The organism is Hafnia paralvei ATCC 29927 (assembly GCF_001655005.1).
GTDB lineage: Bacteria > Pseudomonadota > Gammaproteobacteria > Enterobacterales > Enterobacteriaceae > Hafnia > Hafnia paralvei.
The window spans coordinates 1-57671 of the sequence record NZ_LXET01000020.1 but is presented as its reverse complement, the minus strand read 5'-3'; the positions used below and the strand labels follow the sequence as shown (position 1 = coordinate 57671).

Sequence of the window (57671 nt, the reverse complement as noted above, 5' to 3'; positions counted from 1 at the left end):
ATAAACACCCACTCGGTAGCCGGCAGCCATTAAAATGGCCTCTAGCGTGCGACAAGTTGTGCCTTTGCCATTGGTGCCAGCGACGGTAAATACCGTTGGTGCGGGTTTAAGGAGATCAAGGTTTTCAGCAACGCGTTTAACTCGGTCAAGCCCTAGCTCAATCGCTTTAGTATGCAGGTGTTCGAGATAGTGCAGCCAATCAGCTAATGGCGATGTGGCTTGGGGAATTGGGAGATTATTCATAGTCATTGATCGTTCATGAGTCCCGTTCATACCGGTTCAAGAAGTCAACATAGCCCCCAGGACGGGGGCTATGGCTTTATCCTGCATCATTGAAGCTGCATCGAAATGGGGCAAAGCCCTGATGCCACGCCAAACGTTTCAGATAAAGGAACTGCAGGGCAAACCTATTCTTGAGTCTCGCCGTCAACAGGAACTTCACGAACGATTTCGTTGCTGACAGGTTCTGGCTGCCCCGTCATTTTAGCCACAAGACTGGCCAGTTTATCGCGCATTTCCGGACGACGCACAATCATATCGATCGCACCTTTTTCGATCAGGAATTCGCTGCGCTGGAAGCCTGGTGGCAACTTTTCACGGACGGTTTGCTCAATAACACGCGGTCCCGCAAAGCCGATTAGCGCTTTAGGCTCAGCCACATTAATGTCGCCCAGCATGGCCAGACTGGCTGAAACCCCACCCATTGTCGGATCGGTCAGCACGGAGATATAGGGCAGACCGCGTTCTTGCAGCTTAGCTAATGCAGCACTGGTTTTTGCCATCTGCATCAGAGACATCAGTGCTTCCTGCATACGGGCACCGCCGCTGGCAGAGAAACAAATCAGCGCACAGTTATCTTCCAATGCCTGCTCAACCGCACGCACAAAGCGCGCACCCACCACAGAAGCCATTGAACCGCCCATAAAGGAGAATTCAAAAGACGCAGCAACCACAGGCATACCTTTCAGCGTACCTTTCATCACAATTAATGCGTCTTTTTCACCGGTTTCTTTTTGCGCCGCAGAGATGCGATCTTTATATTTTTTGGAGTCCTTAAACTTAAGAATATCCTTAGGCTCCAGCTCGCTGCCTAATTCAACCTCACTGCCTTCGTCCAGCAAAGTATGCAAACGCATACGTGCAGACATGCGCATGTGGTGATCACACTTAGGGCAAACGTCTAGATTACGCTCCAGCTCGGCGCGATAAAGTACCTGACCGCAGCTATCGCATTTAGTCCAGACACCTTCAGGAATGCTCGCCTTACGGGTTTGCGTGATATTACTTTTGTTAAGAATTCGTTCAATCCAGCTCATCGATGACCTTTCTGTTTGAACCTGGCGAAATGCCAGTCCTCTGTTCATGCCATAAAAATTCGGTCAAAGCCCTTTCCTCGCGGCGAAGAACCTTCCCTTCTTGAATCACAAATTAGGCCACTAGCCAAAAGGCTTACCGCGCTAAAAGGTTCAAGATAACCAGCAGGAACAGACCATAAATGCCGTTCATTAAACCACAACGGTTCGACTCTGTGGATAAAAAACTGGTCGAACCGCGTGGAGTTTACATTTATTGAACACTCCGGGTGAACAATAAACGCATTTTATTTTCCAACTGTGACAGCACCCTATAGATGACTGTCAGAAGATGCTGACTTTTTCGCTGCACGTTTATGACGCCAAACCTCAATCACTCCCGGCAGAATAGAAAGCACAATAATCGCGACGATCAGCAGTTTCAAGTTTTCCTGTACGACCGGTACGTTACCGAACAGATAACCGGCATAGGTGAACAACAGCACCCACAGCAACGCACCAATCACGTTATACATGGCGAAATGGCGATATGACATATGCCCCATCCCCGCCACAAACGGTGCAAAAGTACGCACTATTGGAACAAATCGCGCCAAAATAATGGTTTTTCCGCCGTGTTTGTCATAAAACGCATGGGTTTTATCCAGATAGCTGCGGCGAAAAATTTTAGAGTTGGGATTGCTAAACAGCTTCGCACCAAACAGGCGACCAATCGTATAGTTAACCGCATCGCCAATAATTGCCGCCGCGATCATTAAAGCGACCATGGTATGCACATTGAGATCGTTAGTGGGCAACGCCGCGAGAGCACCGGCAACAAAAAGCAAAGAGTCACCCGGCAGGAATGGCGTCACGACCAAACCGGTTTCGCAGAACAGGATCAGGAACAGAATGGCATAAACCCAAACGCCATACTGCGCAACGAGTTCCGCTAAATGCACATCAATGTGCAGGATAAAGTCGATTATCCATTGAATATATTCCATGGCACTTCACTCTCCATAAACAGTGCTGGTCAATTCCACCAGCTAAAAATCTAAGCCACCACATTTAGTCAGCGAGAAACAGCGGCCCCATCGAAACCTTTGGCAAATCAAAGTGCTCAGGGTAATCAACTGAAACCAGATAAAGACCCGCCGCTTTGGCCGTTGCCGCCGCCAGCTTACGATCTTTCGCCGCCAGCAGCTCGGCCATCCAGCTTTCAGGCTGATTACCACAGCCAATCTCCATCAAGCTCCCCACGATATTACGCACCATGTGGTGCACAAAAGCGTTGGCTTTGATGTCTACGATCACGTAATCGCCCAAACGGGTGACCTTCAGATGTGACACATTTCGCCACGGCGTGCGCGACTGGCATTGTGACGCGCGGAAAGAGGTAAAATCATTCTCTCCCAGCAACGCCTGCCCTGCCCGCTCCATGCGTTCAGCGTCCAAATGATGGTAAAAATGAGTCAGCCCATTTTGCAAAACCGCCTGACGATAGCGATGATTGTAGATGACATAACGATAACGGCGAGCCGTAGCGCTAAATCGCGCATGAAAATCCTCACTGACGCTTTTTACCCAACGTACAGCGATATCTTTCGGCATGTGCGTATTCACGCCCATTGTCCATGCCGCGTCTTTCCGCGCCACATGTGTTTCGAAATGCACCACTTGCCCTGTCGCATGCACACCGGCGTCGGTTCGACCGGCGCAGGATACCGTAATGGGCTCACAGGCCACTTTGCTCAACGCCTTCTCTAAGCACTCTTGCACGCTCGGGGCGTCCGACTGACGCTGCCATCCAGCATACTGACTGCCGTCATATTCAATGCCGAGGGCTATCTTGTACACAGGCTTCGCAGACAGAACCTCAGATTCTGTCATGGGTATCAACTCGCCGGAGATTGACGCTTCAGACATTAGTACATGTACTCCTGAATCAGGCGCTCCGCAGTCTCGATAGCCATCAAAGCACCACCAAAACGCACGTTATCCGCGACTGACCAGAACTGCACGACATCAGGGGAACCATAGTCATTACGCACACAGCCGATGCTCAACAGTGGGTTGCCAGAAGCATCCCCCACCTGCGTTGGATAATCATTCTCTTCGCTGAGTTCGATACTCTCTAAACGACCGAAAACATCGCGTGCTTCTTCAGCAGATATCGGGCGTTGAGTCTCAATATGTACGGTCTGAGCGTGACCATAGAATACCGGAGACTGAATGACGCTCACCGACATCGGTAGGCTTTCATCCTGTAGAACTTTACGAACCTGATCAACCACACGGCGCTCTTCACGCACGCTACCCTGAGCATCAGATACCAGAGGGAGCAGGTTAAATGCCAGTTGTTTCTGGAATAAACCAGGTTCGAATGGAATACCATTCAGCAAACGCGCGCTCTGTCCGGCTAACTCGTCTACCGCAGCTTTACCGTGGGCGGAAGCCGATAGCAGGCTCGTGACATGAATGCGTGCCAAGCCGGCCTCATCGGTCAACGGGCGAATTGCGGTTAACAATTGGCTAACGAGGCTATCGGCCACTACGACCAGATTGCGGTTGCGATACTCTGACAGCGCCTGTGGATTAACGCTTGGCACAACCAAAGGAACATCGTGCTCCATAGCAAAGGCATCGCTACTATCAATGACCAGACAGCCTGCATTACCCGCCTCTTCCGCATAGCGCAGAGACGCTTCCGTCCCCGCGACAAAGAACGCAAGTTGCACTTGTGACCAGTCAAACTCAGCGGCGTTTTCTACCAGAATTTGTTTACCGTTAAAGCGAATGGATTCACCCGCGCTACGTTCGCTAGCCAATGGGAATAGTTCACCCACAGGGAATTCTCGTTCCGCCAACTGTTCCAACAGTGCGCTGCCTACAGCACCGGTTGCTCCTAATAAGGCGATATTCCAGCCGTCAGTCATGTTCTTCTCCCAAAGCAAAAATACAGAGCGCCCGACATCACTTAAGTAAGCAAAACGGGCGCTGGAAAAAACCTTAGTTCAAAATTAGTCGATGAAGCTTAGCCAAACCTTAGATAACGTTTCAGTACCGGTTTTTTTATCCCCAATAAAGGGATGAGGCCATCGCCGTCGGCTAGGCCAGTTCAGCGCTAAATCCTAGCGCTCTCAGTAGCTCAACGCTCACGCTGTCGTCACATAGGACGCACAGTGAAGACCACTCGCGGCGTTCTTGATAATGTTTACGCAAGCGATCAAATTCGCCAGCCTGCCCCGCCACACGACGCAGCGGAGCATCATCGCGGCGCACATCATACACCAGATGCATCAGACGTTTGAGTTTTGCCTGATCCAATGCGCCATGAACACGTACGCTAGCAATTTCCGGCACAGGTAGGAGCTCGCTTAAAGCAACGTGTTGCGGCTGCCCTAAAAATTCGCTGTAGGCTTCAAACACCTGAGTCGTGCCGCGGGCTTTACCTTCTAAGCTGTAACCAGCGATATGCGGCGTACCGATATCAACCAGATCCAACAGCTCTAATGACAACTCAGGCTCGGGTTCCCACACGTCCAAAATTACACTCAGCTTTTTACCGTTTTTCAGCGCCGCTAGCAAAGCAGAGTTATCGACAATAGGGCCACGCGCCGCGTTAATCAAAATACGATTGTCAGGTAATACAGCGAGCAAGTCGGCATCAACGAGATGCAGCGTTTTATCACTACCGGTTTTATTCAGCGGCGTGTGGAAAGTCAGGATATCGGCGTCCTGCACCAACTTATCTAAGGGATAAAAAGTTTCAACATCGCCTCTAGCCGCACGAGGAGGATCGCACAACAGCGTTTGCACACCTAAAGCCTTGAGTCGGTTATTCAAACGAGACCCGACATTACCTACGCCGACGATACCAACGGTTTTATCTCGCAGGTCAAAACCATCGCGTTCGGCCAGCATCATTAAAGACGAAAACACGTACTCCACTACCGCTATCGCATTACAGCCGGGAGCCGCCGAAAAACCAATACCCTGCTCGCTTAACCAGCGGTCATCAACGTGATCGGTGCCAGCCGTGGCGGTGCCAACAAAACGCACACTCGTGCCACTCAGTAAGTCTGCGTTCACTTTAGTCACCGAACGCACCATCAGCGCATCCGCACCCACTAGTGCTTCTGCAGGCAACGGACGCCCACGCACCGCTTGTACGGCCCCTAAACGGCTAAACAGTTCGCCCGCATAAGGCATGTTTTCATCGACCAGAATTTTCACGTGTTTCTCCCGCCGGTGCTCAGCACTGCGTAAATAAGAAAATGATTGAACTACTATTTTGCCACCAAAAGCGAAGCGAGCCCAAATAAGTCAGCACGCATTGGCTGATCAACTCACTTTTCGGTAACGCTCAGGCGTGGTACCGGAGATCTGCTGGAACATGACGATAAACGCAGAGGAAGAACTGTATCCCACCTCAAGTGCAACTTCCTGCACCGTTTTCCCCTGCTCTAACAAAGGCAACGAGTGTAAAAAACGTAACCGCTGACGCCATTCACTAAATGACATACCCAGCTCAATCTGGCAACGGCGTGATAAAGTCCGCTCCGTGGTATATACGCGCTGAGCCCATACGCTTAGCGGCGTATTATCAGAAGGACAGCATTCGAGCATCCGCAGCACTGGAGCTAAGAATTTATCCTGCGAGGAAGGTAAGTAAGTCTGATGCACGGGGGCTTGTTTAAGCTGATCGACTAAAACTCGGCATAATCTCAAATCTTCGCGCGTTTCTGGAAATATCAAATCACGCTCAAAGCAATTATCCACAATGGCGTTAAACAAAGGACTAACATTGAGCAAACAGGCCTCCGCCGGAAGGTCTGCGCATAAGCGAGCGCTAATGTTAGTGGTTCGAAACTGGGAGAGTTTCCGGTTGTAGCTCGAGTGTTCAACGCCTGCGGGAAGCCATACAGCAAATTTCGACGGAGCGAGAAAACGCTGATCGCCGACGTTAAGGGCCAAAACTCCCGTTCGGATATAAATGAGTTGCCCCCACGGATGGTGGTGCGGCAAATACTCTGTATCCGCATTCACTTCTTCACAGCGAAAAAACAGATTACGAACTGAACTCACCTCATCAGAAGGAAAAATCCGCTGTTCAGCCATAGTTCTTCACCTCAATAACATTAAGTGATAATTCAGTTTGTCTGGATTTCATTAAACATTGTCTGCTTTTCACTATATCTAATAAACCAGACACGCGTAAACTAACGCTCGTCGCCACTGTTGTCGACAATAATGTTTTGAGAAGAAATATCATGAATGCACTATTTCCACTTTTTGCCGTGCTGATTTGGTCAATGAATGCCATTGTCAGTAAGGTTTCTGCTGGTGCTATCGACCCCGCAGCCATCTCATTTTATCGTTGGGTATTAGCATTACTGGTGTTAACTCCCTTTGTATTGCCTGGCGTTGTCCGTAACCGGAAAGCAATTCGGCCACATCTCGGTAAGCTGCTGATTTTGGGTTTGCTGGGCATGGTGCTATACCAAAGTCTGGCCTATTATGCCGCACACAGTGTCAGCGCATTATTTATGGGGATTTTAAGCTCGCTTATCCCACTGCTAACGGTGCTTATCAGCATCTGGCTATTGCGTATTGTACCCACGGTCGGTATCGCGTTGGGCAGCGTAATGTCCTTCTTCGGATTAGTCTGGTTAGTCAGCGGTGGCAACCCACAAGAGCTATTGACACACGGCATTGGTTCGGGTGAATTGATGATGTTTGCCGCCTCAGCATCCTACGCGCTATACGGTGTGCTCACTAAACGCTGGAATATCAATTTACCGAATTGGCAGTCGCTCTATATTCAAATTGTATTTGGCGTATTGTTACTCCTGCCGAATTTCCTGCTAACCGATAACGTTAGTTTGAATGCACAAAATATTCCGCTGGTATTATTTGCGGGGATCCCCGCGTCTATTATTGCACCGTTCCTTTGGATACAAGGTGTGGTTCGTCTAGGGGCCAATAAAGCTTCAATATTTATGAACCTAACGCCGGTGTTCACCGCGATCATTGCCGTTTCATTCCTACACGAGCAACTGCATAGCTATCACATCATCGGCGGTGGTATTGCTCTACTAGGGGTTGTGATTGCACAGCGTCTGCGGACGCCGCTGGCTCGTAAAAAAAAGCCTGAAAGCGTGGAAAGTGCTGAGAAAAAGGCCTGTCCAACCTCGGAGTAAGCACGGTATTTGCTCGTCCTCCTCCCTTGGAGGGCGAGCATATCTTTACTAAAATAGAGCCAAATTTTCACACAGCCTAAGCTTTTCCTAATTTTCATGGCGTATGCTTTCCTCATTGCCCAACTTATTGGAATCTATAGAGGAACGAAAAATGAAAATCACGCTTGTCAGTATCAAATCCAACGCAAAAGACATCATCGCTAACTGCCGTATGTTATTTATGCTATTACGTCATCAAGCTGATGCCGCCATTCCAAGCAATCATGAAGAAATGTTTAAAGAACCCGAAAATGCCATGGTGAAAGCCGCAAGGAGAGTTTGTTGATTTCCCTTTAACCCGTCGATTTGCTAAATCCATCGACGGGTTAAACTCCTTTGTCGTATCGAAATTTCAATCCGCTTTTACAAACGCAACGCTCACCACGACCCCCTCCAATATCCCTCTAAGCAATTGATGAACGATATTGTGGTAACGCGCAGTATCACTGACCAACAGGACAGTAGTTTTACGCCGTCTCAACGAGCTTGCTGCATGATCAAGTCGATGAAAAGGCATTAATCGGCGAGGTTAGAGAAGATTCGAGCATCAGCCCACCACATTCTAAACTTAACTCCCCATGCGCTGCTCCATCCGCTGGTACTGCTCACCATTTTCCCTTGTTCAAGAATAACGAACGTTGGCGTCGCGCTAATGTTCCATTCAGCACTTAAACGTCCCAGTTCATCATTGACCACGGGGAAGGTTATGCCTTTGGCGGTCATCCCTCGCATCAGTCGTTCGTTATCTCCTGAGCGAATAGCTACGCTTAACACATTCATACCGTCTGAGTGTAGCCCTTCGACCATAGGTGAAGTGAGTTTGCAGACACCGCACCATGTGGCCCAAAAGTAAATCAGCAACGGTTTATCAGCGCTCAGTTCAGCCAAGGATACTGTTTGACCACTGATGAGAGTGACATCGGGTAAATGCATAATTTCCGGAGGCGTTGGCTTTCGCCACTGATCCATACCCCAAGAAAATGCGGCGAGAACAACGACAAAAATGGCCAGCTCTCTGACCCATTTTCTCCATTTTATCATGATGATTTCCGTGCTAATTCAGCCTTAATCAATTGCTCAAGATCCTCATAGCTAATTGCCCCTGGAATCATTTGATTTCCCACCAGCGTGGCAGGCGTCCCCTGAACGCCCAAGACGTCAGCTAAACGCAGGCTACTACGCACTTCATCCAAGGTTTTATCATCCACTTTAAGCGTGGCATTGCCCGTGGACTTGAGTGCGCTAGCAATACTGTCTTCGGTGTGATAGCCCTTTTTCGACATCAACCGTTGATGCAACGCTTCAAATCGAGCAGGATTTTGCTGCCACAGCGTTAACGCATACTGAGCAGAGCTTTGCGAGGTTTCCCCCTTAAATGGCAGCAGCTTAATCACCACGGCAACATCCGGATATTTTTTAACTATCTTCTCAAGCTGAGGATCAAATTGTTTGCAGTATGGACAGTTATAGTCAGTGAACGAAACCAGCGTTAGCTTGGCATTCTTAGCGCCGATACGCGGACTCGCTGCATCATTAAATAACGCATCTTTATTTTGCTCAATCACCTTCCCCAACTGTGCGCCAGTCTGTTCAGCACTTTGTTGCTGCCATGCCGCTACCGCCTCTTCTAGAATTTGTGGATTGTTTACCAACGTGTCGCGAATTAATTCACGTACCTGATTTTGTTGCTCGGTGGTTAAAGGTGCCGCTGTACCGCTGAAGCTAAGCATGGTCATTGCCAGTAAGGCGGTATTCATCAGCATTGTCATCGTCTTTTTCATGGCGTTATTCCTTAGCATTATTGAGCGTGTTGAGTAGGGTTTGACGGTCTAGCAGCGGGGATAACACCTCGCCGTTCGGCAGACCGGGGCCATAAATTTGGTTAAACGGTACGGCGACAGCGCCGCGCTGTTGCAAAAATTGAGTTATGGCGGGAGATGGTGTGGTCCAGTCACCGCGCAGGGCGACAACATCGGGTTCGTTTAAGGCCTGTTGTACATCATCACGTAGTAATACATTGTATTTGTTCGCTTTGCAGGTCACACACCAGTCAGCCGTGACATCCACAAACACCCGTTTATTCTCACGTAGCGCCTGAGTAATCGCTTGTTCGCTCAATGGCCGCCATTGCACGCTATCGGTCATAGGTGTGCGCCAACGCTCTGCGGTTAACGCGCCCGTTGCCAACACGACGCCAGCCAGTAGTAGCAAAACAGCGCCCCAAATTAACAATAGACGACGGCCATACTGGATCCCCGTCAGGATCAGCAAAGCCAACAGCAGCAACCCGCTGATTATCAGCACCACCACCACACCGGTATGTGCAGCAAGTAAGCTAATTAGCCATAGGCTAGACGCCAGCATCATCAGCCCTAGCACAATTCGCAGCCGATTCATCCACTGTCCCGGCTTAGGCAGTGCTTTGGCAACAAACGGGAAAGCGGCTATCAGCAACCATGGCAGGCTCATACCAATGCCCAACGCCGTAAACACCACCCAGAGCTCGGCGAGCGGTGCTGCTAGTGCGAATGCCAGTGCGGTTCCTAAAAACGGTGCAGAGCACGGCGTTGCCAACAATGTAGCAAAAACGCCTTGCCAGAAATGACCACCGCTGCCATGACCTCCCGCAGTGGCCAATCGAGTGGTGGTATTACTCCCTAACCGAATCGAGAAAAAGCCAAATAGGTTTGCACTAAAGAGAGCGGTGACCACAACCATTAGGCCGATAAACCACGGGCTTTGAAACTGAATTCCCCAACCAACCGCTTGCTGGCTCAGCCTTAGCCCTGTCATTAATCCAGCTAACGCCCAGAACGACACTAGAATGCCGCTGGCCGAAGCCAAAAATTGGCGGCGAACAACGCTGCGTTCGCGGTTCTCTAACTGAAGCACTGACCCGAGTTTCATAGCTAAAACAGGGAGCACGCAGGGCATCAGGTTAAGGATTAAGCCGCCTAATAGAGCAAGCAGGATAGCCGTTGATAGTCCTAGCGGTGAAGAGCCCGACGCTGGCAATACGTTACTCACAGCCATCGTCATCTGCTGAGCAATACCTGAATCGCTAAATACCATGCTGAGCGGTTTACCATCTAGATCAGGCGCACTGCCTTCCCAACCATCGGTCACATGCACCGTCGCTAAGAGCCGTTTTCCTTCTATCTTGATACTGGGTTTTGCAAAATCCGCGCCCTCTGGCACATCAAAGAAGACATCGGGCTTTTGCCAGCCCTCTTCACGTTCGGCACTCACACGCAGTTCACCCTTGATATATCCGGCCTGAGCCTGATGTACCATGCCAGAAGTTAGCGGCAGGGTTCCTTCTGCTCGAGTAAAAGCATGCTCAAATCCCTGCGGTGCAGGCTGGGTGAGATCTAAATCGAAGGGAAAATCGGTGAGCACACAAACGTTGCTACAGGTTGAAAGGGTAAGTACGCCCTGTAATCTCGTGGCCGTTTTCGGCACGTTTAACGTGATCGGAAAGACGGTATCTCCATGATATCCCTGAGTCGAGATACCAGAAACGTCAAAACGTTGCGGGGTTGGCCAGCGCCAATTCACGTGTTCAACAGAGGTTTGCCATTTGATTTCAGGGGCAATACCTCCCTCCCCCGGCGAACGCCAGTAGGTTTTCCAGCCGTCACTTAACCGCACGTCGAGCAGCAAACGAACGGTACCCTCCTCGGGTTGACTCGTGCTTATTTGCACGCGGGCATGGCTATTGTTTGGGTCTTGCAGCCAACCGCTATCAGCCGCCCAAGATGCGGGTAGCCACAGGCACAGGCTAAACGCCAGCGCCCTCAAAAATAGGTACATAGATTTTCTCCAAAAATAATGTTGCTACGTTAACAATCAATAACGCAGTAATTTATTCTCGGAAGACGCAAAGCCGGAGATGCACCCGTAATCGGGGTAAAGAAACCGCACGCGGCGGGGGAATAAGGGAGTATAAACGCCGTGCAGGCTCAAGCAGCAAGGCCACAAACAGCAGCAGAGCGAAAAACAAATGTTCAACCGCCATGCTATTCGCCGCCAGCAATGATTTAGCACTTAATTCGCAGGGGGAAATGGGGAGTTCTTGGTTGCCAACGCCCAGAGGCGCTACGGCAGTTTGAGTCGCAGTAATATCATCGGTCGGGAGGTATTTGCTAAGCATGTGCATGCCAGCCATGCGCTGCGTTGTACACGTGAGTACAACCAGACAAGCTAGAATTAAAAACCACTTGGCCACACGCTGCCGCTGAACCATACACCCCTAAAATTAAAAAAACCGAAAACATTAGATTGGCTTATCTTACCTTGCAAGTAAGGATAAACAAGCCATTAGCAATAACTTTACGTTTATGACGTCGATAGACACTTGTTCCGCTGGTTCCCCTAGGGTTAATGCTGATCGTTTAAGAGAGCGAGATACACGGGGCCAACATTAGCCCCTAGGGTTGCTTTTTTTGCTGGGCAAGAGGATCGTATTTCTGTTCGTTCCCCCGCAATATGTAGGATTTTGTTGTGTATCAATCTGCTGAAAATATCTGGACTCGCCTACAACGCTCTCCATTCCGCATGAAGTTTCATCTCAATGCTAAAGACAACGCTTATCTGCAGCAAAAAGGAACTGCGGTTATTTTGTCTCATGCTTATGACTTTATAGACGCGCGTCTAGCGCCTGCATATCCAGACAATGACGGCAAACAAACGCCAATGCGTGGGCATCCCGTGTTTGTTGCTCAGCATGCGACGGCAACCTGCTGCCGCGGATGCTTAGAGAAATGGCATAAGATCCCACAAGGAAAAACATTAAACGAAGAGGAAAAACAGTATGTTGTGAGCTTCATTGCCCACTGGATTGAACACGAAACCAGCGGTCACCCCTAAAGATTTACCCAACTTTATACGCTTTGTACATGCCGTTACGTACCGACACCAAACACTTACGGAAAGTTAACATCCATCCTCCTATTATTCATTCACCGGCTCCACCAAGGGGCTTATGAAAAACAAATTCTTGAGGAATGGAAAATGAAAAAAGTTTTAGCTCTGGTTGTTGCTGCTACTATGGGTCTGTCTTCTGTTGCTTTCGCTGCTGAAACAACCGCCGCACCTGCTGCTCCGGCTGCATCTTCAACGACCGCTGCCGCACCTGCTGCCAAAGCAACCAGCACAACGCATCACAAAAAAGCTAAGCACCACAAGAAAGCAGCTACCACCGAGCAAAAAGCTCAGGCTGCCAAAAAACACGCTAAAAAAGCGCCAGTAGCTCAGAAAGCCCAGGCGGCTAAAAAAGCTCAACACCACAAAAAAGCAGCGCCAGTAGCTCAGAAAGCTCAGGCAGCTAAAAAAGCTCAACACCACAAAAAAGCGGCGCCAGTAGCTCAGAAAGCTCAGGCGGCTAAAAAAACTCAGCACCACAAAAAAGCAGCACCAGCAACCGCAGCAGCACCAAAAGCATAAGTAAAAGTTTAGACAGCATTAAGGCCACGGAATAATCTGTGGCCTTAACTTTTACAGCTAGCGAATTTCGCTAGGAATATACCATTACCCCATCACAACGCCTAACTCTACTATTCAATTCACACGAAACTGCGACGCCTATTTCTCTAAATTAAAAACTGTTCTTTTAATAAAAAGCATATCAATCATAGTGTAATATAAATGCCCTATGACACGAGCATAAAAACAAGAACGGCCCCCTTATTGTATAAGGTTATCCTTCCTGTTTAAAATACGAAAAATAAAGCACCATTTATTATTCTGATAAGAGAAACATAAGAATAAACCATATTTTACATTGATGCATTTCGTTTTATTCACAGGGAAATTGATATGGTCATTTTAACCAGCATTCTATTAAAAATATTTTTTAAGCAACTGACGCTACGCGATGCCGCGGCTATAGCCGCTCATCTTGTGGTTATTGTTTTTATTTTTGAACAACTCATCGCCATTGATATATAAAATACAAATTAAAAAAACAAAAGCATATTAAAAATTAATTAAAATGCAACACGTAAGCCCAAATGGACTCACGTCAAGTTTAGATCTTATTTCATCAGTGCATGATAATTCATCAATATAACGGGAAAATCATATCGTATGGATATTTTGCGAATGCCAATAATGCACCTCATGAGAAGTACATTTAAGCACATATGCATCTTGGCTCAGGCAAAACTGTCACATTATTTCATTCTACTGCACCTAACGATCCCAACCCGAATTCTGTAGCACAACACGGTAACCATCCGGATCGGCGAAAGTTTTACCATTCAGATCCCAATAAGGATTATACGAGTCTTCGGCAATAAAACCCGCACGTTCCATTTGTGCACATGCCGTACGCCATTCCCGCTCATCGGGGATGTAAAACACCAGTAAATTATCCTGCGATGGGGCATCTGGCACAGAAGTTCCACGATGATGAGTAAATTCAAGATGATATGCATGGTTTTGGTGGCCTAAAATTACCCCATCAAACCCCTGATGATCGTCAAAACTTCCCAAAACCTCAAAGCCCAGCCCGTCTTGGTACATCTGAGCAATCTGGCTAAGACGGTTTGTTGGGCGAGCAATACGTAATCGACTATTTTTATTTAGCATTTTACTCTCCATGTTTTAGCTCTTAATCGTAGACGATAATCCTCTACTTCACCGCCCCAGGTGGATATCTCAATGGAAAACCCACTGCTAGCATCCCTTTTAGCGATACATTTGACATGATTTGTAAGGATTTTTTCATTTTAGCAGGCGAAGCGTATTGCTACGGCTTGTTATGATCTATGCTTGTAACAGACCCACTCAAAGGACGCTATAAAATGAAAAAAATGATTTCTATGCTGTGTATTGGTGCAGCGGTATTGATGGTTGCCGGCTGCTCAAGCGACTATGTGATGTCGACTAAATCGGGAGAGATGATTGTCACGCAGGGTAAACCCAAAATTGATAAAGATACCGGCATGACTAGCTACGTCGATCAGGATGGCGTCAATCGCCAGATCAACACCAATGACGTGGCCCAAATGATTGAAAAAGAATAATTTAAGCTGATAAAAAAGCAAAAAACCCGCTTACGCGGGTTTTTTTATACCATCAGTAAACTGATTATTTCTGGAATTTTTTCATTACCAGAGTGGCGTTAGTACCACCGAAGCCAAAGCTGTTAGACATCACGGTGGTCAGATCGCGCTGAGTTGGCTCAGTAACGATGTTCATACCCTGAGCCTGTTCATCCAATTCTTCGATGTTAATGCTTGGCGCTACGAAGCCGTGTTCCAGCATCAGCAAGGTATAGATAGCCTCGTGAACACCAGCAGCGCCCAGCGCATGGCCAGTCATCGCTTTAGTAGACGAAATTGCTGGCGTGTTATCACCGAAAACTTCACGAATTGCACCTAGTTCTTTCACGTCGCCTACCGGTGTAGAAGTGCCGTGAACGTTCAGGTAATCAACAGGAGCATCCAGATCTTTCATTGCCATACGCATGCAACGCGCAGCACCTTCGCCTGAAGGAGCAACCATGTCGTAGCCGTCAGACGTTGCGCCATAGCCAACGATTTCAGCGTAGATGTGTGCGCCACGAGCCAGAGCGTGCTCCAGTTCTTCAACAACAACGATACCGCCGCCGCCGGAGATAACGAAACCGTCGCGCTTGGTGTCATAAGTACGTGAAGCTTTGTCTGGGGTTTCATTGTACTGAGTAGAAAGCGCGCCCATAGCGTCAAATTCACACGCCAGTTCCCAGCACAGCTCTTCACCGCCGCCAGCAAAAACAACGTCCTGCTTGCCTAACTGAATCATCTCTACTGCGTTACCGATACAGTGAGCAGAAGTCGCACACGCAGAGCTGATGGAATAGTTTACGCCACGGATTTTGAACGGTGTCGCCAAACACGCTGACACGCCAGAACCCATTGCTTTAGTGACCATGTATGGGCCAACGCCACGCAGACCGCGCGAACGCATACCGTCTGCGCCCGCGACTTGGTTGCGTGGAGAACCACCGCCGGAGCCAACGATCAGGCCAGTACGGTCGTTAGAGACCATATCATCAGCCAGACCAGAATCTTTAATCGCTTCCTGCATGGAGAGGTAAGCGTAAATTGATGCATCACTCATGAAGCGCATCACTTTACGGTCAATCATGCCGGTGGTATCCAGCTTGATGTTGCCCCATACGTGGCTACGCATACCGGCCTCTTTAAGTTCAGGCGCGAAGGTGATACCCGAACGCCCTTCTTTCAGAGACGCCAGAACCTCCTGCTGGTTGTTACCGATGCTGGAAACAACGCCCAAGCCAGTAATTACTGCACGTTTCATGTCTTAACCTCTTACACAGATATTGTTCATTCGGGATTTTGAGACGCACTTTAGCGTACACTTGTACGCCGAGCAAGTCCGATCAGATGTGGTTGAACCAGATGGACGCATATTTGCTGTCCCTGTCAGAGCCCGTTAAAATCCCTTTATATCTGTATTTAGAGTAAAAAATCGTGAGCCACTCCCCGATCCAAAGCGCAAAATTAAGTTGGAATGAACAAGGTACACCTGTTTCGCAACAGTTTGATGACGTCTATTTTTCCAATCAGGACGGGCTCTCCGAAACCCGTTACGTATTTTTGCAGGGTAATCATCTAGCAGAACGCTGGCAGCAAGCACAACAGCGTACTTTCGCCGTGGCCGAAACGGGGTTTGGTACCGGTCTTAATTTTTTAACACTATGGCAAGCCTTTGATGCATTTAGAAAACAGCATCCTGAGAGCCCATTCAATCATCTACATTATGTTAGCTTCGAAAAATATCCTTTACTGTCTGACGATCTGGCCGCCGCACACGCCCGTTGGCCTGAGTTAAAGGATTTCAGTGAACAGCTGTGCGCTATTTGGCCGGCGGCTTTACCAGGATGCCACCGCCTATTTTTAGCCGATGGGCACATTACGCTCGATCTATGGTTTGGCGATGTTAATGAACTCATTCCTGCCCTGCCATACAGTCTCTATGGTCAGATCGATGCCTGGTTTTTAGATGGCTTTGCTCCATCGAAAAATCCAGATATGTGGACACCGGCACTTTTTAACACCATGGTTAAGCTGGCCAAAAAAGACGGCACCTTTGCCACTTTCACCGCAGCAGGTTTTGTTCGTCGTGGTTTGCAAGAAGCGGGCTTTGAAGTACAGCGCGTCAAAGGTTTCGGGCAAAAACGGGAAATGTTGACAGGCACGCGTGCTGAACCGCTGACAGCATCGCCATTAGCCCCGTGGTTCGCTCGCCCTCAAGCCAGCAACCCGCAAGATATTGCGTTGATTGGCGGCGGTATTGCCTCTGCACTTACGGCGCTGGCCCTGCTCAAACGCGGCAGTAAAGTCACCCTGTATTGTGCTGATGCTAAACCCGCGCTGGGGGCATCCGGTAATCGTCAAGGGGCACTTTATCCGCTGCTCAACGGGCGCAACAACCCCCTTGAGCGTTTTTTCATCTCTGCTTTTGCCTTCGCTCGTCGGCAATATGATGATTTCGCGAATCTCGGGTTGGCTTTTGATCACCAGTGGTGCGGTGTCACTCAGCTAGGCTGGGATGAGAAAAGTAGTCATAAAATTGCACAAATCCTCGCTACAGATTGGCCGAATTGGCTTGCTGAAAAAGGCGATGCGGCTGCGCTCACAGGGCTAACCGGCGTAGATATTCCTCATGATGGGCTCACCTATAGCGCTGGCGGCTGGCTCTGCCCTTCTCAGCTGACTCAAGTCGCTATCGACTTAGCTCGACAACAAGGTCTAGTAGTACATTTTGACACTGAGCTTACGCAACTGACCCAAAACAGCGATGGTTGGCAACTCACATTCCATCATGGCGACATCCAGCAGCATAGCTGTGTGGTGCTGGCCAATGGACATCGGTTGAATCATTTCACTCAAACCGAAGCGCTACCGCTTTCAGCGGTGCGTGGTCAAGTCAGTCATATTCCAACCACTGAGACATTAAGGCAGCTCAAGCAGGTACTGTGCTACGACGGTTATCTAACCCCAGCCAATCCGGCTAATGCTCACCACTGTATCGGTGCCAGCTATCAGCGTAACAATACCGATCTGTGTTTCTCCAACGCCGATCAGCAAGAAAACCGTGATCGTCTGCTGAAATGTCTGCCACAAGTGGAATGGCCACATGAAGTCGATATTTCAGATAATGAAGCCCGCGTCGGCGTGCGATGCGCTATTCGCGATCATATGCCAATGGTAGGCGCTGTACCCCATTATGCGGCTACGCTTGAACAGTATCAGGATTTAATGACACAAAAAACTGTCCCAGAATCCGTAGTTTCAGCACCTATTTATCCCGACCTGTTTATGATTGGTGGCCTAGGTTCTCGCGGTTTATGCAGCGCTCCGCTATGTGCAGAAATCCTGGCTGGACAAATTTATGGCGAAGCACTACCGGTCGAACAAGATGTATTAGACGCGTTAAATCCGAATCGGATGTGGGTGAGGAAATTACTGAAGGGAAAAGCGGTATAGTCGCCTAAATAACATGAAGCGCCGTTTTATAAACTCGTTAATAAAACGGCGCTTCATGTTGCTATCTCGCGACCTGACAAAGGATGTAAAGCCCTACTAATGGAAAGCCAATTAATATAAATCTCGCCAATGCATAAAAAGAATACATGCGGGTCATCTGCAGTGATTTATTAGAAATAGTTTTCAAAATTTTACGAAAATAGATAACGAATCCCAACGAATAGAGAGGCCATAGCGAAGCAACCCAGTGAGCGAGTGAAGCCCCACCCAATAGAAACAAAATAAGCGGAATAGCAAAGAAAATAGCGACGCCAATATTATCTATTTTCTTCAGTTTATCTCGAATGAACAGATCATTTTTCATGATCGTTGTTTTAGAAAGCGCTTTAGATTTTACGTCATCCTGATCCATACATAATCACTCCATGATAGTACGGTATACTTAAATACGATGGCGCAAACGCGTCACGCCATCGTATTTCATCGCCTAACTCGCTAAAACCTTAGCAAACAGCGATTCCCACATGTTATTAACCAAAATCTGATCCGGAGGCGAAAGCTCACCGGCTTTGATAGCCTTATCTAGACTATGTTGGACAGCGTCTTTCAACGCCGCTGGCGTATGCTCGCCATCGGCTTCCAATTCAGCGACCGCCAGCGTTAAATGCCCACGCAGATAGCCTCCGGCAAATAGTTCGTCATCGCTGGCGTGCTCAACCATGTCATCAATCAGCGCCAGAATGCGGGTTTCAAAATCTGCGATCATCGGGGGTCCTCTGGATTATTTATTACAAATCTTCCGGATAGGGAAACCTATCAGCGGTTAGCGTTGGCGTATTGTAAAACGATTGTAACGCCTGAATAAAGCGCGCTGGACGCTCAGGGATACCGTTTTCTAAATACCACAATACCTGCTCACGCACTTTTCTCTGAAACGCGATGCGATCGGGGTCGAAATCCCCTTCAAGGTTGTCGCAACTGACGTTAAATGGATAGCCCGCCGCTTCACAAAATAACCAGTCAAACGCCTGAGGCTTAATCTCTACAACTTCAAATTCACACTGGGTTTTCGCATCGCGCCCGTCTGGACAATACCAATAGCCATAATCAACCTGCTGACGCCGTGCGGCTCCCGCAATACACCAATGAGAAATTTCATGTAGCGCACTGGCGTAAAAGCCATGAGCAAACACGATACGATGGAAAGGTGACGTTTCGTCTGCGGGCAGATAAATCGGCTCGTCATCACCGGCTACGAGTTGAGTTTGATAGTCGTCGCTGAATGTCTGGTTAAACAGGTCGATTAGCTGCTGAAAATGATGTTCTATTTGGGTTTGAGACATGATGGCCGTCGATAAAAAAATCATTAAAAAACGGCACCGCTTAAACGATGCCGTTAACCTGACAAAATTATCTCACGCTCCAAGGCGCCTTGCACCACCAATAACGTTAATACACAATTATTGTATGGATAATTAAAGCCAGTGGCTTAACCATTGAGTAATTTCTGTACCATGGTTGTCATACATTAGCTTACAGGTCATGGCGAGTGAGACCAGTACAATCATCGGGCGGATCAGCTTTTGTCCTTTGCTTAACACCATTTTGGCTCCGGTTCTGGCTCCAATAACTTGCCCCACCAGCATAACAAGGCCAATCGACCAAATCACTTTACCGCCAAGCATGAAGAACAACAGCGCGGCAAGATTAGAGGTAAAATTTAATACCTTCGCGTGGGCGGTGGATTTCGCCAGATTAAATCCACACAGCGTGACATAAGCGAGGGCATAAAATGACCCTGCTCCGGGGCCGAAGAAACCATCATAAAATCCAACACAGCAGCCTGCCACAATGGCAAAGGGAATATAGGATAGACGACGCTGTCGATCCGATTCGCCAAGACGCGGCGTCAGCAGAAAGTAGATGCCGATCCCTGCAACTAGTATCGGCAGCAACTGGCGCAAAATATCAGCGCGCATGTTCTGCACTAAAATTGAGCCAATCATTGAACCAATAAATGTCAGCGCAATAACCAATTTCTGATCGTTAAGGTCGACGGCTTTACGTCGAATAAAATAGAGACTCGCGGAGAAAGATCCCCCGACCGACTGCAGTTTATTGGTGGCGAGTGCCTGTGCGGGAGGAACACCAACAGCCAGCAGAGCAGGTACCGTTAACAATCCGCCACCGCCCGCAATGGAATCAATAAAACCAGCCAGCATGGCGACAAAAAAAAGTATCCCTAACATTTCAGGACTTACTGGCAGCCCATTAATAAAGTCCATCATTTCGTCTACCTTCCGCCTAAATATATTTAATTAACGGCCAGAATCTTATTTTAATTGGCTGTACACACTACGCTTTGTGTCATCAAAAAGAAATATTCATGTATACGCATATCATGCTATGCATTTTACGCATTGCTACTAAATAAACAGCATTTATTCTTTTAACTTCAGACTGATAGTGTTTATTCCAGACTCTGGTTTATCAGAAAAGGATAAGCGAAATGCAACACACTATTGGTATCCTGGGCGGAATGGGACCAGCAGCCACGGCGGATATGTTGAATAAATTTGTACGCTTCAGACATGCGGGGCAAGACCAACAACACATTCCTATTATTGCCTGCTCAATACCGGATATTCCCGATCGCAGCGCATGTTTGCTCTCCGGAGGCCCTTCTCCTTACGACTATCTAGAGCGTTATCTGCACATGCTGGAAACCGCCGGTGCTGAATGCATCGTGATCCCCTGCAACACCGCGCATTACTGGTTTGATCGTTTGCAACACAGCGCGCATGCAGAAATGATCAATATCTTAGATGCCACACTGGCAGAACTTCCCCACGCTAGCCAAACCGTTGGTCTACTCGCGACGGACGCTACGTTGGCAACCGGACTTTATCAACATAAGTTGGATCAACAGGGGCGAACGCTATGTGTTCCCGAAGGCGATGGGCAGAGCGCGGTGATGCAGGCTATTTATGCCTATAAAGCTGGCGATATCGCGTTATCACAGGCGCTACTGTTTCCACAGGTAGAGGCCTTAATGACACGTGGGGCGGATATTATCATTATGGGCTGCACCGAAATCCCCTTGATTATCGGTGCCGAAGAAGCCCGCTTTAACTGTGGATTTATTGATTCCACGGCCGCGTTGGTGCGTGCCGCGATTCGCTGGTACGAAGCAAAAAATGGCGAAACGGTGTTGAACGCTCAGCCAGAGCTAGCGAGCATGGAATAGATTCTTCAGATCCCGCCAAAAATTTTCGGCGGTGATACTCATACGCGTGTCCATCCGATACGCATAGGCATAAATGGGGATAGTCAGCGCTTCATTATCCAAACGAACCAGCTTACCCTGCTCTAACTCTTGCACCACAGAGCAGTCTGGTAGCCAAGCAACGCCCGAGCCATCTAACGCCAGCTGTTTTAGCAATTCACTCATCGATGAAACAAAAACGGTCCGGAAGCTGAGATGGGTATTCTTGGCTAACATACGGTTCACCAACCTTCCCATGTAAGAAGATTGGCTATAATTCAGTAATGGAAAATCCTGTTGGTCCAAGGTGTACAGCGGTTTTCCTTGTAAGTCACTCGCGCAAACCGGGAAAAGCTGAGCTTCAAACAGGTGAATATGAGCGAAAGGCGCCTGTAGTAAATATTCGTCATGATAAGAGAGAATAAAATCGCTTTTCCCTTCTCGCAGCGTATTTACCGCGCTGTCGACGTCAATAGCCTCCACTGAGTAAGCAAAATGGTTGGGCATCTCTTTAACAATCGAAGGCAATAATCCCAAAGAAAGCGAATGAGCCGCCGCAATCTTGATTTTATGCTCGATGAAGTCACTTCCGCCGCGTAGCTCAGTGAGATTACTTTCCAACTGTTGCAGAAGATTTCTTACCTGAGAGTGGAACACCTTCCCCGGCTCGGTCAACTGAAGCGGTGAGACATCGCGGTTAAACAGGGAAACACCTGCCGCCTGCTCTAAAGAGCGGATGCGCCGACTGAATGCGGGCTGTGACACGTTGCGTTTGATTGCCGACTGAGAGAAGTTACGGCACTCCTCCAACGTGAGAAAGTCATACAACCATTTCGTTTCTATATTGTGCACTATGCTCATCTCAATTCCTGTTGTCGCACCGAGTCTCCTCTCATAAACATACCATTATCATGAGACGCAACGCGACAACAGACAAACAGTGAGTTATTCGAAGGTCCCTTTCACGCAAGCGTTCCCCTCTTGTACCATCAGACGCCCACGGGCATAGACCTGATGGATTGCCAAATCGGGAGTTAACACCACGAAATCGGCGTCTTTACCCACGGCAATCTCTCCCTTGGTTTCCAGACCAAGGAACTTAGCGACACTACGGGTAAACGGTACCAACGCATCTGCTAAGGTCATATCCTGCTCTTTCACCAAGGCAACCAGCGTCTCTAACAAGCTGCTGAAACCTGCGACACCAATGCCAGTGAGGTTCCCCTGCGCATCAAAAACAGGCTGGCTACCATTACCGTCCGAACTCACGGAAAGCAAATCAAGCGCAACACCGCGCTCCACGGCGCGCTTAACCGCCTGAGAAGGGGTAACCGGCCCAGGTATCCCGCTGGTAATATCGATATGACCACCTTTGAGCGCAAATTCGATAGCCGCATCAAACAAAGTTTCGCTACGGTTAACATGAGTGGGTAACAGCTTATTCATTGGAACATCGCTGTTTTCAAGAATGGCATACAGCGGTGCTAAGCCTTTCTTACTGCTGCCCATGTGGAACACGCTGATACCCGCCTTATTCCCCAATAGCCCCCCCACTCTCGCCTGAGCGGCCATATTGGCTAATGAAGAATCATTAGGTGCCGAAGAACGGTGATCGGACACAGCACACTTCACGCCGATGATTCTGTCGATCAGTGCGACATCACGTTCAATGCTGCCAGTAATGGTGGGAGAAGGAATGCTATAAGCGCCCGTAAGCATATAAGCCGTAATACCTTCGTCGTTAAGCGCGCGTGTTTTTGCCAGTAGCGCTTCAGGATGTCTAGTCACAGAGTCCGTGCCTAACAAACCAATTGCCGTGGTAATCCCCGCCTCAACCAGTTTGGATAAGCCCACTTCTGGCGTTCGTGTTGCAGGCCCCGCCTCGCCACCGCCACCAATTAAATGAATATGCTGATCGATAAATCCCGGGCATAGCGTTAAACCATGCAGATCGATAATCTGACAGTCGGGTAAAACATCGGCGGAAATTTGTGGCTCAATGGCCACCACTTTTCCGGCAACCAGCAATACATCCTGAATGCCAAGCGCCTGAGGTGCATATACCTGTGCACCGCGCAGCAGCGTAAATCCTGCGGAAGTTAAGTCCATCACCTGTTCCTCGTTATCTCACAATCAACTGCATGACCCAGATAGACAGCAGCGAGTTAATCACGCAAACGCCAATAATATGGGGGTAATATTTCGCGTTAACCTCAGCCGTACCCAAGCAGCGCCCCACGTTTTGCACCGGATTTCCCATCAAATAAATCGCGGGCAGCAATACGGTAACGTCATGACCACTTAACGTTCCGGCGGTGACTAAGCTGGCTGCAACACCTACCGCACCGCCCATACTGAGCAGTGATGCCAGCAACACAGTAGCGGCTTCGCCCGGTAATCCCCAGAACGCCATCACTGGCTGACAAACTTGGCCGACCAAATCGAGTAATCCGGTAATTTTCAGCGCTTGAATAATCACAAACGCCATCACGACATTTGGCAAAAGGTTGGTTGTCGCAATGGTGAATCCGCGGCGTGCACCGTCAATAAAGAGATCCATTACGTTTTTACGCACTTGTGTCGTCATTTTATTATTCCTTATTATTCACAGTGCGGTGTTCTGCGAAATTAATATAAACACGAAGAATGTTCGCGCCAACGAATTTAAACAATAAAATAACACCTAGGGGAACAATGACCGAGGTACCTAAAAAAGCAAATACGGCTACGCCCGAAGAGAAGTAATTAGTAATGATTGCACTACCGCTAGTTTGATAAGCAGCAAAAATAACTTTCTCTTGTTCGGTGATTTCTCCTTCTTCAGCTAACTCTTTAGTCATCCCCGCGGCCGCATCGGTGTTTTGCAGGTTGGCAATCAGTGCTAGTGAACAAATTCCTGGAATGCCCAGAATCGGACGTAAAATCGGCGTCATGAGTTGCTGCGCAGCCCGCAGCCCCCCTAAACCATCGGTGACAGAAATAATCCCTAGAGACAAAATAACTGATGGAGCGAGTTCTAAGGCAAAAAGAAACCCATCTTTTGCGCCGGTCCCATTCACGCCTCTGAACGTAACCGCGGTAGTCGCGCTATCGCCATTAACATGTCCGAACGACCCATTCAAAACAGTGAAGTCAAATACACGCCACCAGCCATCACTGCCGGAAAACATACCTGAGAAAAATATAATGGTGAGAAAAAAAGAAAAATAACCCACCCATGTCACTTTTAATTTCTGGCTGGGTGCAGCCAGCTCCGCTTCCTGATGTTTCATAATTACCCTGTCCTGTGTTAAATACTATATTTCCGATAAAATTCATTATTGATGTAAATATATTTCGTGCTTCTATGAGCACTTATTACAAAAATAACCCAGCCATAAGGCTAGTTTCGAACATACCATGCGATTAATAACTCAGGAAAATGCAAGAATGTATTTTGCTATGCAAAAAACGCATAACGGCAAGAAAGTGGGATATAAAAAACGCCCCTCGACGGGGCGTTTATGGCAAGGATTAACCTGCGAAGTGCCTGTCCAACAAGGCCTGACATGACGGATACAGCGGCGGCGGAGCAGAAGGTTTTGACGGTTTGCTGCCCGGAGGTGGCGGCTGGAACCAGCTTGCCAGTTCGGCACCACAGCCATCTCCGGCCGGAGGTGGCGTCTGATCCTGACACTCAAGGCTGCTTGCCGGACAGCGCAAACGCACGTGCATATGAGCCCGATGAGCAAACCAAGGACGAACCTTACGCAGCCAATCACGATCGGCACCGGCGGTGTCACACAGTTTTTGCTTAATAGCCGGATTGACGAAAATGCGCGTCACGTCGTCATCTTTTGCCGCGAGCTTAATCAATTCGCCCGTATCATCGCTCCACAGCGCAGGAATAACGTTTCGTCCATTGACGGCAACTAAATCAATCGGCTTCGGCTTCAGCAACTGCTGCTGACTCCAGCGCTGCTTTGGCAGCTGTAACCAAATATCGACATCCAACCCTGACTGATGACTCGCATGACCGCTGCTGAAACGCCCACCAGCGGGCATTGCCATATCACCAATCAACAAAGTCCCCATTTGGCGCTGACTCACTTCACTACTGAGACGATTAATAAAAGCCAGTAAATCAGGATGACCGTAATAGCGATGCTGATCGGGCCGCATCACCTGATAATCATCAGCTTGCAACGGTAATGGATTAGCCCCCACAATACAGCCATTGGCAAAGCCGCCTATGGCCTGCGCCGCTCCCGGGACCGGTTTTGTGATCTGTTGCCACGGTGTCAGCGCCATCGCCTGAGCACTCATCGCCAGCGCGCAGGCACCCAGTAGCCAGAATTTCATTTTCTTCATATCAATGAGCCTGCCATGATTATTCGTATCCATTCTTTCCATCTGCATACAAATACAGCCCTTACCCTGCGCAAAGCAATGTCTTGAAGCGCTTAAGATGACGCATATTTTTTACCAGCGTGGAACGTCTGAAACCACATCTCCGCACTGTGCTCTTTGACGCAACAAATGATCCATCAGCACAATCGCCATCATCGCTTCGGCAATTGGCACCGCACGGATCCCAACGCAGGGATCGTGACGACCACGCGTAACCATTTCAACCGCTTCACCTTGGCGATTGATCGTTTTCCCCGGCACCATAATGCTGGACGTGGGCTTCAATGCGAGATGCGCGATAATATCCTGACCGCTGCTGATCCCCCCCAAAATGCCGCCTGCATGGTTGCTTTGGAAGCCTTCTGGCGTGATCTCATCACGGTTCTCGCTACCACGCTTGTTTACCACCGCAAAACCATCACCGATTTCCACGCCTTTCACAGCGTTAATGCTCATCAGCGCATGAGCCAAATCCGCATCCAAACGATCGAATACCGGCTCACCTAAACCTACTGGAACTTTTTCAGCCACCACGGTGACTTTGGCACCAATGGAGTCGCCCTCTTTTTTCAGCGCGCGCATCAGCTCATCCAGCGCCTCCAGTTTCGAAGGATCAGGGCAGAAGAAAGGGTTTTGCTCAACCTGCTCCCAATCTTTAATCTCACAGGAAATATCACCGATCTGCGCTAAACAGCCACGGATTTGCACACCATATTTTTCTTTCAGGTATTTTTTCGCGATGGCACCTGCGGCCACACGCATAGCAGTCTCACGTGCAGAGGAACGACCGCCGCCACGATAGTCACGAGTGCCGTACTTTTGTTCATAGGTATAATCTGCATGACCCGGACGGAATAAATCTTTGATCGCACCGTAGTCCTGAGAACGCTGGTCAGTATTTTCAATGATTAAACCAATGCTAGTGCCGGTGGTGATCCCTTCAAATACACCTGAAAGGATACGCACCTGATCCGGCTCACGGCGCTGCGTAGTGTAGCGCGAGGTCCCCGGACGGCGGCGATCCAGATCGTGTTGCAGATCGGCCTCTGTCAGAGGAATACCTGGCGGCACTCCGTCAACGATGCAGCCTAATGCGATACCGTGTGATTCACCGAACGTAGTGACACGGAAAAATTGCCCAATGCTATTGCCTGCCATGCGCGGCTCCTTAGCGTTGTTTTCTGACTTTGCAGATGAATGTTGTGTTTTTTTGTGGGGTGAATGAGACATTAAGCCCATTCATCCTCCCCCGGTTCGCAAGGGGAGGCGCAAATCGAAATTTGCGGAACGTCTGCTGCTACGACCGATAGAGTGCAAAGTGTGGTGCACAGTCAATCAGCTGTTGTTTGGTCAGCATAAATACGCCGTCACCGCCGTTTTCGAATTCTAACCAAACGAACGGAATATCAGGATACTGTTCCATCAGGTGCACCATACTGTTACCCACTTCGCAAATCAGCACACCGTCATCGGTCAAATAATCTGGAGCGCACGCTAAAATGCGTCGAGTCAACTTCAGACCATCACTGCCTGCGGCCAGCCCCAGCTCAGGCTCGAAGCGGAACTCTTCCGGCAGATCGGACATATCTTCTTCATCCACATACGGTGGATTAGTCACGATCAGATCGTACTGAAGCGGTGGCAGCTCGCGGAACAGATCGGAACGGATCGGGGTAACGCTCTGATCCAAACCATGTTCCTGAATATTTTGCTCGGTCACAGACAGTACGTCGGTTGAAATATCTACCGCATCGACTTCGGCGTCTGGGAATGCATAAGCACAGGCGATAGCGATACAACCGCTGCCGGTGCACATGTCCAGAATATGGCTTGGGTTGTGGTTAATAATGCCGCTAAAGCGGTTATCGATCAGCTCGCCAATCGGTGAGCGAGGCACCAGAACGCGCTCGTCAACATAGAACTCATGGCCACAGAACCATGCTTTATTGGTCAGATAAGCGACCGGAATACGATCGTTCACGCGGCGGATCACGCGCTCAACAATGCGATGACGCTCACTTAGCGTCAAACGCGCGGTGCGCATATCTTCTGGAATATCCATTGGCAGGTACAAGGTTGGCAACACCAGTTGCACCGCTTCGTCCCACGGATTATCTGTGCCGTGGCCATAATAGATATTCGCTGCATTAAAACGGCTGACGGTCCAGCGCAGCATATCTTGGATGGTATGCAGCTCATTCACCGCTTCATCGACGAAAATCTTGTCCAAATTAGCCTCCAACAGACCTGTCTATGACTGAATACCGCCTAAAAAGGCGCCATTAAGTCTAAATAATGAGAAAAGTAAGCAATCCCGTAGTTTGCCATGAAGAGCCCCACAAATCAGCAGGAATATAGTCTGAGAGATACCTCAGTGGCGCTAGAAGATAAGATTGATGACGAGTTTTATTTAGATGCCGCGAGAACTTTAGTTACACTATCCCTAAGAGTGACTAAGGCAGATTGATAATGAAGAAAAATAAAACGATCAGCGGTGAGGATGCCGCACTGTTTCGTGAGTCCATCAGCGGCGCACGTAAGATCGCGCAAGACACCGTGGTACATCGCCCTAAGCGCAGTACCCGAAAAATTGCGCCTGAAAAAATGCTGCAAGAACAAATTGACGCTAGCTTCTATTTTTCCGATGAATTTCAACCGCAGCTCGACAGTGATGGGCCAACGCGTTATATCCGGCCTGACGCCAATCATTTTGAGCTAAAGAAACTGCGCCGCGGCGATTATTCACCCGAATTATTTTTAGATCTGCATGGGCTCACCCAAATGCAGGCTAAGCAAGAATTAGGTGCGCTGATCGCCGCCTGCCGCCGTGAACACGTCCACTGTGCCTGCGTCATGCACGGACACGGTAAACACGTCCTCAAACAGCAAACGCCGCTCTGGCTAGCTCAGCATCCAGACGTTGTTGCATTTCATCAGGCGTCACGTGAATGGGGAGGAGATGCCGCCTTATTAGTGCTGATAGAAATCGACGAGCGTGAAGAGCGCCGCTGATGCAGCAAAAATGATGAGTATGACAGGGTTAGGCGGTTTCAAGTTGCAGAGAGGCGGTAATAGAGTCAGCCCCTAAAACTTACATTGGTAAGTGGTTAGGGCGCATGAACGCATCTGCAGCTTGAAAGATGAAGTGGATATTAAGCCTTAGCCATCACCTGCGCGGGTCCAACCTGCCAGTCAAACACGCCACGCTCTGTGGTTACGTCAAAAGAAACGCCGGCAATAGCCGAAGTGGCAAACATGGGAGGGGCTTCTTCAGGGCACAGTTCTGAAACCAGATAACCCACCAACGGCAGATGAGAGATAACCAGTACGCTACCGATACCCGTTTTGGCCAGTGCCTCGAGATAGCAACCCACCATAGCAGCATCGCCGCCCGGTGTGAGCTCCGGCATCACTTCAACGTCGTCCGGTAACGCCAGTCCTTCGCGTACTGCCGCTAGCGTTTGCTGGGCGCGCAGATAAGGGCTCACCAAAACCTTTTCAATCTTACATGATTGCGTTTGTAGCCAAGAGGCCATACAGACTGATTCATCGTGACCACGGGTCGTCAGAGGCCTGATTGAATCGCTAGCTGCTTCGAGAGCGGCCTCACCATGACGCATAATAAAAACTTGCATATTGCACCGCTATTGTTGGCTGAATCCTACACCGTTTCGCCGATTGGCGTGTAAACGGTCGGGCATTCTGCCTGATTCGACACAGAATTAACACGCAAAAGTGATGCGCATTAATCACGCGGACTGGATCGCTTCCGCGTGGGGTAGAGATAACAGCACACATAACAGCTGTTTATCTTTTATCCAATATCTAAATATACTACTAAACGGAGCGTGGCGCACCTGCCCCACTCCGTTAGCCCAACGCCGTAAACTACCCTGAGCAGAATTATCTGTACAGAGTCTGACCGTGAAAGAGTTGCAAGCAGTGATCGGCCTCTCATTCCCAAATAAAGACTCACAGCCAAACGATCTTCATTTCTCTATGCAACTCTGATGGTTACAAATAAAAGCGCTGATTTTGCTCTTGCATTGCCAATAACTTGTCACATGGAGCGAAATGCGAACCATAGCGTTGAGCTAATGTTTGCAGCGTATTGACAACGTTATCAATACCTAAGCGATCCATATAGCGGAATGGACCACCGAGGAATGGCGGGAAACCTATACCAAATACTGCGCCAATATCACCATCGCGCGCACTGCGGATAATATTTTCATCCAAGCAGCGTGCCGCTTCGTTGAGCATCAGCATGACGCAGCGCTGGAAAATTTCTTTTTCATTCATTTGCGGTTTTGGCGTCACTCGCAACAATGGGTAAACCGATACATCCACCTCTTTTTTCCCTTTTTTGCCCTTGTTCTTGTAGAGATAGAACCCTCGACCATTCTTGCGTCCTTTGCGGTCATCCTGAATCAACGCATCAAATGCCGGCGGAGCAGCAAATCGATCGCCTAATTCAGCCACCAAAATAGGGATAATTTTCGTACCAACGTCGATCCCAACTTCATCTAGCAGAGCAAATGGTCCAATAGGGAATCCCCCTTTCACCATCGCTTGATCGATGCCGTTGATCGATTCGCCCTCTAACAGACAGCGTGCCGCCTCACTGATATACGGGGCCAAAATACGGTTTACATAGAAACCGGCGCGATCGCCAACGACGATCGCCGTTTTCCCCTGCTTTTGTGCTAGAGCAACCGTAGTAGCAATAGTGACTTCGCTAGTTCCCGCATGCGGAATGACTTCTACCAACGGCATTTTATCGACTGGACTAAAATAGTGCAGACCAATCACCTGCTCTGGTCTTTGTGATAACGCCGCGATTTGAGCAATAGGTAAAGAAGAGGTATTCGATGCGAAAACCGTATGCGTCGCACAATAGCGCTCAACGTCCGCCACCATTTGCTGCTTGAGCTTAAGATCCTCAAACACCGCCTCAATCACCACATCCATCTGATGAAAACCGCTATAGTCTGTGCAACCTGATAACAGTTGCATCTGTTTTTGCCGCTCAGATGGGCGCATACGACGAGCGCGAACCCGCTTGGTCAACGCATCCCAGCTGTAGCTTAACGCGTGGCTAATCCCCTTCTCGCTAATATCTTTGATGCGCACAGGTAAACCGCCTCGTATTGCTGTCACACAGGCAATCCCTCCGCCCATCAGCCCGCCGCCCAAGACACCTACGTGGCGTATAGCCTGTGGCTTAGCAGTGCCTCCAGCCTCTTTCTTCAGCGAAGTAGAAGCAAAGAATAAACTTCGCAGCGCGGCGGACTCAGGCGTCATCACTAATTCACCAAAGGCCTTAGCCTCTGCCTCGTAGCCGCTGGTGCTGCCGTGTTCCAAGCCTTGGCGTACGACCTGAATGATTTTTTCCGCCGCGGGATAGTTGCCCTGCGTTTTCGCTAAGGTTTTCTTACGCACGATGTTAAACAGCAGAGAACGCCCCAGAGGGCCATTCAGCAAGCGCTCCATCACTGGCAGTTCAGGGCGCGTGCGCCAGCCCTGTCGCGCCAGTTGAATCGCGCTTTCCAACAGGATCGAGGCGGGAACGGCATCATCTACCAGCCCCATCTTCAGCGCCTGTTTAGCGCGAACATGTCGCCCCGTCAGCATCAAGTCCAATGCCTGTGAAGCACCAATTAAACGTGGCAACCGCTGAGTGCCACCCGATCCTGGTAATAAGCCGAGCTGTACTTCGGGTAGCCCCAGCGCAGTTTTGTCATCTAAAGAACAGATTCTGCGGTGGCAAGCTAACGCGAGCTCTAAACCGCCCCCTAGGCAGGCACCATGAATGGCGGCAACCACGGGAATAGACAGCGCGGCGATCTTCGCCAGCGTAACCTGCCCTTTCTGTGCCAGCATGCGTGCCTGCTGCTCGCTTTGGCACGCATCAAGCATGGTGATATCGGCACCGGCAATAAACGAATCAGGTTTGCCCGAGATAATCACCAAGCCCTGAAGCTTATGTTTTTGCGCCTGTTGTAAAACGTCATCCACCTGCTGAACAAATTCGGCTTTCAACGTATTCACGCGCTCATCCGGCACATCGATGGTGATAAGACCAATGTCGTTATCCACTACGCTAAAGCGGAAGGCGCTTGGCTTAGCGTCCTGCATGAGAGGGTATTCTTGTGCAGACATTACTCCACCTCCACGATCATGGCAGCGCCGAGGCCACCCGCGGCGCAGGCCGTGGTTAGGCCAAGACCACCGCCGCGACGACGCAGTTCATTCAACGTTTGGGTAATCATACGAGCGCCAGTGGCAGCAAATGGGTGCCCATAGGCAATTGAGCCGCCTAGAACGTTGAATTTATCCATGTCGACTTCACCAATCGCGCGATCACGCCCAAGTTTTTCACGCGCAAATTCATCGCTGGCAAACATTTTCAGGTTCGCCAGCGTTTGCGATGCGAAAGCTTCATGCATATCGATCAAAGTTAAATCCTGCAGCGTGATCCCCGCGCGGTCTAGTGCCAGCGGCGTTGCATATGATGGCCCGAGCAGCATGTCCTCCCAAACATCGATGGCAGAAAAAGCAAAACTGCGCAGATAGCCTAGCGGTGTCAGCCCAAGTTCACGGGCGCGGGATTCACTCATCATCAGCACTGCTGCGGCACCGTCGGTTAAAGGAGTACTGTTGGCCGCCGTAACGCTACCGTGGCGGCGATCAAACGCAGGTTTCAGCTTGCTATAGGAAGCTAAAGTGGAATCGCCGCGCACGTTGTTGTCTTTATCCAGCGACTGCTGGTACGGAGGAATATAGGCGGTGATCACTTCATCGCGCAGCACGCCGGACTCCCATGCTTTGGCAGCCAAAGTATGGGAACGGTGCGCCAAGGCATCTTGTTCCTCTCGGCTAATATGGTGGCTTTTCGCCATTTGTTCTGCAGTATCCCCCATGCGCAAACCGGTTGAATACTCAGCGACCGCGGGAGGAACAGGAAGTAAATCACGCAGTTTCAGCTTACTGAACAACTTGAGCCGCTGAGACAACGTTCGGGCTTTATTGGCATCGACCAGCGTGCGCGCTAAAGCCTTGCTCACGCCGATGGGCAGCACTGAGGAAGAATCCGCACCACCGGCAATACCGACAGAAATTGAGCCAGCCATAATGCTCTCTGCCACATTGGCGATCGCTTGAAAGCTGGTAGCGCAGGCACGCGATACGCTGTAGGCATCGGTGTGAATACTCATTCCGGTGCCTAACACGATTTCACGTGCAATATTCGGCGCTTCGGGCATCTGCACAACCTGACCAAAAACCAACTGATCGATAACGTCAGGAGAAATATTACTGCGAGCCAGCAGCTCACTCACCACCATATTGCCTAACTCTACGGCCGGAATTCCATGAAATGCGGTGGCTTGGCGGGCAAACGGCGTTCTCAGCCCCTGCACAATGGCAATACGATCACCCGAACGGGTTGTCAAAGCCAACGGGGATGATAAAGGAAGTGCCTGACTCATTTTGAGCTCCTGCGCAATACGACAAAAATATTAAAAATGTAACCATTCCCTGAATTGTAAAGACCACGGAGCGCGATACCCGCGTGGCATTTAGTAAACAGGTCTGACCTGATGACGTAAATTCTTAACTCAATTTTTACATTTCGCAAACAAGAAAAGGCAAAAACTGAGAGCAGGAACAGGTTTCTTTGCGGGAGAAAGAGGGGGCAGTGAAAAAGGTATGTCGGAATCGATATATTTAATGAATATATTAATCAATAAAATCGAATTTATGTGATGAAGAAGGGGCGCTGGCTAAATATAAAAAAGCACGACCGAAGTCGTGCTTAGAATATTACTTTCGTTTAACCCGCGATTAACGCAGGCCGAGTTGAAAAATCAGGGTTTCCGCTTCACAAGCAAAAGTGAAATCAACGGTCAACTCATAGCCTTCCGCTTTTTTTACGATATTGCTTTTGATAACACAAGGATCGGATTCGATGCCGCGCGCTTTTTGTGTCAGTTGTTCCAGCATAGCTTTCGCATCAGCTTCCTGAGCAAAAACATTGCAATAGGATGCGGTGCAGTCGGTGTTATCCATGATGGTGCCGACATCAACGCAGCAGCAAGCTGCCGTTTCTTGTGCACTGCACTTTTTAATAGCATCAGTCATTTCAATCATCTCCTCGACGGGGAATAACCCCCACTTTATATCGCCAATTATGATCTGGCTCAAAAAATATAAAAACTGTGGGTATTTTACTCCTCTCCCACTACAGAGACTAGCGATATGCCATAGGAATGACACTTAGTGAGCAAAATCACATTATTTGCTGTTTATTTCCCCGCACTTGTAACCAGCTCTTTATTAGTTCCGTTGTTTTTTGTTACACGGATCTCTTTTTTTGAATCATTTTGGAAATATTTAATAAACATTCTTGCAACATACCAAGAGGTCAGACCTATACTCTGCTCACTGGTCTGATTTGTCAGATCGAACTCGGACCCTACAATCCGCGCTCATTGTTACAGTACGTAACATAGTTTAAATAAAACACACAATAATGAGGTTTCGGTCATGCGCCAGAAAAACCTGTTTACTAAGTCAGCATTAGCTGCAGCAGTGGCACTGCTTTCATCTAACGTCAATGCCGCTGGTTTCCAGCTGAATGAGTTCTCAGCCGCTGGCTTAGGCCGAGCCTATTCAGGTGAAGGTGCCATGGCTGATACCCCGGCATCTGCGAGCCGTAACCCGGCGCTGTTGAGCATGTACGATCGCCCAGCGATTTCCATCGGCGGCGTATTTATCGACCCAGACGTAGACATCTCGGGGCGCTCTCCAAGCGGTCAGAGCCTGAATGCTAAAAATATTGCTCCAACGGCGTGGGTGCCTAACTTCCACTACGTGCAGCCCATCAACGATCAGTGGGCCGTGGGTGCATCTGTAACGTCAAACTACGGTTTGGCAACTGAATTCAACGATAACTACGCCGCTGGCTCTATGGGCGGTACTACCGACCTAACCACAGCGAACTTAAACCTCAGCGCAGCTTATCGTGCGAATGAACACTTCAGCTTCGGTTTAGGCTTTGATGCCGTATATGCGAAAGCTAAGATTGACCGCTATGCAGGTGACCTGCCACTGCTTATTGGCAGCAAACTTCCTCCTCCGTACAACAGCATGGTCGGTCAGATCCCAGCCAACACACAGATCTCACATCTGAAAGGCGACGAATGGGGCTTTGGCTGGAACGCGGGTATTCTGTATGAAGTGGATGAAAATAACCGCTTTGGCCTGACCTATCGCTCTGAAGTTAAAATCGATTTCGACGGCGACTATCGTAGCGACCTGCCAACCAGCGTGAACGCATTAGCAAATCAGTTCGGTATCCAAGGTTTACCAATGGGCACCGGTGGAGCCACCGTACCAGGTTCTTTAACGCTGAATCTGCCTGAAATGTGGGAAATCTCTGGCTACCACAAAGTGGCACCACAGTGGGCTGTCCACTACAGCATGGCCTACACCAGTTGGAGTCAGTTCCAAGAGCTGAAAGCCAAGGGATCAAACGGTCAGACCTTGTTCTATAAAGATGAAGGCTTCAAAGATGCCTACCGCATCGCGATTGGTACTACCTACTTCTACGATGACAACTGGACGTTCCGTACCGGTATTGCCTTTGACGATAGCCCAGTACCTGCCGGCACACGCTCTATCTCTATCCCAGATCAGGATCGTGCTTGGATCAGTGCGGGTACCAGTTACGCATTCAACAAAGATGCATCTGTTGACGTCGGTGTTTCCTACATGCATGGTTCAAAAGTTACCATCAATGAAGGACCGTATGAGTTCAAATCTGTAGGTAAGGCATGGTTGTACGGTGCTAACTTCAACTACGCGTTCTAATTTTTAAAACGAGTAGACATTAAAAGCGCCCTTTTAGGGTAATGCTGGTCACTTAAGCGCGATTTTAGGGGAAGTACACCGATGGGGTCGTAGCAGCTTTAGCTGCCGGAGCGCCCCGCGGTGTGCTAGCCCCGTGTATCTCGATCTCTTAAACGATCAGCATTACCCTTTTAGGGCGCTTTTTCATTAAGAACAGCGGCAATCTATTCAGACGTAAAAAAAGCGCCCTAAGGCGCTTCTTTACGATCTATCCATCAGTTTGAATCAATGTCTTTCAAATCATCCTGAATCGCTGAGGCATTTGGATTGGTTGGCGCAACCAATTCACCACCGGTTGCCAAGAAATCATTACGCTGGAAATACGCTTCGCGCATAAAGAGATACGGATCTGAAGAATTCTTCAGCAAGCCATCGGAATCCAATAGCTGTGCTCGAGTCTCTATACCTTCGATGGCCCATTTACCTGCTGACATCCAGAAGGTCAGCCAGCTTAACGCTGGATAGACATAGTCGACATAATTACCACCGTCCTGACGTGGGGTCGCGCTGCCGTAGCCCGGAAGCACCACGTATGGGCCATATGGCACATCATAGTAACCTAATGTGCTACCGAAACGATGGGGTTCCTGCTTCGCCAGTTTAGGGTTTGCCATTGATGCGACGTCCATGAACCCACCCATGCCGAGAATGGTATTCAGGAAGAAACGGTTAAAGTGTACAAATCCATCGTAAACATTACCTTCAAGGAAACTGTTCACCATGCTAGCAGGTTCTTCAAGGTTGCTCGTGAAGTTCGCAATCCCCGAGCGAGCAGGAACAGGCACATAGTCACGCCAAGCTACGGCTACAGGCCGTAACAAATACGGATCCAGATAATTGTAGTTCACGCTAAACATCGCACGGTTAAAACCTTCCAGCGGGTCCGAACGCCCTTGAACTGAATCCGATGCATTTGTAGCACACCCAACCAGCAATACGCTTGCCAGAGCCACTCCTGTCAGCCGAAGTTTCATATCCTTCTCCATGAAAAGGGATCGCTGATGACAGGCTGTCAATCTTATCCCGCCGTCAACGATCCACATATTTTTATTCTGATCTTATTCATGCCCAAAGACTGTTTTTGCAATGGGCGATTTATGGTACTTGATGTTCAATCTGTACGCTAATCTGACTCTCTTTATTATAGGGCATAACCGCACTTTCACCGAACCAGTCACCTGATTGTGGATTGGCTAAACCATCTCGAGAGATGCGTGCACGAACTTTCACCTGTTTTTGCGCCGACAGTAAACGTTCTGGCATCATGGCATTGGCATCAGATAATGAAACTGTCACAGGGAAATGACCCAGTGGCAGCTGCTTCACCGCAACAGGTATTGGTGTTGCACCATCAGTAACTGAAACCACCAAGACCGCCGTTGGCGGTAGTTGGCGCTCAACGTCAGACGACAGATTAATGGTGACGTTCAGTAGGCTATTATCCTCACCAGACTGCACTTTGGCTTGTTCAATGCTGCGCTTTAGCACTTCACGACGACTATCGTTGGCAGGTAATGTTTTCAACATCATCTCCCACGCACCAATCGCCTTCTTATAATCGCCCTGTTCGAAAGCATTAAATGCCAGCAGGCTCAGCACCCGCACGTCTTCATGATTACGCGCCATCATATCGCGCAGCATGTCGGCTGCCTGTTTATTATCTTCTGGATCGCTAGAACGGGTGAGCACTTCCGCGTACCCCAGCGCAACCTCAGGCTCATTCGGCGCCAACTGGTAGGCGTGAGAGAAGGCCTGAGTCGCGGTCGTCGCGTTATTTAATGCCATACCGATTCGGCCTAACATAACCCAATCGGCCACATTACGCGGATCGGTCTGCAGCTCAGTACGCAACCCTAAGCCTAAACGAGCAATTTCTTCCATCGTCAGCGGCTGCTTGTCTTCATTCATGACCCGCTCGCGCAGCGAAGGCATTTCACTCATCACTAAATTCCAGCCTTGAACCTGAGCTAATCCGCCGGTTTTCAAATAAAAACCGACTGAAATCAGTACGAGGACGACGACGCCAGGCAGCAGCACCCAGCGGTTGAGTGGCTCAGGTTTGGCCTTTTCTGCATGAGGAACATCAGACAGCAGGTTTTGTTGAAGCTCTTCGATCATCGCCTGACGCTCAGCAACCACACCCTGCTCTTCGTCTTGCTCCAACTCTTTTAATCGCTGATGGTAAAAACGTGTGTTTAAACGATCGCGATCTTCTGGTAAATCACGCTGAGGCTGACGTAACACCGGAACCAGCAGCAACGCAGCGGCGGCGATCAGCAGCACTAAAACTATTAACCAAAATGCCATTATCAATGTTCCCTGTCGCTGTCGTTAAGAAGCTGCTTTAATCGTTGTTTCTCAGCATCGCTTAGCGTATCACCTAAAACCTCCGGTTCCTCTGTGCGACGGCGGCGAGCACGTGTAATCACTACGATGGCCCCCAGCAGGACAAACAATGCAGGGCCAGCCCAAAGAATCACGGTCGCGGCAGTTAACGGTGGCTCATAGGTCACAAAATTACCGTAGCGGGCCACCATATATTCAGTAATCTGCTTGTTGGTGTAGCCTTTTTCCATCAGCTCATACACTTTCTGGCGCATGTCTGCAGCAATGATTGCATTGGAATCCGCAATGCTGTTGTTCTGACATTTCGGGCAGCGCAACTGCTCAGTTAATTCGCGGTATTGCTGTTCTTGCTCCACGCTTTTAAAACTATAAGTATCAATCGCCGCCCAAGCGCTAACGGAGAGCATAACGCCGATCAACATGCTGGCTAATCTTATTGCTCGCATTATTTAGCTCCTTCATATTGGCGGTATAAAGGTTCGATTTCCTGTTGCCAAACGCGATCGTTAAGATCTCCCGCATGACGATAACGGATGATCCCATTGCCATCGATTAGGAAAGTCTCAGGCGCGCCATATACACCAAGATCAAGTCCCAGCATGCCGTCGCCGTCGTAAAGACTCAGCGCATAGGGATTGCCCAAATCATTGAGCCATTTCACGGCTTTTTGACGGTCATCCTTATAGTTTAACCCCACCACGCGTATCCCTTTCGCCGCCAGCTTATTGAGATACTGATGTTCGGCATAGCAGGTCGGACACCAGGTCGCCCACACGTTGAGCAACATCGGTTTACCGTCGTGCAATACACTCTGATCGAAGGTTTTACCCGGCTTATCCAGAGACTCCAGCTTAAACTCGGGAACCGGTTTACCAATCAGCGCCGACTCCAACATGGTGGGATCTTCACCGCCGGCATTACGCTGAAGCTGGATCACAAACGCCAGCACCAGCAACATAAATAAAACTAACGGGATAAAGAGCAGCTTACGATTCATGCTGTTTTCTCCAGTTTTTCTTGTTCGCGCTCTTCCTTACGACGTGAACGATAGCGTGGGTCGAGAATACAAAGCACACCGCCAATCGCCATTAACACACCGCCGTACCAAATCCAACGTACAAAAGGTTTGTAGTACAGGCGAACCGCCCATGCGCCGTCATTCAGTTCTTCGCCCAGCGCCGCGTATAAATCGCGTGTTAAACCGCCGTCAATGGCAGCCTCTGTCATCATGCTACGCGCAGTAGCGTAATAGCGTTTTTCAGCCCGTAGCGTCGCTTCTGGTTTTCCATCGCGAGTAACGTCAATAATACCTACGCCGCCAGTATAGTTAGGGCCTTTAATATCGTGAACGTCGCGGAATACAAAGTGATAATTGTGAATATCTACGCTATCTCCCGACTTCATTCGGACATCGCGTTCGATGCTATAGCTTTGGCTAAACGCGATACCAATCACCGTCACCGCGACACCAAGATGGCCTAACACCATACCCCAATGACTACGTGGCAGTTTGGTAAGACCTTTCCAGAAGCCATAACGATGTGTCGCACGCTCGTGCAGTTCCATCAACGTCAGGATAACGACCCAGAACGCCATCAACAGACCCACAACCGTCATGCCTTCAACGCGATCCTGCATCAACCACGGCAATACGACGGAAAGGATCACGGTGACAATCATTGCCATCAGCAGGCGCTTCCAGAATTTTGCCGGCTCATCACGACGCCAGCGCACCAGAGGACCAACCCCGAGCAGTAATGCAAACGGCGCCATCAGCCAAGTGAACATTGAATTGAAGAAAGGTTCACCAATCGAAATACTGCCCAAGCCAAGCTGCTTATGTACCAACGGCAATAACGTGCCCAACAACACCACTAACATTGCGGCAACCAGCAACACGTTATTACCCAGCAAGAAGGTTTCACGTGAAAACACTTCATGTTGAGTGCGACTACGTACCTGTGCTCCCTTCACGGCATACAGCAGTAAAGAGCCACCGATCACGATCACCAAATACGCCAAAATGAACATTCCACGCGCCGGATCGGAGGCAAACGAGTGCACGGATACCAAGACCCCCGAGCGCACCAAAAACGTTCCTAGCAAACACAGAGAGAATGCAGTAATGGCGAGGAGAACTGTCCACGCTTTGAAAGTGCCACGCTTTTCAGTAACCGCCAGTGAATGCAGCAACGCCGTACCCGCCAGCCAAGGCATAAAGGAGGCATTTTCTACTGGGTCCCAGAACCACCAGCCGCCCCACCCGAGTTCGTAATAGGCCCAAGCAGAACCTAAAACGATCCCCATGGTAAGGAATACCCATGCTGCCGTTGTCCAAGGACGTGACCAGCGTGCCCATGCGGTATCTAAGCGCCCCGCCATCAGCGAGGCAATCGAGAAGGCAAAAGCGACCGAGAATCCAACGTAGCCCATATACAGCAACGGTGGATGGAAAATCAAACCGATATCCTGCAACAGCGGATTCAAATCGCTGCCGTCAATCGGGAAATTCGGTAGGGTGCGAGTAAACGGATTCGAAGTAAGAATGATGAATAGCAGGAAGCCTACGTTAATCATCCCCATCACCGACAACACTCGCGCCACGGAATCTTGTGGCATGCTACGGCTAAACAGCGCAACGGCGAGCGTCCAACAACTGAGTAGCAGAACCCAAAGCAGCAGCGATCCTTCATGCGCGCCCCACGTGGCCGCAATACGGAAATAAACCGGTAGTTGCGTATTGGAGTTCGCTGCTACATAAGAAACAGTAAAATCGTTAGTGATAAAGGCATACACCAAACAGCCAAAAGAAACTGCAATGCTGAAGAACAGTCCGTAGGTCAACGGCCGTGCCGACGACATCATGCGCACATCTTGTCTAGCTGCGCCCCAAAGCGGATAAATGCTCAGCAACACGGACAGCGCGAGAGAAAGCGCCAGTAGGAAGTTACCAATTTCAGGGATCATGGCTGCGGGCTCCCCGCATCAGAACTACCGCCGTTTTGTTGGTAGGCGTCTGCTGGGCGATTATGGTTTTGCTCCATCGCTTCTTTTACCTCTGGGGGCGTATATTTTTCATCATGTTTTGCCAGAACTTCTTTGGCGTGCACCACGTTATTTTCGCCCATGACGCCTTGTGCCACTACGCCCTGCCCTTCACGGAACAGATCAGGCAGAATGCCTTCGTAGGTCACACCGATAGCGCCGTGAGCATCGTAGATTTTGAATGACACCTTCAGGCTTTGCTGATCGCGTTTCACCGAACCCGGCATTACCATGCCGCCAATACGTAAGCGCTGACCCACTTCAGGTTTTTCATGATTTTCGCCTTTACCCTGCAAAATTTCTGTTGGGGTATAAAATAGGTCAATGTTGGAGCGCAATGCGTAAAGAACCAGAGTTATTGTCACACCGAGGCCAAGTAAGACAACAATGGCCAGATACAAGCGGCTCTTGCGACGTGGATTCATAAAGACTGCTCTCCTTGTGAAACTGACGAAGCGCGTTGTTGACCTTGCGCTTGTTTAATACGTTGCTCGCGCGCCTGATGACGACGAATCTCCGTCAAAATTTGTCGACGTTGCCAGCGGGTATGGCATACCAGCAACAGTAAAGGAATGAGGGTTGCGGCAACGGACAGCCATACGTAAAACGCATAACCGCCCATGGCAAAGAAGTCCTGCCACGATGAAAATGCGGGGGTCATCAGGAACGCTCCTTGTGCTGATTATTCTGGCGAGTATTCACTAACGCATTCACCCACGGACGGCGGCGCTCCTGCATTAAGATCAGATTACGCAAACGCATTAACGTCAGGGTTATAAAGAAGAAAAGATAACCGAAGATAGCCCAACGCAACGGATAGCGCATGCTTGGGTCAATGGTGTTTTGCATGTTGGTAGACCCTTGATGAAGGGTATTCCACCACTCAACGGAGAAATGAATAATCGGCAGATTTACCACGCCAACCAGCACCAAAATGCCTGCTGCACGACCTGCGGTGCGGCGATCCTCAAACGCGTTGTACAATGCGATAGCGCCCAGATACAGGAACAGCAACACGAGCTCAGAAGTTAATCGCGCATCCCAAACCCACCACGTTCCCCACATTGGCTTGCCCCAAGCAGAGCCCGTTGCGAGCGCAATAAAGGTGAAAACCGCGCCTACAGGTGCCATTGCAGCACTCACAAGATCGGACATTTTCATCTGCCAAACTAAGCCGATAAACGCCGCAATTGCCATGGAAGCATAAATCCCCATCGACCAAATAGCCGCTGGAACATGGATGTACATAATGCGATAGCTATTGCCCTGTTGATAGTCGGACGGTGCGAACCCAAAGCCCCAGATCCAGCCAATCAATAGACACGCCGCCCCAGCTAATCCTAGCCATGGCACAAACTTACCGCACAGATGATAAAGCCGTTCAGGCTTAGCAAGCTGATGAAGCCATTTCCACATTGAGATTTATGCTCACAAAACGAAAAGTCACTGTTTCGACTTTGATGTCGAAACCCCATAAAAAGGCGCTGTCTTGTACTACCTGCAGGCTCTTTTCAGACAATCTATCTTATACGGTGTTACTTATTATTGACCTATTAGTCTGAGCGATATTATCGCTGACAAACAAAACGGTTTTTCAAATCGTTGAATTCGGTTTCATCGAACAAGTTACTGCACGCTGACACGCAGCGCTGCCGCTGCTGCAAACGGTGAAAGTGTAACGCTTCCCGCTAGCATCGCGCCTAAGATAGCGAGATATCCACCAATAGGCATACCCATCGAGGCCGCATCAATCGCAGAGGTCGCAAAAATTAAAATAGGAATATAGAGAGGAAGCACCAGCAGACTGAGTAATACTCCACCCTTGCGTAACCCCACCGTGAGTGCGACACCTATCGAACCAATAAAACTGAGCGTTGGCGTTCCCAACAGAAGGGTTAAAGCCACTGCCCACCACGTCGCAAAATCGAAAGAAAGCAAAAGCGCGACCAACGGAGACAAGATCAGCAGTGGCAGGCCGGTCACTAACCAATGAGCAAATACCTTCGCTAACACCGTTAATGCTAACGGCGACGGCGTTAACATGAGTTGTTCTAGCGTGCCGTCCAGATAATCATCTTTAAACAGACGCTCCAAAGACAAAAGCGCAGCTAACAATGCAGCCACCCACACAACACCCGGCGCAATACGCGCAAGCAACTGCGGTTCGGGGCCGATGCTGAGAGGGAACAGCGTGATCACGATTAAAAAGAACCACAGCGGATTAATAATTTCAGCGCCGTTGCGAAAGGCTATTTTTAACTCACGTCGCAATACGGTTCCGATCATCGCGAAACTTCCTCGCCGCTCAAACGCAGCTTACGCATGCGATAATCCAGATCCTGATGGGTCGTCAGCAAAATAATGCCTCCCGCCTGCGTATGTTTCTCGAATAATGCGATCAGCTTCGCTACTCCAGACTTATCAATCGCGGTTAGCGGCTCATCCAAGATCCATAGTGTTGCCTTACTCAACCACAGTCGCGCTAATGCCACTCGCCGTTGCTGTCCCGCAGAGAGCTGAGCGACTGGCACATCTTCATAGCCAATTAAATCAACCTGAGCCAAAGCATCCCAAATGGCATCTTGGTTATGTTCCCCCTGTACCGCTTGATAAAACGCGAGGTTTTCAAAAGGCGTCAGCACCGATTTCACACCGGCCTGATGGCCAAGGTAAATCATCTGCTGTTGGTACTCTTCACGCTGTTTACGAATAGATTTTTGCTGCCACTGAATATCACCGCGGTCAGGCTGGGACAAACCGGCAATCATCCGAAGCAGGGTCGTTTTGCCAGCTCCGTTAGGGCCTTCTATTTGTACCATTTCGCCCGCTTCCACCTGAAAACTGAGCTGGCTAAACAGCACACGCTCGTCACGGCTACAGGCTAAAAGGGAGATATTCAACATCGAAGAAACCATTCCTATCATCGGGGTAACGCATCATATCATAAGCCTATAGCTGCTCGTACCCCGTAACACGAGTGATGCCTACCTACATGGAGGTAAAATTGTGGTTCAAATCAATAACTGACCCATCGCCTATGAGTCGCGTCTATCCCCCCAATAATTCAAGTTGCAGAAGGGCGACAAGTGAGTGATTACTCGGGTGAACCAACGCACATGCAACTTGAAGTATGACGGGGATATACATCTATCATCCCAGCGAAGATTAAATCTGGCATACGTCAATTTTTATATCGATTCTTGATATTTCAAAAATCGGCACAAAAAATGCTGAGCACAATTCAAACTTTTCTCCTGTGGTTGCCCCTTATGATTTTGCTATTCAAACAGGAGAATTATGATGAAAAAAACGGTATTAGCACTTACGTTGGCAGGTTTGTTTCTTTCACCGACCGTTTGGTCGGCCACATCAGGGATAACGTTGGATGGGCATTCACTCACGCTGGAAGATGCATGGGAAATTGCTTATTCAAACAAAGAGGTTCACATCGCCCCCGCGGCAATGAAAAAGGTTGAAGAAGCCAATCAGCTCTTAATGACGGCAGCCAGCAAAGGGATCCCCGTCTATGGTTTAACCGTCGGCGTGGGGTTGAATAAGGATAAATCCCTGTTTGATGCCCACGGAAAACTCACACCAGAAGCCATTGCCGCATCAAAAGCCTTCAACGTTAACGCGCTTCGAGCTCATGGCGCGGGTATTGGCCCAGCGATGCCCGATGAACTTGTGCGCATGGCGATGGTTATCCGACTCAATACGTTACTCGTAGGCAGAACCGGTGCTCAGCCACAGGTAGCGACCCTATACCAACAACTGCTCAATAACCATATTACGCCCGTCGTGCCTTCACAAGGCTCCGTTGGGGAAGCCGATATCACTCTGGCCTCCCATATCGGCGATGTCATGATGGGAGAGTGGAAAGTTCACGTAAATGGTCATGAACAGGATGCGGCCAGCGCACTACAGGCGGCAGGGATCACAAAACTCGATCCTATCGGTAAAGATGCCCTCTCTATTTTATCGACCAACGCGATCTCCGCAGCATACTCAGCACAAGCGCTGCTCGCCGCTAAACAAATAATTAATGTCACTCCTGAGGTATTTGGATTATCACTCGAAGGTCTGAATGGCAACGTTGCGCCATTCCTGCCACAAAGCCTTAGCGTTCGTCCATTCCCTGGCGTCCAGGATACAGCCAAAGTGATGCGTGAGGTGCTGAAAGGTTCTTATCTCTGGCAACATCAGGATGGGCGAGCATTACAAGATCCACTCTCCTACCGAACCACGGTGTTTGTTCTCAATGAGGCACATAAAGAGTGGGCTGAAGCTTATCAAATGCTGTCGATTCAGATGAACAGCTCAGACGATAACCCTGCGGTGATCGTCAACGCCGATAAATCGTTAATAGAGAATAGCCAGGTTGCGCAGTACTACGTCCACGATGGCAAAGTGAATGGTGCGATCTTCCCAACGTCGAATTTCGAACCACTCCCGCTGACGCTGGCCATTCAAAACCTATCCGTCGCCATGGGTCACTTGGCACATAACAGCGTACAAAGAACCCTACATCTTTCCGACGATCACTTCACCGGTCTAAGCCGATTCCTCGCGGGTGAGGAAAATAATGGACACGCTTTCGGTGCAATTCAAAAGCCGCAGGTTGCTATGCTCGCGGATATCCGTTCGCTGGTGAATCCAGTATCGCTCGATGGCCAACCTATGGCTGGCAGCATTGAAGATACCTACACCAATAATTTACAGGCCTCCACTCGACTGACCAAAATTGCCGATGACATGCGCTACATCTATGGCCTTGAGCTGTTACATGCGAGTCAAGCAATCGACCTGCGTAAACATAAAAATCCTGACATCACGCTGGGCGAGCAGACAGGTAAGCTCTACAGCAGCTATCGTGAAAAAGTGAAATTCGTCGATAAAGATCGCATCTTCAGCGATGACATCGAGAATTCAGCCAAACTCCTGCAACAGTACCCTGCACTACCGTTGATTCGTGAGGGGCACAATGAATAACAAAATCAATAACTCTCGTCGTAATTTTATTACCAAAGGGACGTTGTTGACGACTGGGGCCGCTTTTGCGGCCTTTTCCGGTTCGGTCAGCGCCGCCTCATGTAGCAACGACAACGCTATTCGCTATCACCGAGTTTATGACGTCATTGTAGTCGGAAGTGGTTTTGCCGGGTTAGCCGCCGCGCTTGAGGCTGTCAATCTCGGCCGCAGCGTATTAGTCATCGATAAAATGCCCGTTTGTGGTGGAAACTCAACGATTAACGGTGGAGCTGTCGCGGTAGCAAACTCGCCTCTGCAGCAAAAAGAGGGCATCGTTGACTCGCCTGAACTGATGTACAAAGACATGTTAAAAGCAGGTCGAGGTCTCAACGACAAAGAGCAGTTAACTATTCTGGTCAATAACACAACTGCCGCCTATGAATTTACATTGAAACATGGGGTGGTCTATAAACCGTTTGTGCAACATTTTGGCGGGCACTCCGTACCGCGCACGCTACAAACGGTTGAAAGTTCTGGCGCCGGAATTGTCATGCCATTGAAAAATTCAGCAATGAGGCTGGGAGTCATGTTCCGTACTCGCTGCAAACTGCTAGGTTTTGACCAAAATGCACAAGGCCGCGTGATCGGTATTTCGGTTCGTGATGGCTACCGCTTTCCTGACGAAACCAGCGGTGAAATTCGCCACTACGGCGCTCGTTACGGCGTCGTAATGTGTTCTGGGGGATTCTCCAACGATCTCCGCTTCAGAAAAATGCAAAACCCTCGGCTAGATGAAAAAGTTGACTCAACCAATCATCCAGGAGCCACCTCAGAGTGCCTAGTACAAATGTTACGTATCGGCGCTATTCCCGTGCAACTTGATCTGATCCAGCTTGGCCCTTGGTCATCTCCCGATGAAAAAGGCTTCGGCTATGTTTCTCAGTTCAACACCATCTCCGGCTTTCCTAACGGCATTATGGTCAACCCACGGACAGCGAAGCGCTTTACCAATGAATTGGCCGACCGTAAAGAGCGCGAAGACGGCATTCTGGCACAGGTTGATCAGGACGGTAATCCTCTTTACCCCATCTGCTTTACCACGCTCGACGGCGCGAAACAGGCTCAAAGTTTAACCCATGCACTGCATTATAAGGTGGCTTGGCAATTCGATACCCTACAGCAATTAGCCGATCACTTTGGCATGCCCTACGCCACGTTAAAGTCAGAAGTGGATGAATACAACGCGGCTGTTGCCCGTAAAGGAGGTGACCGCATGCATAAAGATGTCAGCCGTGCCGTTCCGCTAGATAAGGGGCCATTTGTTGCTGTTCGAGTTTGGCCGAAAGTCCATTATGTGATGGGAGGCGTAAAAATTAACGTCAAAGCAGAGGTTTTAAACGCTGCTGATAGTACCCCGATTCCTGGGCTGTATGCAGCAGGCGAAGCGACTGCTGGCTCCCACGGAGGAAGTCGATTAGGAAGTTGTGCCGTCGCCGACTGTTTGGTTTATGGCCGTATTGCCGGCGCCAGCGTAGGTGCCGCAGAACCCTGCGATGATTTCCCCGCCACAGACAAGGATGCCTGAGATGACAAAACAACTTTTATTTTTTTTAGTGATGGTTATCAGTTGCTTGAGTCTGAACTGTGCCGCTGCCGACAACACTGCCAACAATGAAGCCCTATACCATGACAAGCTAAATAGCATGCACGCCAAGCCCTATCACCAAACACTAGAGGCCATGGGAAAAGATAATTCATGTCAGCTATGTCACGGCACTAAAACGCCGGTATCTTCGCCGAATGACAGCAATTGTCTGAATTGTCATGGTTCGCGCGATCAGGTGGCGGCACTAACGCTACCGGATCCAAAAGACAAAAATGCGGAGCCCAATCCGCACAACTCAATTCACTATGGCAAAGATGCTTCTTGCACCATGTGCCATAACGAGCACAAACCTTCAGAGATCTATTGTAATAACTGCCATCTCTTTAAATATCCCAACATGAAACCTTAAGGGATCGCTATGACTAATTTATCTATGAAACACCAGATAAAGCGCGGTCTGCTTTTTGCGATACTCTTACTTTCACAAGTATATGCTTGGGCCGCCGCACCCGCGCTTTCCGTCACCGCCAGCCAGCAGAATCAGTCATGCTTAAGCTGCCATTCCGATACTGATATTCACAGCATCGTGACATCTAAAGCACACGATAAGTTACAGCTCTCTGCCGAGGATTATCAAGAAAGTGTTCATGGTGGATTACCCTGTATTGCCTGCCATCAAAGCGCGCCAAACAGCCAAGGTTTTGATGCTACGCCACACCAATTGGCGCCGCAGCAAAATACACGCTGTGAGGGATGCCATGCGGTAATGCTGCACGACACCATCACTGCCGAAAATGCGAGCGTGCATCAACAGAAAATAGAGCAAGGACAATTCACCTGCACGGCATGCCATGATGCACATACCATGAGCAGCGGAGTTATCTCTCATCCGAGTAAAACGCAAATAGCCAAAAGCAATCAGACGTGCATAAACTGTCACTCAAGAGCCGGCGTTTATTCACAGCTCGCCAAAGGCAAATCTGCAACAAAACAGGATTTGGCGCATAAAATGCTGCCCTACTCAGAACAGCATTTGGCTAGCTTACGCTGCATCGATTGCCACGTTGCGGCGAATGATGAAACCTTGCACAAAATCTTACCGGCATCTCAAGCCGTCACCTGCGAACAATGTCACAGCAATTCTGCCCTACTCATCCAAAGGCAAAAAACAGATATCGCGCTGTTTCCCTCAACGCCTGGGAGCTTATTAGGGAAAGGATTATTTGATGACAGCCAATTACAGAAGAAACTGGCAAGCCTATCTGTAACGGGTGAAAAAACGGAACAGGTACAAACGGTTAAAGGTACACTCTTTAGTAATACTTATATGATCGGCAGTAATGGCAGCAATCATTGGGATAAACTTTACCTTTATGCACTGGTGACATTCATTGGTTTATTGATCTGCCATGGCCTTGGTCGAGTTATCGGCAGGAAACTGTTGAAGCGCTCACATGAAAATGCCAGCGAAGACAAAGTATATCTTTATTCTTTATTAGTCAGATGTTGGCATTGGCTTAATGCACTGTGCTGTATCACGCTGCTCGTCAGCGGTATCGCCTTGCATTTTGTGACTCAACGATTCGCTACATGGGTAAATATTCACAATATTGCAGGGCTCACACTCTGTGCTATTTGGGTCTTATTCATCATTGCGGCTCTTTCAGGTAACGGTCACCATTATCTCGTTCGTTGGCGGGGAATTTCAGCTAGGCTTTACCGACAAACTCGCTATTACCTCGTCGGTATTTTCCGAGGCGAACCACATCCTGAGCATCCAAGTCAGCAGAGCAAATTTAATATCCTGCAGCAGCTTGGCTACATAGGCATTATGTTTGCGCTGGTACCGTTGCTCATTGTCAGCGGGCTGTTGATGCTTTTCCCTGAGTACTCACCGACTAAGATATTCGGTTGGCCAGGAAAACAGATTATTGCCTACCTGCATTATGCACTTGCATTAATCATGCTGATGTTTGTGATAGTTCACCTTTACCTTTGTACCACTGGCGATTCATTAGGTGCATTGATTAAAGGAATGATTGATGGTTTTCATCGTAGTAAAAAGATGAAATAACCCAAACAGCAGTGCTGATTTTAAGCATTAAAAAAGTCAAAGAGTTCGCTCTTTGACTTTTTATTTCCCTCAAATTAGTTTTATCGAGCTGAGATCCTTAGCTTTTTTATCTTGCTATACAGCGTATTACTATTAATCCCTAGGATCTGCGCCGCGCCATTTTTACCTGATATTTTCCCATTGGCTTGGCGTAGCGCCTTTATAATATGCTCACGCATCGCATCCTCTAGAGGTAAAAGCCCCCCCTGCGCTTTTATTTTAGGTAAATCGCATATCAGCTCCCCACTGGGAAATGAGATGCTTGAATTCTCAATCACATGAATTAGCTCGCTAATATTTCCAGGCCATTGATAGTCCCATAGCATTTTTTTCGTTTCTGGACTAAATATCGGAATTTTATTTGCACCGTGGTGAGTTAGCTTCAATGACAGGTAGTGCGTTAGCAGTAACGGGATGTCTTGATGTCGATATCGTAAAGGAGGAAGGGTGATCTCTAAACAGAGAATATGGTGATGATACTGGCTGGATAAATAATTATGATGTAATGCTTCGCTGTATCGCTCAGTTTGAATAGAGATGGTCTTAACATGACAAACCCCGGGATAACGACTCATCAACTCCAACACCATCATTTGCCAACGCTTCGGCAGAGAAAATAATTCATAGACCAGTAAGGTTCCACCATGCAATGGCAAAAAATACTTAATGTCTGGCATATCTTCCCAATCAATATCGATGCATTCTTTTGTGTTATCGGTTGATGATATATAGATTAATTGATGATTTCTCACATCTAGAATACCATAGACCCCTTTTTCATCGGCGACTTCACGTATGTATGAAGCAATACTTTTTTTCCCTACGCCATGTTCTCCAAAAATCAAAATGGGTGATTGACTACATGCCAGTATTTTCAATGATGAATAAAACTTCGATAATTCGACATTGTTTGGACTAACGATGAACCGCTCATCGCTATGTGAAAACGTTGAAGGCATGCAAGTGGGAGCAACTGAATATTTAGCTCGTGGCTCTAAAAGGTTATGCTGCAAAAGAGTAATAAATGAAAGTAGCGAAAACTCACCACGAACAGCCTCAATCAAGGCCACATGCTCAGTAGCATAAGCTTGAGGCTGATAGCTAAAAAAACCAACGGCCCCTAAACGAATACCATCTAACGACATCCTCATAAGAATGATTGACTTAATATTTCTAAATCCCCTTCCTATGACATATTCAGTTAATAAATCCTGTTTTAGATCATTAATGAGTTGGATTTCAATATTCTGATTTTTCTCAAACTGCTCGGCAATATACTCGGGTATTGGAATCAAATCACGCTTAAGCCGCGCCGCTTTATGAGAAGACAATGCAATAAACTGTATACTACGAATATCGTGTCGGTAATAATTCAGAAAAATACCATCACAGCTAAAATCCTCCGGAATGGCATGAATACACGCCTGCATTGACTTCTCAATTTGGGCACTGCTACACAAAGCGGTATGTAAGAATGATATAGCGCTATCCATAGGCCACCTAACTCACGTCAACGTTCTATAAATTAATCTAATGATTTTTTTGTTATTTAACAGGGCATTATGAATAATAGTGGCTCACTTTTCTTTACCCTAGGTCAAAAGTTACGCACATCTTCTTAAGACGACGTAATCACGACAGACACGGCGTGTCGGTAGATACTTTGGTCTGCACACCCGCAAAATCGGTATGTTTTCCCAGCAAATAAACATTAACGCCGATAAAACGAGCAATCAGCAAGATTAGTTCTTATCCTATTGATAAAAATGCGTATAATAGCCGCCGTTGTCCTCTTAGTTAAATGGATATAACGAGCCCCTCCTAAGGGCTAGTTGCAGGTTCGATTCCTGCAGGGGACACCATTCTGAATTTTATCCCCCTTTGAATCACCCATCATCTCGTCAGCGCCAAAACCCCACCGCGTAACCTACGTTGATTCATGACAAATGCGTGTACTTTCGGTAGAAAGTCCTCAAAGAATCACGCGCAAATAAAGATATAAAGCTATGTATTCATCTTTAGCCCCGCCCTCACGTTCAGATCGTAACTCCCTCCCTCATGTACAATCATTCTTCCAACAGCAACACTTTATTAACAACGACCCATTGCATTGTTCTTATCAACTTCGCCCAATCTCTCCCCTATCCCCAAAGCAATGCAGGTAACACATCCACCGTCTCCATGTTTGAACACCAATCAGCGCTATTTTTATCACCATTCCCTCCTTTATAACGGTCTCCATGACTGACAAAACATGACTTCCACAAATAGAAATCACCAATCCCACACTTATAATAATGAAATATAACGCCAAAAAATAAAATATTGTCAGTTCATTAAGCTATAAATTTAAAGTTTACAGTTATAAATATCAATCATATCTATGTCGCCAGTATACTTTATTCAAGAAAATCGCCGCCTATGACAAACAACAGTAACTGTGTCGTTTCTGACTTCCTAATAAAAAAGCAGTCAAGCAACGGCAAGTTAATGCTGTCTTTCAGTATTAAGGCATCAGGCTAAGCCATATTTACAGCGCCGATAAAGATAGCAAGCTAATAATAATTTTGATGTCTAGTGCGTTAAAGAGAAATGTCAGCATGACTCTATTTGGGTTGAAATTTCATCTATAGCGGATGCAGCCATGAGTAAAAATCAGATTCAGGCCCGTAGATATAGAGCTGATACAAGGTTATTTCTATCGCCAACCTATATAGGTTCAACGTTTGATTTTGGATAAGAATATAAAATGCTCATCAATAATGAAAAACGAAACAGAAAAGTTTCAATCATCACAGATAATGAATACCTGAAATTAGGCTTGCTTTCTATACTTAGTGAGCTAGATCCCAAAAGCTTTGTAGGAAATGCTATTTTTATTGACGTTGATAGTTTGAAGCTGATGTCAGACTTTGGCACTTTGCTAAAAAATGCCTATGCCAATCGCGCCTCCGTGATTCTTATCTGTGCAGGGGGAGATATGTCTATGGTATTGGAACGACTTCCTCACATCGATATTAACGAAAAACTCTCTCTATGGCCTCGAGATATCACGACGTTGCTTAGATCAAACCTGACCTATTATTTCATTAAGGAATTTAATGATCTGATTTGTGTCAAAAAACTCGGGGCAATGAAAATGGCCATCATTCTTATGGTCAATAAAGGGTGGACATTTAGCCTTATCGCCAGAACATTGAAGATCTCACATAAAACGCTTTATCGCTACACCGGGGGATTGGTTTCTTATTTTAATGTTAAAAACATTAATTTTTTATTTTATTTTCTTAGGTCACGTTTTCCACCGTCCTATTTTGACTCCCGTTTAACTGACTATTCGCCAAGAGCACCGCTACTGTCTTTTGTAGCCGGAAAGGTTTTGGCTAAAGGTCAAGCAAGAATAACAACGCAGTTAACTCAGCCGTAGCCCATACAGGCACATTTAATAATGATTTTTTCATGATGTAATTAAGGAGCTAGTTTATATGAACATGGGTTCATCAAAGTTTTTGATCTTGGGATCAATCTGTCTGCTGGCGGCATGCTCATCCCAGCCAGCAAAGAAGCCTCAGGGCAACAACCATACAACGGCTGCAGCAACTACTGGATATAAAAATACTAGTACCCCTGCAGATAACTATATTGCAAAACGAACTGCAACACTGACAGGTATAACGCTGGCTTCAACAAACAACATCTGTGTTGACCACTTTAATTTCTTAAGAGAAGTACAGTCTAATCAATATCAGAAATACACTAAAGATTATGGCGATATTGGCAAGGGATACCGTTTTTTGAATGTAAACAAAAACATTATGGATAACGATGCAAAACAAGTTTACACCATGATGCTTGAAATGAAATTAGACACCTTGTGTTCAAAAGTTCAATACACCGGATATTCAGTAGTAAAAGATAAAATAAAAGAGCTCTCTAGCATTTAATTACACATTTAAGCTATTTCAAGCCAGAGCCCCTTCTTTTATGAAGATGGGCTCTTTGTGTGCTTCATAATATTTTACATTGGTATTCGTTATGAGAAAAATAATTTCACCAAGAGGTATGAAAATTACCTCGTGGGGGATAATCATTATTCAAGCTCTTACACCATTGTTAATTTCAGCCAGTTCTGTCGCCAGAGCTAATGAATATCGCAATATGGAAGAGACTATTTTGGGGATGCAATCGGTAGTTGACGGGAGTGCTCCTACAGCGAGCCAGCCATCTTCACCTTTATTGCCCCCAAAAAAGCAGCAGGCCCCCACATTAATCTCAACACCTGAGTTCCAATCTTATCTTAACCCAGAGATGGCTCTCCCTACGCCATCTCCCGAGACTTCAACGCCTAATTTGCCTTCCCTTGGTAGCGAGTCTATTTCATCTTCGTCAGCAAACGAACCAGCGCCAGATCTCACTGGTAACGCGATGCAGGCAGGACAAATTTTATCGAGTGATAATGTTACCAATGCATCTATTAATTATGCAAAAAGCATTGGCGAAGGATTAATTAACCAACAGATTAATGACTGGTTGAATCAGAAAGGTACTGCACGTTTCAGCGCGGGCTCTGATCAAAAAATTTCTGGGGACTTGTTACTCCCCATTATTGGGAACACAGATAGTTTACTCTTCACGCAGCTCGGCTTGCATAGCAATGAAGATAGAAATACGGCCAACGTTGGTATGGGCTATCGCCAATATATTGGCGACTGGATGTATGGAATCAACACCTTTTACGATTATGACTATACGGGCAAAAATGCGCGTTTAGGCGTCGGTGGTGAAGCTTGGACGGACTATCTAAAACTGGCGGTGAATGGCTACTACGGCCTAACCGACTGGCATCAGTCCCGCCTGTCTGCAATGAAAGACTATGATGAACGCCCTGCCAATGGGTTTGACCTGCGTGCTGAGGCTTATTTACCGTCATATCCTCAATTAGGCGCCAACCTTAAATATGAACAGTATTTTGGTAAAGGTATCGATCTGGGCACCGGCACACATCCTGACGACTTAAAGGATAATCCAAAAGCACTGACCTTCGGCTTAAACTATACGCCAATCCCACTGGTTACCCTGAAAGGTGAGCACTCCGTGGGTGATAAAGATGACAGTCGCATTGGGATCGACGTTAATTATCGGTTTGGTGTGCCATGGGCTCGACAGATCAGCGCCGACTCGGTTGATGCATTGCGTAGCCTAATGGGCAGCATGTACGAATTTGTCGATCGTAACTATGAAATCGTGATGCAATACCGTAAGCAGGATCTGCTGCGAATCTCATTGCCAAATACGGTCACCGCCAAAGCCGCAGAAACCATAACGCTACCGCTCACCGTATCTAAAGCCAAGTATGGTCTGAAGGACGTCGAGTGGACGGCTTCTGCGGAATTTCTCGCTAACGGTGGTACATTCCGCGAGCTGTCGCTCACCCAGTTAGAAGTCACTTTGCCGCCATACGTGTACACCAAACGCGCTAACGCCGCGCAGGAATACGTCATTAAAGCGGTTGGCGTCGACAACAACGGTAATAACTCCAATACCGCAGCGACGACAATTAAAGTTGAACCTTCTAAAAATATCATCAGCGATTTAACGATCACGCCATCAGGCTCAGTACCGGCTAACGACGCTGACTATTTCACCGTGACAGCCTCAGTGCTTGATGAACATAGCCAGCCGATGACGGCACAGCCTATCAAGTTTGATATTGATAATATGAAAGGCGAAGATGGTCGATCGGCAGCAACGTTATTTAAAGATGGCGACACCAACAGCCAGACGCTGACGGTTAACACCGATAGCCGGGGTAAAGCCACGGTTTACGTTCGTAGTAAACTGGCTAAGCAAGGTGTGGTTACTGCCACAATGAACAACGGTAACTATAAATCAGGTCAGGTTGACTTTATTGCTGATGCCGCTACAGCACAAATCAGCGCGCTGGATATCATCAAAAACAAGGCACTCGCCGATGGGCAAAGCTCAAACAAACTGCAAGTGACCGTAAAAGATATCAATGGCAACCCACTCGCCAATTCACAGGTTGATTTAAGCGCCACAAACGGTGCAACTATCGTCAATGGTTCAACGGTGATGACTGATGCCGAAGGTCAGGCCATTCTGTTAGTGACCAATACAACGATTGGTGATAGCACAATCACGGCACGCATCAACGGGAGTTCTAAAACTCAGGTTGTTACCTTCGTTGCAGATAAATCGACATCTACCATTACCCAGGGCGATCTCACCGCAACGCAGGATGCCGTCGCAAACGGAACGGATACTAACCTAGTCACAGCAAAAGTTACCGACGCCAACGCGAACACGGTCTCCGATGTCACGGTTCATTTTACCGTCAGCAACGGTGCCAAAATTATCACCGTCAAAGGTGTGACCGGCGATGACGGCCTTGCAACCGCCAAAGTGACAAGCCTCAAGGCGGATACCTACACCGTTACCGCTCGAATTCAGGAATCAGGAAACAGCGCTCAGACCAACACGCGCTTCATTCCCGATAGTTCAACAGCAACCATCATTGATAGCAATCTGAATATCAACCCCAATGGCGCTCTAGCTGACGGTGTTGATACCGATGCAGTTGAAGCTATTGTAACCGATGCCAACGGCAACCTCGTCCCCAACGCCAGCGTTAACTTTATTGTTGCAACAGGTGCCACGATTACCACCGTTATCGGCACCACGGGTACAGATGGCAAAGCAACAGCAACGGTGACGAGTACCACTGCAGGCAAATATAAGGTCACCGCCACCGTCAGCGGCCGTTCAGCCAGCAAAGACGCAATATTTGTTGCTGATAATGGAACCGCGGCCATCGTTGCAGGAAATCTGAAGGTCACTGCTGATAACGCATTAGCCAACGGCACTGCAACCAATGCTGTCCAAGCTAAAGTCACGGATGCGAACGGTAACGTGGTGCCGAATGTGGCTGTAAGCTTTAGCGCCAATAATGGTGCAACCGTCACTACAGCGTCAGCGATCACTAACGAAAGTGGCCTTGCTACGACAACGCTGAGTAATACCACATCAGGGGTCACCAACGTCGTTGCGGCTATTAACGGCACCAGCCAGAATGTGAATACTAACTTCACACCTGATGGCTCAACGGCAACGATCGTCAAAGGTGATTTACAGGTCACACAAAACGATGCCACAGCCAATGGGAGCGATACTAACGCAGTTCAAGCCAAGGTTACCGATGCCAATGGCAACGTAGTACCGAATGCTACCGTCACCTTCAGCGCTAACCACGGCGCGACAGTGACCACTGAGTCTGTCACAACCAACCCACAAGGACTTGCCAGCACCACATTAACCAACACGCAATCCGGTACGACTCAGGTTACGGCAACCGTTAACAGTCATAGTCAGCAAGTAGACACTAACTTTGTAGCAGATGGCTCAACGGCAACCATCACCAAAGCTAACCTCGTTGTGACTTCTGATAACGCTAAGGCAGATGGCCATGCAACCAACGCGGTTCAAGCTAAAGTCACCGATGCCAACGGCAACTTAGTCCCTAATGCAGTCGTCAGTTTCACCGCAGATAATGGTGCAACGATCGTCAACGCGTCAGTGACAACGGGTTCTGATGGCTTAGCGAGCACCACGTTGACCAATATCCAAACAGGGATAGCCAAGGTCACCGCCACCATTAATAGCCATAGCCAAACCGTCGACACCACCTTTAAGGCTGATGACGGGACAGCAACCATTATCAGTGGCAATTTGACGGTCACGACTGACAACGCCAAAGCCAACGGCACCGCAACCAACGCCGTTCAGGCCAAGGTGACCGATGCTAACGGCAACGTGGTGCCTAATGTGACAGTCGCCTTCGCCGCGAATAACGGCGCGACGATCACCACCGCGTCAGCCAACACCGATGAAAATGGCTTAGCCACCACCACGCTGACCAACATCACCGCCGGTATCAGTAAAGTCACCGCCACCGTTAATGGTAACAGCCAGAG

56 protein-coding genes and 1 tRNA gene (1 of these 57 running past the window's edge) are annotated in these 57671 nt (G+C 48.4%); 18 read left to right on the top strand and 39 right to left on the bottom strand.

Annotated features, from left to right (window positions below; all coding sequences use genetic code 11):
- From folC to M988_RS06505, 7 genes are all read right to left on the bottom strand, one after another.
- Window positions 1-243: the 5' end (the start) of a bifunctional tetrahydrofolate synthase/dihydrofolate synthase gene (gene folC, locus M988_RS06535; protein ID WP_039185479.1), read on the bottom strand. 1044 nt of this gene lie to the left of the window's left edge; only the first 243 of its 1287 coding nucleotides appear in the window; it begins with the start codon at window positions 241-243; its stop codon lies beyond the left edge, outside the window.
- 164 nt (window positions 244-407) lie between these two features.
- The gene (gene accD / locus M988_RS06530) at window positions 408-1316 is read right to left on the bottom strand and encodes an acetyl-CoA carboxylase, carboxyltransferase subunit beta (protein WP_008814046.1); all 909 of its coding nucleotides are present in this window, start codon (window positions 1314-1316) and stop codon (window positions 408-410) included.
- Between the two features lie 308 nt (window positions 1317-1624).
- Window positions 1625-2299, bottom strand: a complete 675-nt coding sequence (locus M988_RS06525; protein ID WP_008814047.1) for a DedA family protein — start codon at window positions 2297-2299, stop codon at window positions 1625-1627.
- 64 nt (window positions 2300-2363) lie between these two features.
- The gene (truA, locus tag M988_RS06520) at window positions 2364-3185 is read right to left on the bottom strand and encodes a tRNA pseudouridine(38-40) synthase TruA (protein ID WP_061060436.1); all 822 of its coding nucleotides are present in this window, start codon (window positions 3183-3185) and stop codon (window positions 2364-2366) included.
- A gap of 35 nt (window positions 3186-3220) precedes the next feature.
- Window positions 3221-4231 (bottom strand): aspartate-semialdehyde dehydrogenase, encoded by a 1011-nt coding sequence (locus M988_RS06515; RefSeq protein ID WP_008814049.1) that lies wholly within the window; start codon window positions 4229-4231, stop codon window positions 3221-3223.
- 172 nt (window positions 4232-4403) lie between these two features.
- Entirely contained in the window at window positions 4404-5531 is a 1128-nt protein-coding gene (pdxB, locus tag M988_RS06510; protein ID WP_064573362.1) for a 4-phosphoerythronate dehydrogenase PdxB, read from the bottom strand.
- A gap of 108 nt (window positions 5532-5639) precedes the next feature.
- Window positions 5640-6416, bottom strand: a complete 777-nt coding sequence (locus M988_RS06505; RefSeq protein WP_064573357.1) for an AraC family transcriptional regulator — start codon at window positions 6414-6416, stop codon at window positions 5640-5642.
- A gap of 152 nt (window positions 6417-6568) precedes the next feature.
- Between M988_RS06505 and M988_RS06500 the strand changes: the two genes are divergently transcribed.
- Complete coding sequence (locus tag M988_RS06500; RefSeq protein WP_061059791.1) at window positions 6569-7498, top strand: DMT family transporter; 930 nt, start codon at window positions 6569-6571, stop codon at window positions 7496-7498.
- Between the two features lie 151 nt (window positions 7499-7649).
- Entirely contained in the window at window positions 7650-7823 is a 174-nt protein-coding gene (locus M988_RS06495) for a hypothetical protein (RefSeq protein WP_008814053.1), read from the top strand.
- 230 nt (window positions 7824-8053) lie between these two features.
- Here the strand turns inward: M988_RS06495 and M988_RS06490 are convergent, their stop codons facing one another.
- Genes M988_RS06490 through M988_RS06475 form a run of 4 tightly spaced genes read right to left on the bottom strand, consistent with a single transcriptional unit; the run spans window position 8054 to window position 11783 of the window.
- Window positions 8054-8578, bottom strand: coding sequence for a protein disulfide oxidoreductase (locus M988_RS06490; RefSeq protein ID WP_008814054.1), 525 nt, complete (start codon window positions 8576-8578; stop codon window positions 8054-8056).
- On the bottom strand, window positions 8575-9318 hold the full coding sequence (locus tag M988_RS06485) for a DsbA family protein (protein ID WP_064573355.1): 744 nt from the start codon (window positions 9316-9318) through the stop codon (window positions 8575-8577). Before M988_RS06485 ends, M988_RS06490 begins: the two co-directional genes overlap by 4 nt.
- 4 nt (window positions 9319-9322) lie before the next feature.
- Window positions 9323-11350: a protein-disulfide reductase DsbD family protein gene (locus tag M988_RS06480; RefSeq protein WP_064573353.1), complete on the bottom strand. Its 2028-nt coding sequence runs from the start codon at window positions 11348-11350 to the stop codon at window positions 9323-9325.
- Window positions 11351-11402: 52 nt separating this feature from the next.
- On the bottom strand, window positions 11403-11783 hold the full coding sequence (locus tag M988_RS06475; RefSeq protein ID WP_039185416.1) for a hypothetical protein: 381 nt from the start codon (window positions 11781-11783) through the stop codon (window positions 11403-11405).
- A gap of 257 nt (window positions 11784-12040) precedes the next feature.
- Here M988_RS06475 and M988_RS06470 point away from each other — a divergent pair, with 257 nt between their 5' ends.
- The 3 genes from M988_RS06470 to M988_RS23240 all read left to right on the top strand — a co-directional run bounded on the left by M988_RS06470 (window position 12041) and on the right by M988_RS23240 (window position 13486).
- Complete coding sequence (locus M988_RS06470) at window positions 12041-12406, top strand: DUF4186 domain-containing protein (protein WP_008814058.1); 366 nt, start codon at window positions 12041-12043, stop codon at window positions 12404-12406.
- A gap of 144 nt (window positions 12407-12550) precedes the next feature.
- Window positions 12551-12982, top strand: coding sequence for an acid resistance repetitive basic protein Asr (gene asr, locus M988_RS06465; protein WP_008814059.1), 432 nt, complete (start codon window positions 12551-12553; stop codon window positions 12980-12982).
- Window positions 12983-13354: 372 nt separating this feature from the next.
- Window positions 13355-13486 carry a hypothetical protein gene (locus M988_RS23240; RefSeq protein WP_020303658.1) on the top strand — a complete coding sequence of 44 codons (132 nt, stop codon included), beginning with the start codon at window positions 13355-13357 and terminating at the stop codon, window positions 13484-13486.
- A 243-nt stretch (window positions 13487-13729) separates the two neighbouring features.
- Here the strand turns inward: M988_RS23240 and M988_RS06460 are convergent, their stop codons facing one another.
- Window positions 13730-14128: a VOC family protein gene (locus M988_RS06460; RefSeq protein ID WP_008814060.1), complete on the bottom strand. Its 399-nt coding sequence runs from the start codon at window positions 14126-14128 to the stop codon at window positions 13730-13732.
- A 215-nt stretch (window positions 14129-14343) separates the two neighbouring features.
- Here M988_RS06460 and M988_RS06455 point away from each other — a divergent pair, with 215 nt between their 5' ends.
- Window positions 14344-14565: a YgdI/YgdR family lipoprotein gene (locus M988_RS06455; RefSeq protein WP_008814061.1), complete on the top strand. Its 222-nt coding sequence runs from the start codon at window positions 14344-14346 to the stop codon at window positions 14563-14565.
- A gap of 64 nt (window positions 14566-14629) precedes the next feature.
- Here the strand turns inward: M988_RS06455 and fabB are convergent, their stop codons facing one another.
- Window positions 14630-15844 (bottom strand): beta-ketoacyl-ACP synthase I, encoded by a 1215-nt coding sequence (gene fabB, locus M988_RS06450; RefSeq protein WP_008814062.1) that lies wholly within the window; start codon window positions 15842-15844, stop codon window positions 14630-14632.
- Between the two features lie 173 nt (window positions 15845-16017).
- On the opposite strand from fabB, the gene mnmC reads away from it, so the two are divergent.
- Complete coding sequence (mnmC, locus tag M988_RS06445) at window positions 16018-18036, top strand: bifunctional tRNA (5-methylaminomethyl-2-thiouridine)(34)-methyltransferase MnmC2/FAD-dependent 5-carboxymethylaminomethyl-2-thiouridine(34) oxidoreductase MnmC1 (RefSeq protein WP_064573344.1); 2019 nt, start codon at window positions 16018-16020, stop codon at window positions 18034-18036.
- Window positions 18037-18097: 61 nt separating this feature from the next.
- Here mnmC and M988_RS06440 read toward each other — a convergent pair whose 3' ends face one another.
- From M988_RS06440 to M988_RS06425, 4 genes are all read right to left on the bottom strand, one after another.
- Window positions 18098-18448 carry a hypothetical protein gene (locus M988_RS06440; RefSeq protein ID WP_082919419.1) on the bottom strand — a complete coding sequence of 117 codons (351 nt, stop codon included), beginning with the start codon at window positions 18446-18448 and terminating at the stop codon, window positions 18098-18100.
- A 75-nt stretch (window positions 18449-18523) separates the two neighbouring features.
- Window positions 18524-18802, bottom strand: a complete 279-nt coding sequence (locus M988_RS06435; protein WP_004092755.1) for a YfcL family protein — start codon at window positions 18800-18802, stop codon at window positions 18524-18526.
- A 22-nt stretch (window positions 18803-18824) separates the two neighbouring features.
- Window positions 18825-19379 carry an elongation factor P hydroxylase gene (locus M988_RS06430; RefSeq protein WP_020303657.1) on the bottom strand — a complete coding sequence of 185 codons (555 nt, stop codon included), beginning with the start codon at window positions 19377-19379 and terminating at the stop codon, window positions 18825-18827.
- Window positions 19380-19511: 132 nt separating this feature from the next.
- Complete coding sequence (locus tag M988_RS06425) at window positions 19512-20324, bottom strand: sulfite exporter TauE/SafE family protein (protein WP_008814065.1); 813 nt, start codon at window positions 20322-20324, stop codon at window positions 19512-19514.
- Between the two features lie 221 nt (window positions 20325-20545).
- Between M988_RS06425 and cuyB the strand changes: the two genes are divergently transcribed.
- Window positions 20546-21283 (top strand): cysteate racemase, encoded by a 738-nt coding sequence (cuyB, locus tag M988_RS06420; RefSeq protein WP_064573342.1) that lies wholly within the window; start codon window positions 20546-20548, stop codon window positions 21281-21283.
- Here cuyB and hypT read toward each other — a convergent pair.
- The 7 genes from hypT to prmB form a co-directional block, all read right to left on the bottom strand.
- Window positions 21266-22162 (bottom strand): hypochlorite stress DNA-binding transcriptional regulator HypT, encoded by an 897-nt coding sequence (hypT, locus tag M988_RS06415; protein WP_064573340.1) that lies wholly within the window; start codon window positions 22160-22162, stop codon window positions 21266-21268. The genes cuyB and hypT overlap by 18 nt on opposite strands.
- Window positions 22163-22246: 84 nt before the next feature.
- Window positions 22247-23413 carry a beta-aspartyl-peptidase gene (gene iadA, locus M988_RS06410; RefSeq protein WP_199371996.1) on the bottom strand — a complete coding sequence of 389 codons (1167 nt, stop codon included), beginning with the start codon at window positions 23411-23413 and terminating at the stop codon, window positions 22247-22249.
- 10 nt (window positions 23414-23423) lie between these two features.
- Window positions 23424-23888 carry a YjiG family protein gene (locus M988_RS06405; RefSeq protein ID WP_008814069.1) on the bottom strand — a complete coding sequence of 155 codons (465 nt, stop codon included), beginning with the start codon at window positions 23886-23888 and terminating at the stop codon, window positions 23424-23426.
- Window positions 23889-23892: 4 nt separating this feature from the next.
- Complete coding sequence (locus tag M988_RS06400; protein ID WP_008814070.1) at window positions 23893-24573, bottom strand: nucleoside recognition domain-containing protein; 681 nt, start codon at window positions 24571-24573, stop codon at window positions 23893-23895.
- A gap of 241 nt (window positions 24574-24814) precedes the next feature.
- Entirely contained in the window at window positions 24815-25642 is an 828-nt protein-coding gene (gene mepA, locus M988_RS06395) for a penicillin-insensitive murein endopeptidase (protein WP_040012451.1), read from the bottom strand.
- 120 nt (window positions 25643-25762) lie between these two features.
- The gene (gene aroC, locus M988_RS06390; protein ID WP_008814072.1) at window positions 25763-26848 is read right to left on the bottom strand and encodes a chorismate synthase; all 1086 of its coding nucleotides are present in this window, start codon (window positions 26846-26848) and stop codon (window positions 25763-25765) included.
- Between the two features lie 139 nt (window positions 26849-26987).
- The gene (gene prmB, locus M988_RS06385; protein WP_008814073.1) at window positions 26988-27920 is read right to left on the bottom strand and encodes a 50S ribosomal protein L3 N(5)-glutamine methyltransferase; all 933 of its coding nucleotides are present in this window, start codon (window positions 27918-27920) and stop codon (window positions 26988-26990) included.
- A 239-nt stretch (window positions 27921-28159) separates the two neighbouring features.
- On the opposite strand from prmB, the gene smrB reads away from it, so the two are divergent.
- A complete protein-coding gene (gene smrB, locus M988_RS06380; RefSeq protein ID WP_008814074.1) occupies window positions 28160-28702 on the top strand; it encodes an endonuclease SmrB in 543 nt (180 codons plus the stop codon).
- Window positions 28703-28842: 140 nt separating this feature from the next.
- Here the strand turns inward: smrB and sixA are convergent, their stop codons facing one another.
- From sixA to M988_RS06360, 4 genes are all read right to left on the bottom strand, one after another.
- Window positions 28843-29325, bottom strand: a complete 483-nt coding sequence (gene sixA / locus M988_RS06375) for a phosphohistidine phosphatase SixA (protein WP_008814075.1) — start codon at window positions 29323-29325, stop codon at window positions 28843-28845.
- 379 nt (window positions 29326-29704) lie between these two features.
- Window positions 29705-31852, bottom strand: coding sequence for a fatty acid oxidation complex subunit alpha FadJ (gene fadJ / locus M988_RS06370; protein ID WP_064573338.1), 2148 nt, complete (start codon window positions 31850-31852; stop codon window positions 29705-29707).
- The gene (gene fadI, locus M988_RS06365; RefSeq protein WP_039185402.1) at window positions 31852-33180 is read right to left on the bottom strand and encodes an acetyl-CoA C-acyltransferase FadI; all 1329 of its coding nucleotides are present in this window, start codon (window positions 33178-33180) and stop codon (window positions 31852-31854) included. The genes fadJ and fadI overlap by 1 nt, the downstream gene beginning before the upstream one ends.
- A 355-nt stretch (window positions 33181-33535) precedes the next feature.
- Window positions 33536-33832, bottom strand: a complete 297-nt coding sequence (locus M988_RS06360; protein ID WP_008814078.1) for a YfcZ/YiiS family protein — start codon at window positions 33830-33832, stop codon at window positions 33536-33538.
- Between the two features lie 405 nt (window positions 33833-34237).
- Here M988_RS06360 and fadL point away from each other — a divergent pair, with 405 nt between their 5' ends.
- Complete coding sequence (gene fadL, locus M988_RS06355; protein WP_008814079.1) at window positions 34238-35563, top strand: long-chain fatty acid transporter FadL; 1326 nt, start codon at window positions 34238-34240, stop codon at window positions 35561-35563.
- Between the two features lie 254 nt (window positions 35564-35817).
- Here fadL and mlaA read toward each other — a convergent pair whose 3' ends face one another.
- The 10 genes from mlaA to ccmA form a co-directional block, all read right to left on the bottom strand.
- The gene (gene mlaA, locus M988_RS06350; protein ID WP_039185400.1) at window positions 35818-36576 is read right to left on the bottom strand and encodes a phospholipid-binding lipoprotein MlaA; all 759 of its coding nucleotides are present in this window, start codon (window positions 36574-36576) and stop codon (window positions 35818-35820) included.
- A 121-nt stretch (window positions 36577-36697) separates the two neighbouring features.
- Window positions 36698-37909, bottom strand: a complete 1212-nt coding sequence (gene ccmI, locus M988_RS06345) for a c-type cytochrome biogenesis protein CcmI (RefSeq protein ID WP_064573337.1) — start codon at window positions 37907-37909, stop codon at window positions 36698-36700.
- A 2-nt stretch (window positions 37910-37911) separates the two neighbouring features.
- Entirely contained in the window at window positions 37912-38385 is a 474-nt protein-coding gene (locus tag M988_RS06340) for a cytochrome c-type biogenesis protein (protein WP_211271674.1), read from the bottom strand.
- Window positions 38386-38393: 8 nt separating this feature from the next.
- Window positions 38394-38945 carry a DsbE family thiol:disulfide interchange protein gene (locus M988_RS06335; protein WP_008814083.1) on the bottom strand — a complete coding sequence of 184 codons (552 nt, stop codon included), beginning with the start codon at window positions 38943-38945 and terminating at the stop codon, window positions 38394-38396.
- Window positions 38942-40915 carry a heme lyase CcmF/NrfE family subunit gene (locus tag M988_RS06330; protein WP_008814084.1) on the bottom strand — a complete coding sequence of 658 codons (1974 nt, stop codon included), beginning with the start codon at window positions 40913-40915 and terminating at the stop codon, window positions 38942-38944. Before M988_RS06330 ends, M988_RS06335 begins: the two co-directional genes overlap by 4 nt.
- Window positions 40912-41418 carry a cytochrome c maturation protein CcmE gene (gene ccmE, locus M988_RS06325; RefSeq protein ID WP_008814085.1) on the bottom strand — a complete coding sequence of 169 codons (507 nt, stop codon included), beginning with the start codon at window positions 41416-41418 and terminating at the stop codon, window positions 40912-40914. Before ccmE ends, M988_RS06330 begins: the two co-directional genes overlap by 4 nt.
- A complete protein-coding gene (ccmD, locus tag M988_RS06320; protein WP_008814086.1) occupies window positions 41415-41654 on the bottom strand; it encodes a heme exporter protein CcmD in 240 nt (79 codons plus the stop codon). The genes ccmE and ccmD overlap by 4 nt, the downstream gene beginning before the upstream one ends.
- Window positions 41654-42409: a heme ABC transporter permease gene (locus M988_RS06315; RefSeq protein WP_008814087.1), complete on the bottom strand. Its 756-nt coding sequence runs from the start codon at window positions 42407-42409 to the stop codon at window positions 41654-41656. The genes ccmD and M988_RS06315 overlap by 1 nt, the downstream gene beginning before the upstream one ends.
- Before the next feature lie 210 nt (window positions 42410-42619).
- Complete coding sequence (gene ccmB / locus M988_RS06310) at window positions 42620-43279, bottom strand: heme exporter protein CcmB (RefSeq protein WP_004092786.1); 660 nt, start codon at window positions 43277-43279, stop codon at window positions 42620-42622.
- Window positions 43276-43896 (bottom strand): cytochrome c biogenesis heme-transporting ATPase CcmA, encoded by a 621-nt coding sequence (ccmA, locus tag M988_RS06305; protein ID WP_008814089.1) that lies wholly within the window; start codon window positions 43894-43896, stop codon window positions 43276-43278. Before ccmA ends, ccmB begins: the two co-directional genes overlap by 4 nt.
- Window positions 43897-44290: 394 nt before the next feature.
- On the opposite strand from ccmA, the gene M988_RS06300 reads away from it, so the two are divergent.
- The 4 genes from M988_RS06300 to phsC are packed head-to-tail and all read left to right on the top strand — an operon-like array spanning window position 44291 to window position 49641.
- Complete coding sequence (locus tag M988_RS06300) at window positions 44291-45982, top strand: HAL/PAL/TAL family ammonia-lyase (protein WP_224451783.1); 1692 nt, start codon at window positions 44291-44293, stop codon at window positions 45980-45982.
- Complete coding sequence (locus M988_RS06295) at window positions 45975-47546, top strand: flavocytochrome c (RefSeq protein ID WP_039185387.1); 1572 nt, start codon at window positions 45975-45977, stop codon at window positions 47544-47546. The genes M988_RS06300 and M988_RS06295 overlap by 8 nt, the downstream gene beginning before the upstream one ends.
- Before the next feature lies 1 nt (window position 47547).
- A complete protein-coding gene (locus M988_RS06290; RefSeq protein ID WP_008814092.1) occupies window positions 47548-47976 on the top strand; it encodes a cytochrome c3 family protein in 429 nt (142 codons plus the stop codon).
- A gap of 9 nt (window positions 47977-47985) precedes the next feature.
- A complete protein-coding gene (gene phsC / locus M988_RS22295; RefSeq protein WP_082919417.1) occupies window positions 47986-49641 on the top strand; it encodes a thiosulfate reductase cytochrome B subunit in 1656 nt (551 codons plus the stop codon).
- A gap of 80 nt (window positions 49642-49721) precedes the next feature.
- Here phsC and M988_RS06280 read toward each other — a convergent pair whose 3' ends face one another.
- Complete coding sequence (locus M988_RS06280) at window positions 49722-51173, bottom strand: AAA-type ATPase lid domain-containing protein (RefSeq protein WP_082919416.1); 1452 nt, start codon at window positions 51171-51173, stop codon at window positions 49722-49724.
- Between the two features lie 294 nt (window positions 51174-51467).
- Here M988_RS06280 and M988_RS06275 point away from each other — a divergent pair.
- The 4 genes from M988_RS06275 to M988_RS06260 form a co-directional block, all read left to right on the top strand.
- Window positions 51468-51542 (top strand) — tRNA-Arg (locus M988_RS06275).
- An 887-nt stretch (window positions 51543-52429) separates the two neighbouring features.
- Complete coding sequence (locus M988_RS06270) at window positions 52430-53107, top strand: restriction endonuclease subunit S domain-containing protein (protein WP_008814096.1); 678 nt, start codon at window positions 52430-52432, stop codon at window positions 53105-53107.
- A gap of 58 nt (window positions 53108-53165) precedes the next feature.
- On the top strand, window positions 53166-53624 hold the full coding sequence (locus tag M988_RS06265) for a hypothetical protein (RefSeq protein WP_008814097.1): 459 nt from the start codon (window positions 53166-53168) through the stop codon (window positions 53622-53624).
- Between the two features lie 214 nt (window positions 53625-53838).
- Window positions 53839-57671, top strand: a 3833-nt coding sequence (locus tag M988_RS06260) for an Ig-like domain-containing protein (RefSeq protein WP_211271673.1), incomplete at its 3' end; no start/stop codon positions are given.

Bases quoted from the DNA above. Each gene is read 5' to 3' on its own strand.
- M988_RS06400 (WP_008814070.1), bottom strand. From the start codon at position 24,573: ATGAAACATCAGGAAGCGGAGCTGGCTGCACCCAGCCAGAAATTAAAA.
- M988_RS06455 (WP_008814061.1), top strand. From the start codon at position 14,344: ATGAAAAAAATGATTTCTATGCTGTGTATTGGTGCAGCGGTATTGATG.
- M988_RS06360 (WP_008814078.1), bottom strand. From the start codon at position 33,832: ATGACTGATGCTATTAAAAAGTGCAGTGCACAAGAAACGGCAGCTTGC.
- M988_RS06440 (WP_082919419.1), bottom strand. From the start codon at position 18,448: ATGGATCAGGATGACGTAAAATCTAAAGCGCTTTCTAAAACAACGATC.
- ccmI (WP_064573337.1), bottom strand. From the start codon at position 37,909: ATGGCATTTTGGTTAATAGTTTTAGTGCTGCTGATCGCCGCCGCTGCG.
- M988_RS06300 (WP_224451783.1), top strand. From the start codon at position 44,291: ATGATGAAAAAAACGGTATTAGCACTTACGTTGGCAGGTTTGTTTCTT.
- phsC (WP_082919417.1), top strand. From the start codon at position 47,986: ATGACTAATTTATCTATGAAACACCAGATAAAGCGCGGTCTGCTTTTT.
- fadL (WP_008814079.1), top strand. From the start codon at position 34,238: ATGCGCCAGAAAAACCTGTTTACTAAGTCAGCATTAGCTGCAGCAGTG.
- M988_RS06430 (WP_020303657.1), bottom strand. From the start codon at position 19,379: ATGTCTCAAACCCAAATAGAACATCATTTTCAGCAGCTAATCGACCTG.
- M988_RS06460 (WP_008814060.1), bottom strand. From the start codon at position 14,128: ATGCTAAATAAAAATAGTCGATTACGTATTGCTCGCCCAACAAACCGT.
- M988_RS06280 (WP_082919416.1), bottom strand. From the start codon at position 51,173: ATGGATAGCGCTATATCATTCTTACATACCGCTTTGTGTAGCAGTGCC.
- fadI (WP_039185402.1), bottom strand. From the start codon at position 33,180: ATGAGTCAGGCACTTCCTTTATCATCCCCGTTGGCTTTGACAACCCGT.
- mepA (WP_040012451.1), bottom strand. From the start codon at position 25,642: ATGAAATTCTGGCTACTGGGTGCCTGCGCGCTGGCGATGAGTGCTCAG.
- cuyB (WP_064573342.1), top strand. From the start codon at position 20,546: ATGCAACACACTATTGGTATCCTGGGCGGAATGGGACCAGCAGCCACG.
- truA (WP_061060436.1), bottom strand. From the start codon at position 3,185: ATGACAGAATCTGAGGTTCTGTCTGCGAAGCCTGTGTACAAGATAGCC.
- M988_RS06425 (WP_008814065.1), bottom strand. From the start codon at position 20,324: ATGATGGACTTTATTAATGGGCTGCCAGTAAGTCCTGAAATGTTAGGG.
- sixA (WP_008814075.1), bottom strand. From the start codon at position 29,325: ATGCAAGTTTTTATTATGCGTCATGGTGAGGCCGCTCTCGAAGCAGCT.
- M988_RS06515 (WP_008814049.1), bottom strand. From the start codon at position 4,231: ATGACTGACGGCTGGAATATCGCCTTATTAGGAGCAACCGGTGCTGTA.
- M988_RS06490 (WP_008814054.1), bottom strand. From the start codon at position 8,578: ATGATAAAATGGAGAAAATGGGTCAGAGAGCTGGCCATTTTTGTCGTT.
- fadJ (WP_064573338.1), bottom strand. From the start codon at position 31,852: ATGTCTGCACAAGAATACCCTCTCATGCAGGACGCTAAGCCAAGCGCC.
- M988_RS06435 (WP_004092755.1), bottom strand. From the start codon at position 18,802: ATGATCGCAGATTTTGAAACCCGCATTCTGGCGCTGATTGATGACATG.
- ccmE (WP_008814085.1), bottom strand. From the start codon at position 41,418: ATGAATCCACGTCGCAAGAGCCGCTTGTATCTGGCCATTGTTGTCTTA.
- M988_RS06500 (WP_061059791.1), top strand. From the start codon at position 6,569: ATGAATGCACTATTTCCACTTTTTGCCGTGCTGATTTGGTCAATGAAT.
- fabB (WP_008814062.1), bottom strand. From the start codon at position 15,844: ATGAAACGTGCAGTAATTACTGGCTTGGGCGTTGTTTCCAGCATCGGT.
- ccmA (WP_008814089.1), bottom strand. From the start codon at position 43,896: ATGTTGAATATCTCCCTTTTAGCCTGTAGCCGTGACGAGCGTGTGCTG.
- hypT (WP_064573340.1), bottom strand. From the start codon at position 22,162: ATGAGCATAGTGCACAATATAGAAACGAAATGGTTGTATGACTTTCTC.
- M988_RS06265 (WP_008814097.1), top strand. From the start codon at position 53,166: ATGAACATGGGTTCATCAAAGTTTTTGATCTTGGGATCAATCTGTCTG.
- M988_RS06290 (WP_008814092.1), top strand. From the start codon at position 47,548: ATGACAAAACAACTTTTATTTTTTTTAGTGATGGTTATCAGTTGCTTG.
- M988_RS06525 (WP_008814047.1), bottom strand. From the start codon at position 2,299: ATGGAATATATTCAATGGATAATCGACTTTATCCTGCACATTGATGTG.
- M988_RS06405 (WP_008814069.1), bottom strand. From the start codon at position 23,888: ATGACGACACAAGTGCGTAAAAACGTAATGGATCTCTTTATTGACGGT.
- ccmD (WP_008814086.1), bottom strand. From the start codon at position 41,654: ATGACCCCCGCATTTTCATCGTGGCAGGACTTCTTTGCCATGGGCGGT.
- M988_RS06495 (WP_008814053.1), top strand. From the start codon at position 7,650: ATGAAAATCACGCTTGTCAGTATCAAATCCAACGCAAAAGACATCATC.
- M988_RS06270 (WP_008814096.1), top strand. From the start codon at position 52,430: ATGCTCATCAATAATGAAAAACGAAACAGAAAAGTTTCAATCATCACA.
- M988_RS06330 (WP_008814084.1), bottom strand. From the start codon at position 40,915: ATGATCCCTGAAATTGGTAACTTCCTACTGGCGCTTTCTCTCGCGCTG.
- accD (WP_008814046.1), bottom strand. From the start codon at position 1,316: ATGAGCTGGATTGAACGAATTCTTAACAAAAGTAATATCACGCAAACC.
- M988_RS23240 (WP_020303658.1), top strand. From the start codon at position 13,355: ATGGTCATTTTAACCAGCATTCTATTAAAAATATTTTTTAAGCAACTG.
- asr (WP_008814059.1), top strand. From the start codon at position 12,551: ATGAAAAAAGTTTTAGCTCTGGTTGTTGCTGCTACTATGGGTCTGTCT.
- M988_RS06505 (WP_064573357.1), bottom strand. From the start codon at position 6,416: ATGGCTGAACAGCGGATTTTTCCTTCTGATGAGGTGAGTTCAGTTCGT.
- mlaA (WP_039185400.1), bottom strand. From the start codon at position 36,576: ATGAAACTTCGGCTGACAGGAGTGGCTCTGGCAAGCGTATTGCTGGTT.
- M988_RS06295 (WP_039185387.1), top strand. From the start codon at position 45,975: ATGAATAACAAAATCAATAACTCTCGTCGTAATTTTATTACCAAAGGG.
- smrB (WP_008814074.1), top strand. From the start codon at position 28,160: ATGAAGAAAAATAAAACGATCAGCGGTGAGGATGCCGCACTGTTTCGT.
- aroC (WP_008814072.1), bottom strand. From the start codon at position 26,848: ATGGCAGGCAATAGCATTGGGCAATTTTTCCGTGTCACTACGTTCGGT.
- M988_RS06480 (WP_064573353.1), bottom strand. From the start codon at position 11,350: ATGTACCTATTTTTGAGGGCGCTGGCGTTTAGCCTGTGCCTGTGGCTA.
- M988_RS06315 (WP_008814087.1), bottom strand. From the start codon at position 42,409: ATGTGGAAATGGCTTCATCAGCTTGCTAAGCCTGAACGGCTTTATCAT.
- M988_RS06485 (WP_064573355.1), bottom strand. From the start codon at position 9,318: ATGAAAAAGACGATGACAATGCTGATGAATACCGCCTTACTGGCAATG.
- M988_RS06335 (WP_008814083.1), bottom strand. From the start codon at position 38,945: ATGAATCGTAAGCTGCTCTTTATCCCGTTAGTTTTATTTATGTTGCTG.
- M988_RS06475 (WP_039185416.1), bottom strand. From the start codon at position 11,783: ATGGTTCAGCGGCAGCGTGTGGCCAAGTGGTTTTTAATTCTAGCTTGT.
- ccmB (WP_004092786.1), bottom strand. From the start codon at position 43,279: ATGATCGGAACCGTATTGCGACGTGAGTTAAAAATAGCCTTTCGCAAC.